The sequence below is a fragment of the Peptoniphilus sp. HMSC062D09 genome, from assembly GCF_001811425.1.
In the GTDB taxonomy this organism is placed as follows: domain Bacteria; phylum Bacillota; class Clostridia; order Tissierellales; family Peptoniphilaceae; genus Peptoniphilus_A.
On the sequence record NZ_KV804685.1, the window covers coordinates 103,963 to 161,633 of the forward strand.

The window sequence follows — 57,671 nt, forward strand, 5'->3', positions numbered from 1 at the left end:
AAAAAAAAACGAGCCTTGAGCTCGTCAATTTTATTTAAAATATAATTTCATGTCGCCATCTTGAATTAGGCCCCTGCGATAAAATATTTCATAAATTGCAAAAGTCACAAGAGCTGGCAAAATTATGTGCATAAGTAAAACTATGCCAAGAAGCTTAGTAAAAGGAACATCAGGCATTGCTGTGAAGGTAGAAATTTGTCCCACAAGTCCACTTGTGCCCATGCCAGATCCCAGAGGTGTGTTTTCAAGTTTAAAGACCATAGTAGAAACTGGTCCTAAGATTGCCGATGAAATAATTGGTGGAATAATAATTATTGGCTTTCTTACAATATTTGGCATTTGTAGCATTGATGTTCCAAGACCTTGTGCCACAAGCCCTTCCATTTTGTTGTCGCGATAAGAGATAACTGCAAAGCCAACCATTTGACAACAACAGCCAATAGTTGCAGCTCCACCAGCAAGAGATGAAAGGGAAAGCATCATGCAAAGTGCAGCTGATGAAATTGGAAGAGTGAGGACAATCCCAACTATAACAGATACGATGATTCCCATAAAGAAAGGAGCCTTATCAGTGGCATTAATAATAATTGCGCCGAGAAGGTTCATAAAGGCACCGATGTATGGTCCAACGAAGTTTGCAATAAATACTCCAACTAAAACTGTAACAGCAGGAGTGATTATAATGTCGATTTTTGTTTTTCTGCTGACAAGTTTTCCAAACTCAACAGCAAAAATTGTGGCTATATAAACTCCCATAGGTCCGCCAAGTTCGTTGCCTGCAATGCCCACAACTGTTGCAGCATAGACTACAAGACTTGGGGCTGACATTGCTGTTGCAATAGCTACTGCTATGGCAGGTCCTGTTGCCTTTTGTGCTAAGGGCCAAAGGACTTCTGTCAAAAATTCAATGTTAAAACTTTTACCAATGGTATTTAAAATTGTGCCCACAAGCAGGGTGGCAAAAAGCCCAAATGCCATGGCACCTAATGCGTCAATAAAATATAACTTTGCCTTCTTCTTCAATTTTTCGTTAAAATTTTCTTTTGTCATCATATTCTCCTAACAAGGTCCTTTATTTTATATTTTGGCACTATGTAGTTGCCATCTTCGTCTAAGTAATAAGACTGGTCTTCACCTGCGTCTATTTCCTTTATACTTGACTTAACTTTTGGATAGCCAAAGGCAATTACTACTTCGCAGGAATAGTTATCTTCATAATTTAAAATCTCACGCATTCTTTTGTCGCTTACACTTCCAATGATGCAAGAGCCAATGCCTTTTTCCGCAGCAGTAAGAGTTAAGTTAGATATTACTAAACCTTCATCAATTCCATTAAATCTTAATTTTTTTTCATCGTCACTTAAAATTGCAATAAAATAAACTGGTCTTTCGCCTTCCTTTGGTCTTCCCATATTGTCAGGTAGGGAAGCAGCCCATTTTGTGTTTTCAAAAATTTCCAAAACCACATCTCTACTTTCAACAGAAACAAATCTAAGGTACTGTCTGTTGTTGGCGCAAGATGCAAATTTAATAGAAGATAAAATTTCATCAATGTCCTCTTTTGAAAGGGACCTGCTCTCATCAAACTTTCTATAAGACCTTCTCCACTCCAATAAATTCTCTAAACTCATTTTTCCTCCTTTAAAGTAAATTTTTATCCTCGTTAACTTTATATTTTATAACAAAATAATTATTTTACAATAAATTATTAAAATTAACTAAATTCATGTTTTATTTAATAAAATGGGGTATATATGCTTTAGTCAAAGAATATAATAATGCGAGAAAAAATTTTAAAAATTTTAACTCAAATTTGATGAAAATGTTTTGACACTTTAGGTAAGTTGTTGTATACTTTAATTATTGTATACCGCTTTGGTGTATCTTTTGTTTTTCACAATTAAAGTGAAAAATATTTCAAGTATTCTTTAATTTAAAAAGGAGGAAAATATGTCAAATTTGTATAAGACTACTGCTGAACATGAAGCTCTTCGTAAAGCTATTAGAGAGTTTGCTGAAGCAGAAATTAAGCCATTGTCTTTTGGACTTGATCAAAACAATGAATTTCCAGAAGAAATCGTTAAGAAAATTGGCGAAAACGGTTGGATGGGTCTACCTTATCCTGAAGAAGAAGGTGGAGCAGGTAAGGATGTTATCTCTTATGCCATCGCCGTAGAAGAATTATCAAGAGTAGATGCTGGTGTTGGCGTTATTTTATCAGCTCATACATCACTAGGTTCTTATCCAATTCAAGCTTTTGGTACTAAAGAACAAAAGGAAAAATATCTAAAACCACTTGCTCAAGGTAAAAAACTTGGAGCTTTCGGTTTAACTGAACCTAATGCAGGATCTGATGCAGGTGGTACAGAAACTACTGCTGTACTTGATGGCGACTATTATATTTTGAATGGTAATAAAATCTTTATTACTAACGCTCCTGCTGCTGACACTTATGTTGTTTACGCAGTTACTACACCAGGTATTGGAACTCACGGAATTTCTGCTTTCATAGTAGAAAAAGGTTGGGAAGGATTTACTTTTGGAGATCACTATGACAAATTAGGTATTAGATCTTCAACTACTGCTGAACTTCAATTTAACAATGTTAAGGTTCCAAAGGAAAACTTACTTGGTAAAGAAGGTCAAGGATTTAGAATTGCAATGCAAACTCTTGACGGTGGTAGAATTGGTATTGCATCACAAGCTCTTGGTATTGCACAAGGTGCTTTCGAAGCTGCTCTTTCTTATGCAAAAGAAAGAATCCAATTTGGTAGACCAATTGCTCAACAACAAGCTGTTGCATTCAAACTTGCAGACATGGCTACTAAGATTAGAGCTGCAAGACTTATGATTTATTCAGCTGCTGAAATGAAACAAAATCACGAAAATTATTCAATGGAAGCTGCAATGGCAAAAACTGTTGCATCTGAAGTTGCTATGTGGGTTGTAAACGAAGCTCTTCAAATCCACGGTGGTAATGGATATCTAAAGGGAATGGACGTAGAAAGATTCTTCAGAGATGCTAAAATCACTACTATCTACGAAGGTACTTCTGAAATCCAAAGAGTTGTAGTTGCAAGTCACCTTGTTGGTAAGGCTCCTAAGAAGAAAGGTAGAGCTGCTGCAATAGATAAAAAGGCTGGTCCTATCACTGGAGAAAGAAAGAGAGAAATAATTAAAGCTGACACAGCAGAAGAAGCTGTCGAAATTTTAGTTAAGAACTTAAAGAAAGACGGATATGATTTCTCAGTAGGAATTGATATCGACACTCCTGTTTACGATGCTGAAAGAGTTGTTTCAGTTGGTAAGGGAATTGGCGGAGAAGAAAATATGGATATGGCTAGAGAACTTGCACACGCTGCAGGAGCTGCTCTAGGCTCTTCAAGACCAGTTGCTGAAACATTAAAACTTGTACCACTTGAAAGATATGTTGGTATGTCTGGACAAAAATTCAACGGAAACCTATACATTGCATGTGGTATTTCTGGAGCAAGCCAACACTTAAAGGGTATTAAAAACGCATCAACTATTGTTGCAATCAACAAAAATGCAGGTGCTCCAATCTTCAAGAATTGTGACTATGGTATAGTTGGAGATATGTTCGAAATTATGCCACTACTTGCAGAAGCTCTTGGAACTGGCGAAAAAGAACAAGCACCTCCAATGAAGAAAGTTAGAAGATCTAAACCTAGAAAATTAGCTCCAAACTATAAAGTAATGGTATGTCCAGGATGCGGATATGAATATGATCCAAACTATGGAGATCCAGAAGGTGAAATTGATCCTGGTACAGATTTTGATAAATTACCAGATGACTGGACTTGTCCAGAATGTCAAGAAGAAAAACAAAACTTTATTGAAGCTGATTTCCCTGCTGATAGAAAATAAAGGAGGATATAATGTATACTGTTAGAAAAGTTACAGATGATCTTTACTATGTTGGTGGCAATGATCATAGATTAGAATTATTTGAAAATATATTTCCTATTCCTGAAGGAGTAACTTATAATTCATATTTACTAAAAGACGAAAAGAATGTATTATTCGATACAGTTGACTGGTCAAGCGTAAAAGACTATTTAGAAAATGTTTCTGAAGTTCTTGATGGAGAAGACCTTGATTATCTAGTAATCCATCACTTAGAACCAGACCACGCAGCTGCTATTGATGAAATAACTTTAAGATACCCAGATGTTAAGGTAATCGCAAGTGAACAAGGCTTTGAATTCATGCGTCAATATGGATTCCATGTAAACGAAGAACAAGCAATGATAGTTGCTGAAGGAGACACAATTTCCTTTGGTAAGCACGAATTTATCTTCTTAGAAGCACCAATGGTTCACTGGCCAGAAGTTCTTGTATCTTTTGATACAACTAATGGAGTACTATTTGCAGCAGATGCCTTTGGTACTTTCGGAACACTTGATGGAAAATTATTTGCTGACGAAGTTAATTTCGAAAGGGATTACCTTGACAGTGCAAGAAGATATTTAACTAATATCGTAGGAAAATATGGTCCATTTGTACAAGATGTTCTTAAAAAAGCATCAACTGTTGACATTAAAATGATTTGTCCACTTCACGGACCAGTTTGGAGAGAAAACCTTGGTTGGTTCATCGAAAAATATGACAAATGGTCAAGATACGAACCAGAAGAAGAAGGCGTAATGATTGTTTACGCATCAATGTATGGAAATACAGAAAGAGCTGCACAAGCCCTTGCATCAAGACTTTGTGACAAGGGAATGACTAATGTAGTAGTTCACGATGTAAGTAACACTCACATGTCTTACCTAATTGCAGACACATTTAAATACTCTCACATTGTAATTGCATCAGTAACTTACAACTTAGGTATTTATCCTGTAATGAAGAACTTCTTAATGGACCTTGAAGCTCTTAATGTTCAAAACAGAACAGTTGGTATCATTGAAAATGGTACTTGGGCTTGTACAGTTGGCGACAAGATTGAAGAATATATCGACGAAAATCTTAAGATGTTCGACGTTCTTCCAGAAAGAGTTACACTTAACTCTGCTCTTAACAAGGCTAACGAAAACGACATGGAAGCTCTTGCAGATTCTATTATTGAATCTATGGCAAAAATTAGAGAAGTTAAAGAAAAATCCGCTAACCAATAATACCAAAGCGGTGTGGATATTAAATTCGGTTATATCATTTGATATAGCCGAATTTTTTTGGCTCTATAATGTCTGTTGGGGAGTAAATCTCTAACAGATATTTTTATGTAAAAAAATTGAAAAAAAATCAGCCAAGGGCTGAAAACTATTTGCTGAAATAAAATTTAAAAAATTCGGCAGTAGATAAATTTCCAAGATACTCAAATTGGCTGATATACTTATTATCCTTATTGTTTAATTTTTTGAAAACAAAATAATGGTCCCTCTCGTCCACAGAATTTTTTGCATTGAGTTTAAAATAATTGTGCCCAGTAGAAACCATGTGCAGCAAGAGATCATCAGTTAAAAAAGTTAGGGGAATGTTAATAGTGGCAAACTTATAAAAATCTTCCTCAAAACGTTTATAATTGTTAGAGAAATAATCAAACTGAATACAACTTTTTTCTAAATCATTCATACTTCCTCCAAAAGAACAATCTTAATAATATCTCCAAAAGAAATAATAAGACTTTCATCTCCACATAAATAAATACTTCCCTGAAAAATTTCATTGACCTTACCTACAAAGGGCTCTAGCCTAAGCCTTGTGTAGACCAGAACAGAAAGCCCATTTACATAAACTTGACTAAGGGCGAGAACAAGATCATCGCGGCTCATCTCTTCAGAAACATCAATGACATCGCCCATGTGGGAAAGGGCAGAAGTGTGCTCAGAAATAAAAAATCCCATCCACTTTGCCATGCCCCTGTCCACATAAGCCCTTGCAGACTTATAGGGCAAATAAGACCTATCAACCATAAAATCACCTCACAAATCAAATAGCGCCGTCCATACCGCCACAGTGACCGCCAATTAAAGAGCTTCTTTCAATGACGCGAGAGCCTTCCAAGAGGCAAGTCGCCCTTTGAACAGAAGTAAAACCAAACCTGTCGCGAATAGAATCAATAGCCTTGTCGAGATTTTCCTCACGCTCAATTTTCCTATAATCATCAAAAAAATTAAAAATCGTAGAAGACTCATCAACTAAATTATCATAAGTAACGCCAAGATTTCTCACAGCGCCGCCCTTATACCTTTCACGGAAGAGTTTCAAAACCTCACCACACAAAACTCGAGTGGACTGACTTGGAGAAATAGTCCTCCTTGCATTGATGGATTTTTTATTTTCACTGTAAGAAAAACCAACATGAATAGAAATAACAGTAACCTTCTTCTTGATTCTTCTGATTCTAATGGCGACCTGCTCAGCAATTTCACATAAAACAATCTCAATTTCATATTGACTAGAATAGTCGCGAGGAAGAACTTGAGAATTGCCAAGACCCTTGGACTTAGGCTTGTAGGGGAGAGTGACCTTGGACTCGTCCACGCCATTAGCGTGAAACCAAAGCTGAAGACCAATTACGCCAAGTTCTTTCTTTAAAATATCAGGATTGTAATTAGCAAGGTCCTTGACAGAAAAAATATAGAGATCATTTAACCTCTTTTTCATCCTAGACCCAATGCCCCAAAAATCTGTGAGCTCATTAATCCTCCAAAGCTTAGTCTCCACATCTTCGTAGGACCAATTGGCACGCATAGTCCTAGTCTTTTTCGCCTCATTGTCAAGGGCAAGCTTGGCGAGAAGAGGATTGGCATTGCTCATACCCACAGTAGAATAAAGACCGATGGACTCCCAAATTTCCCTTTGAATCATGGAAGACACAAGGTCCAACTTGTCGCGGCGAGAAATACATTTATTGGGGACAAAGTAAGAGAGACTCTTAGTTAGGTCGATAAAGCCCTCATCAATAGAGTAGGGGAGAATCTCTTCCTTGGCAGCATAATTTTGAAAAACCCTTTGAATTTTTAAATTTTCCTCGATATAAAGAGCCATCCTTGGCGGCACGATGAGAGTGTTCTTCGCCCACTTCTCAATATAATCAATATAAGACTTAGTGATCTCAACATTTTGATGTCTAGCCTTCTCAAAACTAAACTTCCGAGTCTCAATATCAAAGGGAAGGTCCCTGGCTCTACCAACATTATTCTTTCCAAAAACCCTTTTAAAGAGAGGAGAGCTGGCGAGGATTAAACCACTAGAATTTTCAGACCTACTCATGACGCAAAGAGAAGTGGAGAGAGGGTTAAGCTTTCTCATGACGCACTCAACGCTGGCGTAGAATGACTTAATATCCACAAAAGCAATATCAGACCTTGGCTCCAAAGAATAATCAATAAAACCCATAAGCCACCTCCTAAAAAGAAATAAAAATATATTTAAACACAGGTTTATTTAACTATATTGTAGAACATTTGAGCGAGAAACACAAGTTCGAAAAATAAAATTTCTTTATAAGCACAATGAAAGCAAAAGTTCTTTATCACTATGTTATAATTAAGTTATTAGATAAATTTTTTCGAGGTGAAAAAATTGGAAGAACAAGTTAAATTAATAGACAATGTCAATCAGACTTTAAAAGAAGATTTAAAGAATCAAATAAAAAAATCAAGTAAAATTTCAATAGCCGCAGCGAGTTTTTCTATCTATGCCTTTGATCAGCTTAAAAAAGAACTAAAAAATATAGACGAACTAAGATTCATATTTACATCACCAATTTTTATAAAGGAAAAATCAAAGAAAGAAAAAGTAGTAAAAAACAACACCAAACTAACCAGAGAATTGATGGAAAATATATAGATTCAGTATTCTGTGAAGGAAACAAAGTGTTGAACATAATATAGAAGTAGCATAAATAGTGAGAAATCTCACATTGAGATTTCATTATGTCTAACTTTTTTTATTAGAAGATAATGAAACGGTTGAAATAAAATGAAAGCACAATAGGGTATAATATATATAAAGGAGATATGAAAAATGGGTTTCGAAAAGTGCTGTCAATGTCGAAATGTGAAATTATATGATACTCAACATAATCCTAAGCCTATGGATTGGCCGGAGGAAGTTAATGAGTCTATTAGCTCTTTATTATGGTATATTCCAAATATTGATTCTGTGCAATAGTATAAAGATGAACTTATAGAAAATAAGGTTTATGATAATTTAACTTTTGATTATATTTGCCGTTATCTTGGAATGAGTGAAGGAAACGATTTTTTATTTTTAGAAAGCAAAGCAGTAATTCCAGATGATTTATGGAATTTTTATCGAGGAGAGATCTGTACTCATTGTCAGAAAGCAATTTTAACTCAATATTCCAATCACACAAAAACAAAAACATTATTACGATGCATAAGAAATGCTGTAGCACATGGTGATTTTACTATTGTAGATGATATGCTAATTGGTTTTAATGTTAATAATCATGGTGAAAAGAAAGCAATAATTAAGATTAAGTATAAAAGATTAAGAGATAGCTTAAAAACTATTAGAAAAGCTTATTCAAAAGAGATAATTATCGCAAATGCTTTAAATAAAATTGGTTACAATACAATAATAAACGGATCACATATAAGAATAGGCAACAAAATTATTATGCCTGATATAATTGCGAAAAAAGATAATATAACTTATGTTTTTGAAATTAAAGTTATCAAAAACTCTAGATATCTTAATAAGAAAATATTAGATAGATACATAAGCCAAGTCATGTCGTATAAAACATATTTTCACGATGAAAAAATAAAGTTTGTATTTGTTTTTGATACTTCACGATTAACAAAAACCTTGAAAGAATACTTAGAAGATTTTAATGAAATCATTGTTATGGATATTAATGAAATAATAAAATTATCATACGGAGAGGACATATTGATTGACGAATTATATTAATCACTCTAAAGGAGCAACAGAAAGTTGCTTCTTTTTATCATATGGTAAAATGTAAATAATTATAAAAGATGGAGGTAGTGATGAAGGGCGACGGTATATTTTTATTTTCTTACTTGGAAGGACCTAACAACAGGTATGTTATTCCTGTTTACCAAAGAAGATATGATTGGAAAATTGAAAACTGCAAACAACTTTATGATGATTTATTAAGACTTACTAAAAATAAAGGCACTCACTTTTTTGGCAGCATTGTCTCTGATGTAAAAGGTGGCGGTGCAATTACTGAATTCCACATAATTGATGGTCAGCAGAGACTTACAACTGTGACTTTACTTCTTCTTGCTCTTGCAAAGTTAGTGGAAGAGGGAGAGGTTAAGTCTAATGAAATTGATTTAAGGGACCAAATTATGGAGAGATTTGTCATCTCCAAGTGGGCTAATAAGGACAATAGAATTAAATTAATTCCTGTTAAAAGAGATAGACAAGCTTTATATAATTTGATTTTTGAAGATAAAGAAGATTACATAGAAAATTCTAACTTAACTATTAATTTTAAATACTTTTATGATAGGTTAAAAAAAGATTCTGCTATTATTGATGAAATTTATTTTGCTATTCAAAGGCTTCAAGTTATTTCTATAACTTTAGATAGAGATGATGATGCTCAGCTAATTTTTGAGAGTTTAAATTCAACTGGACTTGCCTTAAGTGAAGGAGACAAGATAAGAAATTTTATACTCATGAATTTGCCTCTAAATATACAAAACGATTATTTTGAAAAGTATTGGATAAAGATTGAAGATTTAACAAATAAAAAAATTGACAATTTTGTTAGAAATTATTTGAGCATAAAAACTTCTTCAACACCAACTATGGCGAAGGTTTATTTTGAATTTAAAGACTATGTAAATAGACATAATGATACTTTAGAAAAATTATTGGAAGACATGCTAAGGTATTCTAAGTTTTATAAGAAACTACTTGATGGGAAAAGTGACTTCAATAATAAAGCCTTAGATGCTTCTATGTTTAATTTTATGAAAATGGAAATAACTGTAACGGAGCCCTTCTTCATGGAAGTCTTAAGCTTAAATGATGAAGGGAAGTTAAGTCTTAATGACCTTATTGGTGTTTATGAAACTATTGAAAATTATTTATTTAGAAGAAATATTTGTGGAGTTGCGACAAATGCTTTAAATAAAATTTTCTTAAATTTAAACAAGGACATTATAAGATATGATGGGTCTACAGATAATTATGTAGATAAATTAAAATATAATCTAATTAATAAGAAAGATTCTGCAAGGTTCCCAAAGGACGAAGAATTTTATGAGAACTTCTATAATAAAGAAGTCTACTTAATGCGTGGTAGGTTTAAAAACTATTTATTTAACAAGATTGAAAACTTTAAGACAGTTGAGACTAAGGACATTTATAATCATCTAGATGAAGGTACTTATAGTATTGAACACATTATGCCGCAAAAATTAAATGATGATTGGTTCGAAGACTTGGGAGATAATGCCGAAGAAATTCATGAAAAATGGCTGCACAAGTTGGGCAACTTAACTATTACAGGCTATAATTCTGATATGGGAAATTCTTCTTTTGAGAAAAAGAGGGAAGGGAGACATGGTTTTAAGAAAAGTGGCATAAGAATGAATCAAGACTTGGCTTTATTGGATTCTTGGGAAGAAGATGAAATTGAAAAAAGGCACAGGGACCTATTAGACTTAGCGGTTTATGAGATTTGGGAGTATCCTACTACAAATTTTGAATTAAAAAGAGAAGATGTGGAGTATATTTCCTTAGCTGATGATGATTATGATTTAAAGGGAAAGAAAATTCTAAAAATTAACTTTAGAGGAGAAGAGTTATCTTTTAAAAATTGGGCTGAGGCCTTTACTTTTATAATAAAAAAATTGCATGAGGAAGATAAATCTAAGTTAATAAATTTAGTGATTGAAAAACCAAATAATATTTTAGGCTATAGTTTTTCTACTGACTCTAATGATTTTATCAATTTTGAAAAAATAGATGATAATATTTTTGTTTCAACAAATAATAATACAAATACAAAAATAAAAATACTTAGAAATTTATTTGAATTATTTGAAGAAAATTTAGAGACTTTAGTTTTTTATTTTGAAGAATCCGATAACTATGATAAAGTTCCTGAAAATATAAAAGAAGAATATTGGGATTATGCTATTCCTATAATTAGGGAGGCAAATGTAGATAATGAAACTTTTAGAAAAGTTACCAGATCTAGCAGTTCATGGATAAATGGAGCTATAGGTATAAATAGATTTTATATTTCCTGCTATTTTTATATGAAATCCGCCAAAGTTTCTATGACATTAAATAAGTCAAGTAAGGAAGAAAATGAAGCTGCCTTTGATTATTTGTATAAGAATAAGGAAAGTATTGAAAATAATTTGGGCTATAAACTATCTTGGAATAGGTTGAATGAAAAAAAAGTTTCCACTATTGACGCCTCAATAGAAAATATAAACTCAAGGGATAAGTCTAATTGGGAAAAAATTGCAAAATTCCACGCTGATATGAGCGATGCCTTTTATAAGGAATTTGTTCCTAGACTAAGAGAATTCCAAGATAAATAATATATTAAGGATTAAAACTCGGGGCTAGGCTTCGAGTTTTTTTCTGTGTTATAATATAATAAATTCCAATAAAGGAGGGTTTTGTTATGAGTAAGGGTAAGGCAAGTAAAGTTTTTATTGGCTTATTTATTTTCTTAGCTATTATTTTTGCCTTCATTTGTTTAGCCTTTTTTGGCAATCCTATTTCTAGGCTCATGGCGGAAAAGTCTGCCACTAAATATATTGAAGCTCATTACAAGGACTTGGACTTAAATCGTGACAAAGCCTATTATAATTTTAAGGATGGCTACTACACTGTAAGGCTTCGTAGCAAAACTAGTAAGGATACTGCATTTATGTTAGGCTTTGACTCTTTTGGTAAGTTAAAGCAAAATACTTACGATGATATTTTGTTTAACACCGAGATTAGATTATTAGACGAGCTAAGGGGATATGGGGCAGATCTTCAATATAAGTATAATTTCCCTTATGAAATTTCTTTAAACACAGTTGAGGATGTCCCTAGAGAAAATCTAGTTCTAGATCAAGAGTTTGATTTCGATAATTTTAAGGAAAATGTAAATGCTCAGGCATTTGGCTATGTTAAAAAGCCAAGCCTCGAAGAGTGCTTAGATGCCCTTTGCGATTTGCAAAAAATTATGGACAAGACTTCTTTGAAGGTGACAAAATATTCTATTATTTTAATTCCAGAGGAAAACAAAAAGCCTGATGGGGAAGCGGAGTCATGGGTAGGTGCCCTTAGCGTTCATGATGTGCCAGAAGAAATTGTGAGAAATAGAGACCTAAAAGAATTTACAAATATTTATGAAAAGTCAATAAGTGAGACTAAAGACTAATAAAAAACTCTCATTCTAAGATTTCCATTTTAGGATTTCTTAGGGTGAGAGTTTCTTTTTGCCTTTAATTAAAAAATTTGATTTTTATAAGTTTATAATATTTTATAAACTTTTTTGTTAAGTCTTTTTTCGCTTTTTATGTCATAAAGATTACTTATATTAATTTCTTATGCAAGTTCAAATACATACCACATGTTTATTGATTCATAGGTGCAATTTATTAAGTTACTTAAGAGAGGTACCATTTTCCATTAGGGTACTGAGATAAACTTCCTTTTCTTTCAGAGATTATATTTCCATCTAAATCAAGGACAAGTAATTTTTCATAGTATTTATAGTCATTGGTTATTTTATCTCCTTCTATGCCTTCTTCAATCCATTGATTTATATAAAGTCTATCTTTGTCGATGTATAAAACTGATTGGGCTGGCTTCATGTCTATGCTAAATTTACGAGGGTAGTAAGAAATAAATCTATCAGAGGAGCTACATATATGAAATTCATAGCCATCTTCTAAAGATAAATTATATAATTCCACTTCCTTTATTGGTATTTTGTGTAAACTTTCTAAGCTTTGTTCTGGATAATATTTTATTAATTCTACAATATTTTTGTTGAAATCTACTTTTAAAAAATAGAAAAAATTATTTTTAAATTTTGCATAGGAATAGCTTACATTTTTTTCTTTTTCAAAGGGGGTATAGACTTCCTTGCTTAATAAATCATAAAATCTAATAACTGCTCCTTGGTAGTAGCCTGTGCCATTAATCCAGTCAGGTATTTCATAAAAACATTCTGAATCTGAAAGGGAATTATAATATCTGTCTTGTCCTAAGATAGGTTCAAGTCCTTCTCCAAGAACTTCATTAAAAACTTCTATTTCCATTTTAATTGTCTCCATTATTAATTTATTTAGTGTATTCTCATTAAGAATTAATTAAAATTATAATTTTTTATAGACTTCTCTTGTGAAGTCTGTCTTTATTTTTCCAGATTTTATGTTGTAGAGGTCATTTGCCAAGATTTCTTTATCAAGCATCTCTTTTGTAATGCCAGTAGACTTGTCGTAAAAGCTTTTAAAGGAATAAATTTTATTTTTATTTTTTGATTTTTTTAAGATTTCTATGCCTCTTTCGTCGCAGGCAAGGACTCTTGTGTAGGGAGTTTCAAGGGATTTTTTTATGGAATCTTTTTTTATGTCTAAGAGAATTTCTAGGACCAGTCTTTTTATTCTTGACTTGCTATGCCTTTTTGAGTGGACTTTTTCTATTAGTTCTTCAAAGTTTTTGGAGTCTAAATTTTCTAAAATCCTATTTTCTAGTCCCACTTCATAGTCAAAATAGTCGGTGAAATTTATTTTCCCTGCAAGCATTTTGTATTTAAAGATTTCAAAATAATTTTCTAATTTATTCTCCACCACTAAGTCATAGCCTGGCAAAAAGCTTGATACATCTTCGCCCCTATAGAGAAGGCTTCTTATGTGTGAAGCTGATGCAAAGCCTTCAAGGGCAAAATCGTCCTTGTGATTTACATTTTTTCTTGGCATAGAGTGGGCTTCTATTTTTGAATTTAACTTTTCTAAGTTTTTGATGTATTCCAAGCCTAATATGTTATTTGGTTTTTTTAAAATCTCCTTTTCTTTTTGACTTAAAAAATCCATGGCGAGCTCGCGAGATTTTATATAAGAATTTCCCTCAGCTAAAAATTTTTTAATTTTCTCATCATCTAAATTTTTATAAATTTTTTTTGACAAATTTTTTAAAGTAGGTGCGTCATCTTCACTACCAAAGTAAAGTCTGTCAATGATTTCCATAGAATTTAAAATAGTAATGCCTCCGCGAGCAAAAATTTCTGCGTTAGATGTTGCATAGTAGAGAGGAAGCTCTAGGACGAGACTTGCGCCCTTATCCACTGCTATCTTTGCCCTTTCAAATTTATTTATTATGGCAGGCTCGCCCCTTTGGACAAAATTTCCCGACATGATTACGACAATAAAATCTGAGTATTCACTTTTTATTTTTTGGATCTGATAGGAGTGACCCCTGTGGAAGGGATTGTACTCCGCAATTATAGAAGCAATTTTCATATTTTAAATCTCCAATTATTGACTAATGTTTACATCTGTTATAAACTTATTATTAGTTATTATACTATATTTAAGAAATTTAAAAAACATGAGGAGGAAACATGAAGATATTAGTAATTAATTGCGGATCTTCTTCTCTAAAATATCAACTCATTGATATGGAAACTGAAGAATTGATGGCAAAGGGTTTAGTTGAAAGAATTGGAATTGAAGGTTCAAGAATTAAACACGAAACAATAGGAAAGGAAAAGAAAACTATTGAAACTCCAATGCAAGACCACAAGAGAGCTCTTGAACTTGTAATGGAATCCCTAACAAATGAAGAATACGGTGCAATTAAGTCACTTGATGAAATTGATGCAGTAGGTCACAGAGTTGTACACGGCGGCGAAGACTTCGCTCAATCTGTTATTATTGACGAAAAAGTTTTAAAGGGAATTGAAGATAATGTTGAAATAGCTCCTCTTCACAATCCACCAAACATTATGGGAATCAAGGCTTGCCAAAGACTTCTTCCTAATGTTAAGCAAGTTGCAGTATTTGATACAGCTTTCCACCAAACTATGCCAGCTGAAAGCTACATCTATGCACTTCCATACGAATATTATGAAAAATATAAGATTAGAAGATTTGGTTTCCACGGAACTTCTCACAAATACATCACTAACAGAGCAGCAGAAATGCTAGGAAAAGATGTTAATGAAGTTAACTTAATCACTTGTCACCTTGGCAATGGCTCAAGTATTTGTGCAGTTAAAAATGGTAAATCCATTGACACTTCCATGGGCTTCACACCACTTGAAGGACTTGCAATGGGAACTAGATGCGGTGATTTAGACCCAGCTATTCTTCCATTTTTAATGGAAAAAGAAAATCTTTCTACTGATGAAATTAACACTTTAATCAATAAAAAATCTGGTGTACTTGGAATTTCTGGAGTATCTAGTGACTTTAGAGATATCGAAGCAGCTAGAGATGAAGGAAACAAGAGAGCAAAACTTGCCCTTGATATCTTTGAAAAAAGAGTTCGTGGCTACATTGGTTCTTACATGACTGAACTTGACCATGTTGATGCAATTGTATTTACAGCAGGTGTTGGCGAAAACTCAATTGAAATGAGAGAATCTATAGTTAATGGATTAAAATCTCTTGGAATTAAAATCGACACTGAAAGAAACAATGTAAGAGGAGAAGACAAGCTTATTTCTGCTGACGATTCTTCTATTAAGATTTTTGTAATCCCAACTAATGAAGAGCTTATGATTGCAAGAGATACAAAGGCACTTGTTGAGGCATAATTTTCAAGATTTTTATTGACATTTGAAAAATAAAAAGTTATAATGATTTGTATGTATTTTTGAGGTGAGTATATGAAATTAGATCTTAGTACTTTTTTGTCATCTGATGATGTTAGGCTAGATTTCCAGGGTAGCTTAAAGGAAAATGACACGGATTTGAGTTTAGAAGATCTAAATATCATCTATCCAATAGAGTACAAGGGATATATTCATGATTTGACAGGGGAATTAGAACTTTGTCTTGATATTTCCTACAAATTCAAAGCAGTCTGTGACAGATGCCTCAAAGACTTTATAAATGAAAAAGAGACATCTTACATTGCTTACAATTTTAAAGACCCAAGTCTATATGATGAGGATTCTGTAGACGAGTATTTTAAAATTATTGATGATTCAGTAGATCTTTCAGAGATTATTTTCTCACAAATTATTACTTCAATTTCTGGTAAAAATTTGTGCAGTGAAGATTGCAAGGGAATTTGCCCTCATTGTGGCAAGAACTTAAATGAAGGTCCTTGTGATTGTCATGAAGAAGAATCTGTTGAAGAGACAGTGGATCCAAGATTTGGAAAGTTATTAGATTTATTTAAAGATGAGGAGGTGTAGAAATGGCCGTACCTAAGAGAAAAACTTCAAAACAAAGAAAGAATAAGAGAAGAGCATCTTCTTACAGATTAAATAAAGCAACAGTAGTTGAATGTCCTAACTGCCATGAAATGAAATTACCTCATAGAGTTTGTCCTTCTTGTGGACACTATGCAGGCAAAGAAATTATTGCAGAAGCTGAATAATAAAGTGAGACTCAGGTCTCGCTTTTTTTGTGCAAAATTTTACTCTATAACATTTTAGATTTATGTCTAGAATATTATAGATTTTTTTTAATTTTTAATCGAGTTAAAGTTAAACTATATTAAAATTTAATTGAAAAAATCCTCTTAAACTTGTGATATAATAAAATTATGGAAAAGTTAAAAAAAGCTGATATTTTAGTTATTATTTTAATAGTTATTGCTTCTTTTTTAATTTATTTTTTTACAAACAAACTTCCCAAGGAAGATGCAAACATTTCAAAAAAAGTTGTAATAACTGTTGATGGGAAAATTTTTAAAGAAGTACCTTTAACTAAAAATACATATGAAAAAATTGATATAAATACTGTTTATGGTAAGAATGAAGTAATAATTGAAAAGGGTGAGGTGCACATGCATGAATCTAATTGCAAGGATAAAATTTGCATGAAGATGGGAAAAATTTCTATTCCTGGAGATTCAATCATCTGCCTACCTAATAGAGTCATGGTAAAAATTGTCTCTGACAAAAAGAACCATGATAGTTTGGATTTGATAATAAAATGATAAAGAATAGAAAATTAATTTATTTATCTCTACTTAGTGCCCTTGGAATTGTCCTTGGTCTCTTTGAAAGTGTGATTCCACTTCCTGTAGCCATTCCAGGTGCTAGGCTAGGTCTATCAAACATTGTGGTTCTTGTAACTATAGTTGCCATTGGATATAAGGAGGGCTTTTTTGTCGCAATTTTTAAGACTGTTATCTTGGCACTGGTTACTGGTGCTGTGTCTAGATTCCTTTTTTCCCTAGGCGGCGCTCTATTAAGTTCACTTGCCATGATTATTGCCCATAAATTTTTGAGAAAATATTTATCTTTAATAGGAATTAGCGAAATTGGCTCATTTTTTCACAATTTAGGGCAAGTTTTAGTTGCATCCTACATCATGAAAACTACAGCAATTCTTGCTTATCTGCCACTGCTTGTTATTTTAGGGATTTTCACAGGATTTTTTGTTGGACTTGCTTCAATTTATATAGTTGACAACACAAATATATCAAAGGAGAGAGCTTGAAATGGAAAATATTATTTTGGCATCAAATTCTCCAAGAAGGAGAGAAATTTTATCCCATTTTATAGATTTTAAGGTAGTTTCAAAAGATATTAATGAGATAAAGGATGATTCCTATGCGCCATGGACTACTGTCATGGCACTTGCCTTTGAGAAGGGAATTGCAGTGGCAAGGGATAATGAAGAAGCCATTGTTTTAGCTGCAGACACCTTGGTTGAACTTGAGGGAAGGCTTCTTGGCAAGCCGAAGGATCGCGAGGATGCAAGAGAGATGATTAAAAGTCTAAGTGGAAGAAGTCACAGAGTCTTTACAGGCTATGCAATTTTTAAATTGTCTCAAAAAATTAAATATGTTAACTACCAAGAATCTTCTGTAAAGTTTTATGATTTAAGTGATGATGAAATAGAAAAATATTTGGGCACTCTTGAATATAAGGACAAAGCTGGTGCCTATGGAATCCAGGGCAAGGGCTCTCTCTTAGTCGAAAAAATAGAGGGAGACTATTTTAATATTGTAGGACTTCCAATAGGAAAGATAAATAGAGATTTAGTGAGATTATTTAATTTAAGCTTGTGGTGATTTTATGAAAGAAAGAGAAATTGAAAGATACACTATTAAGGAGATGCCAGAGGAGGAAAGACCTCAGGAAAAACTTATAAAGTTTGGACCAAATTATCTCTCCAATGCCGAACTTTTAGCTCTTATTATAAGGACTGGGTCCAAGAGCGGCGATTCAGCCATTGACACAGCCAATAAAGTTCTTAGAAGCTTAAAATCAGAAAATGATAGGAACGGTTTAAATAGTCTTAAAAATGCAAATTTTGCCAACTTAATGCAAGTGGAAGGCATTGGAGAAGCCAAGGCAGCCATGATAATTGCAGCTGTGCAACTGGGCATGCGACTTTCTGTAAGCTCTTACGATTCAAAAATTAGGGTTACATCCCCATCAGTAGCAGCAAACTATGTTTTAAGCGACATGAGCGTCCTAGAAGAAGAACACTTTAGGATTATGACTCTAAACACGAAAAAAGAAATTAATTATGTGAGAGAAATTTCTAAGGGTACTATAAACATGACTCTCGTTCATGCAAGAGAGGTTTTTAGGGCTGCAATATCTGATAATGCTCACACAATTATTTTGTTACATAATCACCCAACAGGGGATCCAAAGCCATCAAAGGAGGATATTGACCTTACTAACACCTTAGTTGAGGCATCAAAGATAATTGGAATTGATATTTTAGACCACATAATCATAGGTGATAATAAGTATTTTAGTTTCTTAGAAGAAGGACTTATGTAGGAGGTTTTATGAGAATTTGTGCCCTTGGAGACTCCATCTTTGAAGGATATTTAGTTGGAGGAAAATCTCTAATTTACTATTTGCAGGGAAAAGGTTACGACATTGACAACTACGGAGTAAATGGTTTAACCACTGACGAAGTTCTACATGCAATAAATAATTTGATGGCCTATGATTTATATTTTATTCTCATTGGCTTAAATGATTTTTATAATGGAAGATCTCTTGACTATGTCACAAATAATATAAATAAAATCATAGAAAAATTAAAGAGCTTAGGCGGCAAAATTATTGTCATCACACCTTATCTCACTTCTTTTAAAAATTTAGACGAGGCCTATGAAGGCTTTATTAACTTTTATTCAGTAAACACAAATATAGAAAATCTTGACAAAGTTTTAAAGGAAAATGCCAAGGATTATAAAGTCATTTCATTTTACGACTATGCTAAAGAAAATTATATTGAAGATGATTTAATCGATGGAATACATCCAAATGAAAGGCTTCATGAGAAATTGGCAGAATTTGTAGAGGAAAAATTAAATGGATATATTTGATATTTTGAGCAAAAAAATTGGTTACAGGCGATTTTCAAATCGAGAAAAGATTTTATTTGTAATTTTGATTTTGTTATTTATAGAGTTTTTATTTTACAATTTTCTCATAAGAGCTGAGGCACAAAAGGTCTCAGAAGTTGACTTTAACGAAAGCCTTAAAAGTGAAGAGCCAGGCTACAAGTACAGTGGCCTTAAGGATTTTTCAAAGGAAAATATTGATAAAATTTCTGCTGAAAATAATTTAAACAGAGATAATTTCACCAAGGAAGGGCAGACTGATATAGAAACTCTTGCAATTTCTGGAAAAATTGAAAATAGCGAAATAAGTAAAATTTCGTCTTTTACGAATTATTATGGATATTCAAATATTGAGTTAAATAGAAGGGACGAAAACACTTTTACATACAGATTTAAGGCAGAAAAACCATCTAAGGCAATTTATTATTCAGATTTAAAGGAAGCCTACTTTAGCGAAAATAAAGAAGAAAAGATGGATATTGAAGATGCTGGTGGGGAGGATTTAAACCCTAAGGAAGATAATAATACTAAGGCTGAAGAAATAAAAAATACTAAGACTAAAGAAGTAAAAAATAGTAAAGTTCAAAAAATTACAAATACAAAAGCCATAAATCCAAGCAAAGCTCCAGCAGCAGAAAAAGTTTCTGCAAAAGTAAGTCAAAATAAGGACAATAAAATAAAGGGTCAGGAGGTATCCTTATCAATTTTTGATGATTTAAATGACAGTTCAAATAATAAGTCTAAGGATAAGGTTGAAAGTCTTTTTGATGACTTAGATTTTGATAACAAAAATTCCAAGGAAAATAAATTTTTAGTTGATGACAACACTAGTACAAATTTTTATAGTCAATCTGGAGTTACATCCTTTTATGCAAAGACAGAAAATATTTACGACGACATAAAACTTGGAGTGGAAAAGAATTGTCAGGAAATTTCTCTTTCAATTTTATTTCCCCATGATTCATGTAAAGAAATTGGACTTGTAAATCTTAAGGGAGAAAAAATTCCATACAAAGGAAGCATATATGAAGGTGAGTGGTTTAGGATAAATTTATTTGCAGAAAACATCAGTTATCTTTATTTAGTGCCGAAAAATAATAAAGACCTATTCTTTTTTGTAAAAGAAGTTGACTACAATGAAGAGATATAAAGGTTTTACCCTAATTGAACTAGTTATAACTCTTGCAATTACAATGATACTTTTGTCTATAGGCATGATTAATTTTAATGTTCGCGACAAAATTGAAGCCAGGGAACAAATTAAAAGTCTTGCCCTTGACATAAAGTTTTTAAAAAATTACGCCCAAGTAAATAATTGTAAAACTAGTATAAAAATAGAAGATGATGGCTACAAAATGGTTTTTGGTAGCAAGACCAAGGCTGTAAAGTTTAATAAATTAGTTAAACTTAAGTCAACAAATGTTAGAAATATTAATTTTACAAGTGGCGGCAAGCCTTCCTATGTGGCTAGCAATAATTCTGCTGGCACAATTATTTACTCCATAGGGGATAAAAAATCAACTAAAATCACAGTGGAGCCTGTCACTGGCAAGGTGAATTATTATGAACTTAAAAACTAAAAATAGAGGACATTTGATGATTGAAGTCCTGTTTTCCATAGCTCTTATTGGACTAATAGCCTCTGTAATTATGCCCAATATTATTAGCCTTTTGGAAAATCAAAATCATTTAAAAGAAAGAGAACTTTTAATTTATGCTGTAAATTCAAAAATGGAAGAAATAATTGGTGAGTCTTATAACAACAAGGATTTAAAAACAAACTTTGACAGTGGAGAAGTAGAGAATCAAGATTTTATTATTGATGTGACGAAAAATAGTGAGGGAAATTTAAATCATGTTATTGTCAGGGGAAAGAGGCGAGATAGTGATGAAGAAATTAAAATGGAGGTTTACCTGCCGAAGGAAGGGCTATTCACTAATTGAACTTGTCCTTTCCATTGCCATGCTTCTAATTATAGGCATGGTCTTAACTTCTATTTTGGGAATTTCACAAAAGGCTCTCAACAAAACTTATATAAATCAAAATGTAAATTCAGACTTGTCCTATGCCCTTGAGTACATAAAAGATGAAATCGAAAGTTCTGATTATTACACAAATATTGGCGGCAAAATTTATTTTATAAAAGAATTTCAAGGGAAATATATTTATATTAATTACGGCAAAATGAATGGCAAATTATATAGATTTGCCTCAACAGAAAATAATCTCACAAGATTTGACCGACTTTATGCAAAGGGAAAGAATGCTCTGACGGAAAATATAGAGGATTTTAGAATTAGCGATGAGGGAAATTATTTTAAGATTTATTTAAATTATAACGACCTTGATAAAATAAGTTTTAAAATTGCAAAGAGGATACAGTTCTATGAATGAGAAAAAAGAAGGCTTTATCTATATTTTTACAATAATTTTAATTTCACTACTTGCTCTCTTCTTTTATTTTATTTATTCCTACACATCGAATACTTCCTATATAAATTTACATAGAGTTGAGAGGATTCAGTCAAAATACGCAGCAGAATCTGTTTTAAATATGAAGATTTCTGAAGAAAATTTTAACCAGGAATTAAAGGAATTTATTTTATCAAGGAAATATTCAAAGAACTTAAGCATAAAATCTTTGCCCAGTGACACAAAGCTAGAAAAGCTTGTAATATCAAATGAAGATTCTGTGGATAAAAATAAAAATTATGTGGATTTAGTAGAATTGAGGACGGAAGTAAAATATAAAAATTCACTTGCTGGAGCAAGGATTAGGGCGAATTTTGTAAATAAAATTTATAAAGAGGAGGATGGAGTTTTAAATTCTGGGAAAATAAATAAAGATGATTTAGAAAAAATAAAAAAGTCTTTTGACAATAATAATTGGTCTATGCCTGGCAAAAAAGTAATAGACTTAGATGGCGATTTTATTTACGGAGAAGAGAAGGGCAAAAAATTTATTTTTGAAGAAGTTGAAGAATTTGATGAAAAAACCGAAGAAAAAATTATAAAGAGAAATCCACTTTATTCTTTAGATGATGTTAAGGTAATTAATCAAAAAAATGGTAGTCTAAAGATTGAGTCAAGTGTAAATAATCAAATTTTATTATTAAATGATAAAGTTTTGTTTAATGATAATGCAATATCTGGTATAATTATTGTAAATAATAATGCGCAAATTTCTAATAATTGCAAATTAGAGGGATATTTAATTGATTTATACGACAAAAATCCTAGTATAAGCCTTAAATATCATCCACTAGTCTTAAGAGATTTTAGTTCAGTGCTACCTGATTATATAAAATTTCAGCCAAGATCACTTAACTATTATGATTTAGAAGACAATACTTAATATGGAGGAAAATATGATAACAGCAGGAGATTTAAGAAAAGGACTTACATTTGAATGGGACGGAGATGTTTGGGTTGTAATAGACTTTCAACACGTTAAGCCAGGTAAGGGTGCAGCTTTTGTAAGAAGTAAAATTAAATCAGTACTTACTGGTGGCATTAAAGACACAACTTTTAACCCATCAGAAAAATTTGAAAAAGTTGTAATTGAAAATAAAGAAATGCAATACTTATATTCTGATGGAGCACTTTATTACTTCATGGATCAAGAAACTTACGAACAAATTCCACTAGAAAAAGACATGGTTGAAGATGCTCTTAATTTCATGAAGGAAAATGATATGGCAACTATTAACTTCTACAAGGGCAAACCATTTAGAGTTACACCTCAAAACTTTGTAGAACTAGAAGTTACAGAAACTGAACCAGGTGTCAAAGGAGATACATCAAGTGGTGGCTCTAAACCTGCAACTGTAGAAACAGGTTACACTCTTAATGTACCACTTTTCATTAATACAGGCGACGTTATAAGAATTGACACAAGAGATGGCGAATATATGTCTAGAGTTTAATTTGGAGGTAATATGGAATATTTATTAAAGAGAATATCATATTTACAAGGTCTTTGTGACGGATATGATTTGGACACAACTACTAACGAAGGCAAAATTATATCTGAACTTGTAGATATCTTAAGCGATGTTATTGATGAAATGAGAGAATCTCGTGAAGAAATCGAAGACTATGTTGACATCATTGAAGAAGATCTTTCAGATCTAGAAGATTATGTTTATGAAAATGAAGACATGGATTTTGATCTATACGATGATGATTTCGACTTTGATGATTTAGAAATCTATGACGAAGACCAAGAAGATAGCGAAGAAGAATAATTAAATTTTTTAAAAGGCGAGGGTTTCCTCGTCTTTTTTAGGATAAAAATTTTTTAATAGGAGAAAATATGATTATAAAAGGCGGAAGAGTGATAGATCCTCTTTCAAAAACAGATGAGATTTTAGATATAAGAATTGAAAAGGGAACAATAATTGAAATAGAAAAAGATATTGATGAGAGAAAATTTCCAGGCGAAGAAATAATTGACGCTAGAGGTAAAGTTCTTGTCCCTGGACTTGTTGATGTCCATGTTCACTTTAGAGACCCAGGGCAAACTTATAAGGAAGATTTAGAAAGTGGAAGTCAGGCTGCCATAGCTGGTGGTTTTACAAGTGTTGTGCAAATGGCAAACACTAGCCCAAAAATTGACGACAAGGAAAAGATTATTGACCACTACAAAAAGGCACGCGATCTTCCCTTAAAAGTATATACAGTTTCTGCTCTAACGAGAAATTTTTCTGATTTAGAGCTTGTGGACATGGAAGAAAATTTTAAGGCGGGAGCCCTAGCCTTTACTGACGATGGAATCCCCAATAGAAATTCTAAACTAATAGTAGATGCCATGAATAGCGCAAAAGAATTAGGGGCAATAATTTCTTTTCACGAAGAAGATCCAAGTTTAATTGAACAAAATGGAATAAACCATTCAGAAGTTTCCGAAAAATTAGATATTTATGGCTCGCCAACTATTGCTGAGACATCTTTTATAGCAAGAGATGTAGCCATGGCAATTTACACTGGAGCCAAGATTTCCATTCAGCATATTTCTACAGGGCTAGGTGTTGATCTTGTTAAATTTGGAAAATCCATGGGAGCAAATATTTATGCAGAAGTTACGCCACACCACCTTGCCTTAAATGACAGGGCAGTATTAAAATACGGCACTCTTGCAAAGATGAATCCACCACTAAGAAGTGAAGAAGACAGGTTGAGAATCATTGAGGGCATAAAGGAAGGCACAATAGAAATTATTGCAACAGACCACGCTCCTCACAGCACTGAAGAAAAGGCCAAGGAAATCACAAAGGCACCATCAGGAATTATTGGACTAGAGACATCTTTTTCCATTTGCTATGAAAATTTAGTCCTAAGTGGAGAAATTTCTCTCATGAAATTAATTGAACTCATGAGTACAAACCCAGCAAAAATTTATGGACTTGAAGGTGGAGAAATTGCAGTAGGTAAGCTTGCAGATTTGGCTATAATTGACCTTGAAAGTGAATATAAAATTGAAAAATTTAAATCAAAGTCCTCTAACAGTCCTTTCGCAGGTAAAAATTTAAGGGGAGAGGTTCTTTATACTATCTCTGAGGGCAAGCTTGTCTATAAAAAATAAATATGTCAAAGTGGATACAATGACAAAGATTTAATCCAAAAGCTTTAAAAATCAAGGTCCTTGATATATTATTAAAATTAGGAGGATATTATGAAAATTTTTAATTTTACATTACTTAATTTTAATAGTATTAAAAACACCTTTAAAAGGTTTCCACTCACAATAATTTCAGCAATACTTGCCACAATATTTTTAATCTTGTCAACTTTCGATGAATACGCAGAAGCATATAATAACAAGATGATGAGCTTTGGTCTAGTTTTTGTTTTTGGAATTTTTCTCTACGCCTTTATTAAATTATTTAATGAGGGTCTTAGAAATTATTACGACCTAAAAAATTTAAAAAATAATAATTTATTTAAAATATTATCCTATGTAATAACTCTTCCAATTCTATATGGGGTTTATGAGCTTGTATATCATGAAAACAAAGTCATGGCATTTTATGACAATAATTTTATATACTTTACCTTAATTGCAGCCCTAGTTGTTGGATCTTCCTTTGTTGGAAAATTTAATTATCACAAGGATTTTGTCGCCTATGTCGCAAAGATATTGAGGGCTTTTATAATTTCAAATATTTACAGCTTTATTGTCTTTATAGGTATAAGTGGAATTATTTTTGCACTTAACAGCTTATTTAAATTTAATTTTGGGTCTTCAGTATATTTGAGAGTTGCAATTTTTTCCTTTATTTTATTTAATGTGGTGACATTTTTCTCTGATTTTCCAAAGGTGAGAGATTCCTTCACAGATTACAAATATCCAAAGGCTTTTAGAATTCTCTTAGTCTATATAATTACTCCAATCGTAATTATTTATACGGCAATTTTACTAGCCTACTTTGTAAAGATATTAGTCCTTTGGCAAATTCCAAATAATTTAATTGTAAATTTAGTTATTTGGTTTGCAAGTTTTTCAATTGTATATTTATTTTTCCTTTCCAGAGTGGAGACTGTTACTTTTATAAATAAATTTAAAATAGTTTTTCCATTTACACTTTTTCCGCTACTGGGAATGATGTTCTTTGCAATTTATTTGAGAATCAAAGAATATGGAATGACTGAAAATAGGTATATTGTAATTGCAGTGGGACTTTGGATCTTCCTTTCTCTAATCTATTATATTTTTTACAGAGAAAATTCAAATATAAGTATTCCAATATTTTTGTCAGTAATAATTTTAATAACAGGTATTGGTCCTGCATCAGCCACAAGTCTTAGCATAAGGTCACAAAATGCTAGATTCGAAAAACTTTTAAGGGACAATAAGATGATTGCAGGAGAAGAAATAAAACCCAACATAAATATTGAATCCGATGCAAAAAGTCAAATTGTGGACATAGTAAGCTACATGGTAAGGACAGATAGGGTGGACAAACTATCCTATATGCCAAAGGATTTTAAGCTAAATGAAGACAGCTTTACAAAACTTTTTGGCTTCTCCAATATTATTGAAAGCAAAAATTACCTTGGCTATTCTTACACAGATAATTTGCCTACAGATAGCGAGCTTGGATTTGACATTGACATTGAGGGCTACAAACATTTAATTTATGTTTATTCCCTTGACGATGTTGTAAGCTCAGGAAATTATAAATTTGAAAAAGATAAAAAAGAAATAAAAATTTATAAAAAATCAAAAAGTGATTACAAAACAATTATGACTATCGACATGGCCAAACTTCGAGATAATTTAAAACTTTTGTACAAGACTAAGGACCGCATTGAGCTTGAAGATTTGGCAATAGAAAAAGATGGATATAAAGTTTTATTTACAAATATTTATTTTGGAAGTGAAGATAATCTTGATGATGCCTATATCGAATTTTATCTTTTGACTAAGTAGGAGTGATTTTTTGTATTATATAAATTTTGAAAATGATGTCTTTATCGATGATGAAATTGACCTTAGACCAATTTCTGATATTCTTAAAATATATTTAAATAAATGCGATTCCTATCAAATAAAAATTTTAAAAGATGATAAAAAGTCAAAAAAATTAGTTGAAGAATTTGCAGTTTATTCAGACGAAGATGGATATGAGTATATTTTTCAGGGAATAATCGACGAAGACTTCAAAAAAATGATTTTAGAAAACTTAATTGGTGAGACAGCCCTAAACTTTATGGGCATAAGTCTTTATGACGATGGGATTTTGAAATTAGAAATTTTAAATTATGGCAGTGAAGTTTACATCTATGGCTTTGACGAAAAATCTGTAGTTGCCTTTTCAGAAGAACTTGAAAAAGTCTATGGCATAAGGGACTTAAATGTCTATATAGAAGAGAGTGAAGATGATGAGGAAGAAGCCCATCAACATGACCACCACCATGAGCATAACCATGATTGTAATTGCCAGCCTGATAAGGGCGATGATAATTCTTGCGGTTGCCAGGGAGAATGCTCTAAATAAAACAAAAAAAGAAAGAGTCTATCAAAAATGATAGGCTCTTATTTTTTGATTTAAAATTATGAAAGTTCTTCAGAAATAGCAGCGCTTACTTTTGGAAGAAGTTGTTTTTTTCTTGACAGAAGTCCCTCTGATAAAAATTTGTCATCAACAAGTTCTTTATCAAATTTTCTTGCAATTGCTTCTTTAAAACTTCCTGCCAAAATTATTTCTGAAACTTCTTTAAAGATATCTGTAATCATGAGGACAAAGGTTTCGGCATCTGAAGTTTCTATGAAGTGTTCCATGGCTTCCTTTAAATCTTTTTCCACAGAGGCTGTGCTTTCCAAGTCCATAGTAAAAATTTGGCAGACTCTAACATTTACTCCTTCAATGGAAAAGTTTTTAACATCAGACTTTAAAAGTTCGTCAGGTTTTCTTCCTTCAAGACTTGTGCCTGCTTTAAACATTTCCATGGCAAATTCTTCTACATCAATAGCTGCAATTTTTTTCATTTTGTTAAGGACATACTTATCCGTCTCTGTTGAAGTTGGTGACCTAAATAGAAGTGTGTCAGAAATAATTGCTGCACAGAGAAGACCTGCAACTTCGCGAGATGGTTTTATGCCATTTTCAAAAAACATTTTTGAGACTATAGTAGCTGTTGAGCCTACAGGTTCGTTTCTAAAGTATATTGGAGAAGAGGTAGAAATATTTGCAACTCTGTGATGATCTACAATTTGCACAATTTCTGCAGAATCAATGTCGTCAATGGATTGGTTCCTTTCGTTGTGGTCCACTAAAATTATTTTCTTTCTCAAATTTGAAATTAAGTGGTAACGGGAAATATTTCCAATTACTTTGTTTTTGTTGTCAAGAACTGGATAGGACCTAAATCTTGACTGTGCCATTTTTTCTCTGACATCGTCGATTAAGTCGTCCTTGTGAAAGACAACTAAGTCATCTCTTGTCATTACATATTCAACTGGAACTGCTTGTGGCAAAATTCTTGCAACCATAAAAGTTGATAATCCAGTTGAGATTACGGCAACATTATTTTCCTTGGCAAGCTCTAAAAGTTTGTCGTCAAGCTTACTTGAAATCGTCAAAATCAAAAGGGAGATGCCCTTTTTTATTACTGATTCTTGGTCTTTTACATCGTCTCCAACTATTACAATGTCACCTTCATTAATTAAATCTTGATTTTTTATAGCTTTGACTGCCATTTTGCCAGATAATTTTCTTGGATTTTCTGGAAGATAGAGGACCTTTCCTCTAAGCACATCTAAAATATTTTCAAAGCTTGTATTACTTCTTCCAATGATTGAGTCGTCCCAAATTTCCATATAAGTTGAAGCAATGTTAGATAAGCTAACAATACCAATTAAGTTGTCATCGTCGTCTACAACGGGCAAGGAGTTGATATTATTTTTTTGAATCAAATCCATTGCCGATGCCATAGAAAGGCTTGGATTAACGCAATAGGCAGCGTCTATTTCGATATCTCTAACTTGAGGCTTTATAGAAGTCTTTAGTCTTGGTTTTTGCACGCCAAAATGTTTAAGTACAAATTCAGTTTCTTTATTTAAGTTGCCAAGTCTAATTGCCTCAGCATCTTCGCCAATTTTTGTTTTTAATTCTGCAAGGGCGATGGCGGAACATATACTATCTGTGTCAGGATTTTTGTGACCTGTTATATAAATTTTATTTTTCATAATTCCTCCAAAATTCTTAGTCATTATAGCACAAATTTCCTTATTTATTGTAAATTTTTATAATTTTAGGATATAATTTATCTGTGATACTATGAATATAATAATTATTGGTGCAGGGCCAGCAGGAATGGTTGCTGCCATAAATGCAAAAAATGAAAATAACAAGGTAATATTAATAGAAAAAAACGAAAGAATTGGAAAAAAACTCTTGGCTACAGGAAATGGCAGATGCAATTATACAAATTTAATTTTGTCAGAAGAAAATTATTCTTCAAAAGATTTTGTGAGAGAGACATTAGAGGATTTTTCCAATGAAGACCTGATAAACTATTTTAAGGTCTTGGGGCTTGAGTCCACCACAGATGGCAATAGGGTCTATCCTCTTACCTTAAAGGCAAATTCTGTCCTAAATATTTTAATTTATTGGCTTGAGAAAAAGGACATCGACATTAGGACAAATACTGAAGTAAGGGAAATCAAAAAAAACAAAAGTGGATTTGATGTAATTACTGATGGTGAAACAATTAAGGCTGATGTGGTAATTGCAGCCTTTGGTGGAAAGTCCATGCCAGTAAGTGGCTCTGATGGCAGAAGTTTTGAAATTCTAAAAAAACTTGGCTTGAAGATAACAGACCTAAAGCCAGCCCTCACTCAAGTAAAGTTGGAGTCTAAATACTTAAAACACCTTAGTGGGACAAAAGTTCTTGGAGAGGCAAAATTATTTAAGGGAAATAAAGAAATCGACAGGAGAAGGGGAGAAATTTTATTTACCAATTATGGAATAAGTGGACCACCAATTTTAGACTTGTCAGTAAATATTTCTGAAGATAATTTTATTGAAGTGCCACTTATAAATAATGTAGATGAAAAGACAGTGGACATGCTTTACAGCAGGTACTATATGTTCCCGGATTTTTCTCTTGAAGAATATTTAATGGGAATTGTAGATAAAAAGTTTATTCATTACATCGTCGATTTTTTAAATTTAGACAAAAAAATTTCCATGAATATGATCTCTATGGCAGATTTTCAAAAAATCATAGAAATTCTATTGAAGTCTCGCTTTAAGGTAATTGGCACAACAGGTTTTAAAAATTCTCAAGTGACGAGGGGTGGCGTTGATTTAAGCCAAATAAATTGCCACGACTACTCAGCTAAAAAATTTGAGAACCTATATATTATTGGTGAAGCACTTAATATTGATGGAGACTGTGGCGGATACAATTTACACTTTGCCTTTGCCTCTGGATACAGACTTGGCAAAATCCTAAGTGTAAAAAACTAACAAAATATTTGCAATAGAAGTTAATTCAGATTAAAATAATTTTGGCGTAAAAAAATTTTAATCACTCATATAAATTTGGAGGAAGAATGTTTTACTTACAGAAAAAATTAAAGGAATATGGGAATATTTCTGTTGGAATAGTGGGCTCAGGTATTATGGGCACATCCCTATTTACTTTGTTAAGTCAAAATGAAAATTTTTATCCCATAGTTTTTTCATCAAGAAATAAAGTTACACTTAAAAATGCAATAGATTCAGCAAATATAGATAAAAAAGATTATGCCTTTACAGATGATTTGGAAGAGGCAAAAATTCTTTTAAAAGAAAAAAAATATATAGCTACTACTAATAATTTAATTGCGGCGACTCTTGTTGATTGCCTAGTAGACTGCACTGGTGATACAGAAACGGGAACAAAATTATCCCTTGCTGCAATTGAAAATGGTGTTGACATAGTCAGTCTAAATGTTGAAATGGATGCTACAGTTGGTCCAATTCTTAAGGTTATGGCTGATGAAAAGGGGATAGTCTATTCTGGCACCAAGGGTGACGAACCTGGCGCCATTGTAGAAATTTATGAATTTGCAAAGAACTGTGGCTTTGAAGTTTTAGTCCTTGGCAAGGGTAAAAACAATGAATTAAATAATTATGCAAGTCCAGAAAGTTTAAAGGAAGCTGCAGATAAAAAGGGAATCAATCCAAGAATGCTCACATCTTTTGTCGATGGAACGAATACTATGATAGAGTTAAACGCAGTTTGCAATGCTCTTGGTTTTGTACCAGACATAAGAGGTTGTCACTTTGTAGATACCAGTCCAAAGAAAATTGCAGATGACTATAAATTAAAAGAAGATGGTGGAATTTTAAATTCCTATGGCGTTGTTGATTTTGCTACGGGAATTGCTCCTGGAGTCTTTGCTGTAGTAAAAGCAAAATCTAATATTATAGATGAAGAAATGAAGTACCTATCCATGGGTCAAGGTCCAAATTATACCATATATAGACCTTATCACTTGACTAGCATTGAGACTATAGTTTCTATAATAAAGGCAGTTGTCCTAAGAGATGCATCTATTGCACCAATGGGAGAGCCCTATGCAGAAACTGTAGCAGTTGCTAAAAGAGATATAAAAAAGGGCGAGATGCTTGATTCTATTGGCGGAGGAATGATTTTTGGAACTCTCGAAAGAAAAGAAGATCAAGTAGAGGGAAACCACGTGCCAATAGGAATAATAACTGAAGGAGCAATGGCTCTTAAGGATATTAAAAAGGGAAGTTTACTCACTTATGAAGATTTAAAATTAAATGAAAGCTCAGAAATAGTAAAATTGAGAAAAAAACAAGATAAGTATTTCAAAAAGTAAACAAATCTGATATAATATTCCCCAATAGGTGATGATATGAGAATAACACAAGAAACAGATTATGCCTTTAGAATTGTAAGTTATCTTGCTAGGAACGAGGGTAAAGTCGTTGGAGCGCCACAAATTGCTGAAAGTGAAGGCGTTACAAAACGATTTACTCTTAGAATACTTAGAAAATTAAATTTAGCAGGAATAACTGATGCAAAAAGAGGTTCTAAGGGTGGATATTATCTGAAAAAACCAAAAGAAGACATAACATTATACGACATACTTGTAGCGGTAGATGGGCCTATTGTAATTAATAGGTGCTTGCAAGGTGATAACTATTGTAATAAAAACAAAGTTAGTGAAGTAAAAAACTGCAAATTCCACACTACACTTGCCATGATGCAATCAAACATTATTAAAATGTTTAAAAATCAAACAATTGACAATTTTATATAAGCTTTGATGAGGACGGTAAATTTTAAGAAACTAAGAGAGCAGTTGTTTGGTGCGAAACTGTGTTTTGTAAATTTATAGATCACCTCGGAGCTCAAAGGTTAAAAGCCTTTGCGCATTTGCGTTAAAAAATTAAGTGATAGTTACCTATAATTAGGGTGGTACCGCGGCTAGTTCGTCCCTTCTCATTTGAGAGGGGACTTTTTTTATAAAAATTTTGGAAGAATAAGGAGTTTTAGATGAAAAATTTTAAAGAATTGTCTAAGGACAAGGTAAGTGTGAGAGAAGAAGAAATCTCAAAATTTTGGGATGAAATTGATCTTTTGCACAGATCTGTAGAATCAAGAGAAGATGGTGAAAGTTATATCTTTTATGAGGGACCTCCAACTGCAAATGGCAAGCCAGGCATTCACCATGTCATGGCTAGAACTTTAAAGGACTTAACTTGCAGATATCACACAATGCTTGGATATAAGGTTAAGAGAAAAGCGGGCTGGGACACTCATGGTCTACCAGTAGAAATTGAAGTGGAAAAGAAACTTGGTCTTCACAACAAGCAAGACATTGAGTCCTATGGAGTTGAAGATTTTAACAAAAAATGTAAGGAATCTGTTTTTGAATATGAAAAAGAATGGAGAACTCTTACTAGGAGAATGGGCTATCTTATAGACTTAGATCACCCTTACATCACTCTTGAAAATACTTATATAGAATCAGTTTGGCATATACTAGACAAGATGTTTAAGGACGGACTAATTTATGAAGGACATAAAATAGTGCCATACTGCCCAAGATGTGGAACTGGTCTTGCATCTCACGAAGTTGCACAAGGTTATGAAGAAATCAAAACAACTACTGCAACTTGTAAATTTAAATTAAAAGATAAGGAAAATGAATATTTCTTGGCATGGACAACTACACCATGGACTTTACCATCTAATGTTGCCCTTGCTGTAAATCCAAAGGTTGAATATATAAAAGCAAGGCACGCTGATGGCAATATTTATTATCTTGCAAAGCAACTTGCTAAGGCTGTATTTAAAGACGATGAATTTGAAGTTATAGAAGAATTCCTTGGAAAAGATTTAGAGTACGTGGAATATGAACAACTTCTTAAATTCTTAGTACCAGACAAGAAGGCCTTTTATGTAATCTGTGCTGACTATGTAACTACTGAAGATGGTACTGGTATTGTTCACATTGCACCAGCCTTTGGTGAAGATGACTATCAAACTGCAAGGGGCTACGACCTTCCAATGCTAAAACCAGTTGATGAAGAAGGTAAATTTACAGATACACCTTGGAAGGGCCAATTTGTAATGGACGCAGACCACGAAGTGCTTCACTACTTAATGGACAATGACTTGATGTTCTCAAAACAAAAAGTGGTTCACAATTATCCACATTGCTGGAGATGTCACACTCCATTAATTTATTACGCACATCCATCTTGGTACATTGAAGTAACTAAGTTTAAGGATAAATTAATTGAAAACAACAATGGAGTAAATTGGTTCCCAGACTTTGTCGGTGAAAAGAGATTTGGCAATTGGCTTGAAAACTTAAATGACTGGGCAATTTCAAGATCAAGATACTGGGGAACTCCACTTCCAATTTGGAGATGTGAATGTGGTCACACTGAATCTGTTGGCTCAATTGAAGACCTTAGAAATAAGGCTGTTGAAGATGTGCCAGCTGATGTAGAACTTCACAGACCTTATGTAGATGACATCCACTTAAAATGTCCTAAGTGTGGTAAAGAAATGACAAGGGAAGCTGACGTAATTGACGTTTGGTTTGATTCAGGTGCTATGCCTTTTGCTCAATGGCACTATCCATTTGAAAACAAGGACAACTTTGATGAACTTTTCCCAGCAGACTTTATATCAGAAGGTATTGACCAAACAAGAGGTTGGTTCTACTCACTAATTGCAATATCAACTTATATGACAGGCAAGAGTCCTTACAAAAATGTTCTTGTAAATGACCTTATCCTCGACAAGGAAGGAAAGAAAATGTCAAAGTCAAGAGGAAACACAGTTGCACCTTTTGAACTCTTTGACAAGTATGGTGCCGATGTAGTTAGGTGGTATCTACTTTATGTATCTCCACCATGGACTCCAACAAAATTTGACGAAGATGGACTTCGTGAAATTGAATCAAAATTCTTCAGATCACTAAGAAACACTTACAACTTCTTTAGTCTATATGCCAATACAGATAACATTGACCCAAGAGAACACAAAGTAAGCTATGAAGATTTAGAAGAAATCGATAAATGGTTACTTTCAAAATACAATAGACTTGTAAAGACTGTAAGAGAAGACATGGAAGTATTTGAACTTACAAAGGTTGTAAGGGAAATCCAAGAATTTGTAATTGAAGATGTTTCCAACTGGTACATCAGAAGAAATAGAAGAAGATTCTGGAAAACTGACAAGGACAACACTAAGCTTGCAGTTTATAAGACAACTTACGAAGTTTTACTTGGCGTTACAAAATTAATTGCACCAATAGTTCCATTTATATCAGAAGAATTATTTAAGTCACTTACAGATGAAGAATCTGTTCACTTGACAGACTATCCAACTTATGACGAAAATATGATTAACGACAAGGTTGAAGAAAAAATGGACTTAGTAAGAGATCTTGTAACACTAGGAAGAGCATCAAGAGAAGAAGCTAAGATTAAAGTTAGACAACCACTTTCAGAAGTTATAATTGATGGAAAGTATAAGGAAATTATTGGGGACTTAACTGACTTAATTAAAGAAGAACTTAATGTTAAGGATGTTAGATTTGAAGATAATCTTTCTGAATATATGGAATTTGAACTTAAACCAAACTTTAGAGTTTGCGGAAGTATCTTAGGTTCAAAGGTTAAGGACTTTGGCAAATATTTAAGAGAAACTGATGCAAAAGAACTTCTTGCTAAATTAAATGAAGGCGATGTAAAGCTTGAAATCGCTGGAGAAGAAACTGAAATCAAAAAAGATTATGTTGAAGTAAAAATTAGTGCAAAAGAAGGCTTTGACGTCGTAATGGAAAATAATCTTTTCGTTATCCTAGACACTGAGCTTAACGATGAACTTCTTAATGAAGGTTATGTAAGAGAATTTGTATCAAAAATTCAACAACTTAGAAAGAAAAAAGATTTAGAAATCTTAGACAACATAAAGATAACTTATAAGTCTGACGAAGAAGTGGAAAAGGCTCTTGCTTCTGAAGAAGAATTTATTAAGACAGAAACCTTGGCTAAAGAATTAGTACAGGCTGATGTTGATGCAGAAGTAGAAAACCTAAACGGTCACGACATAAAAATTGAAATAGAAAAAATGTAAATTAATTAAAGTAAGGCTCTGGTGAAAAAAACTGGAGCCTTACTTTTTGTGATTTTTTAATTATAAGACAGCATTTAAGAATTTTTTTGTACTTTCATTTTTTGTGTTATTAAATATATAATCGGGGCTTCCCATATCTTCTACTATTCCATTCTTCATAAAAACCACTGTATCTGAAATTTCTCTTGCAAAACCCATTTCGTGAGTAACTATTATCATAGTGAGCCCCTTTTCTGCCAAAGATTTTATTACATTTAATACTTCTTTTACCATCTCTGGATCAAGGGCTGAAGTTGGTTCGTCAAAGAGAAGAATCTCAGGCTTATTGGCAAGGGCTCTTGCAATGGCAACCCTTTGCTTTTGTCCGCCAGATAAGGAGTTTGGATAGGAATCCTTTTTGTCCTCTAGTCCCATACTTTTAAGAAGGGAAATTGCATTTTTTTTGGCAGATTTTTCATCTTCTCCCTTAACTTTTATGGGTGCAAGGGTAATATTTTCTAAAACTGTTTTATTGGGAAATAAATTAAAATTTTGAAAGACCATTCCAATTTCAAGTCTTATTTTTTCTAAATTTGGATTTTTTCCAGTGATTTCATAATTATTTAGAAAGATTTTTCCGCTGTCGCATTTTTCAAGAAGGTTTATAGAGCGAAGAAGGGTTGATTTTCCAGAACCACTTGCGCCAATTATTGATGTGACAGTGGAATCTTTAATATCTAAATTAATGCCCCTTAAAACTTCTTTTCCATCAAAGGATTTATATAAATTTTCAATTTTTATCATATTTTCCCTCCACAAATTTTAACAATCTTGTAAGAGTAAAGGTTATGGCAAAATAAAGTAGCGAGCCAATTATAAGTGGCTCCAAGGACTTGTAGGAAGAACCTCTAACTAAATTTACATTGTACATAATGTCTGTAACGCCAATTGTTGAAATTATAGAAGTTTCCTTTATAACTGCAATAAATTCATTGGCAAGAGAAGGCAAAATATTTTTTGTAGCTTGCGGTAAAATTACTTCTTCCATGGAAAGAGATTTACTCATTCCAAGAGATAGGCAGGCTTCCAATTGCCCTTTATCAATTGCATTTATACCTGAACGAATAATTTCTGCAACATAGGCAGCCGAGTTAAGGCCAACGGCAATTACACCAGTGATGTAGGCAAAGGATGAAATTGAAATTCCAAATTTTTTAAAGTCCATAATGCTAGCCACACCTAGAAATATAAAAAATACTTGAGTAAGCATTGGAGTTCCTCTAATGATTTCTATATAACAGTTTGCAAAAATATTTAAACTTTTAATTTCAGAGGACTTCATAAGATAAAGTAGGAGTCCAAAGATAGTTCCAAGCATTACAGATATTAAGGAAAGGGATATAGTTATTTCTAATCCCTTTATATAATAGGAACTGTATTTTTTTAGAATTTCAAAAGTTGAGCTGAAAAAATTTATAATTAAGTTTCCAAAAATAAAAATTAAAATTATAAAAATAAAAATTACTATATAATTAATAATTTTATTCTTTGAAAATTTTTTATTTTCTAGTTTATAAATATTTTCCATAAGACACCTACTTTGCCGAAAGTTCTAGGGCTTTGTTGTAATATTCTTCTAATTTTCCTTCTTTTTCAAGTCTATCTAAAGTTTTATTTACAGCATCTAAAAGCTCTTTATCATTTTTTGCAAGCCCTATTGCAGTTCCATCAGTGTCGGCTTCGAAGTAAAAACTATTTTCCATCTTTAAATTTTTGTTAGAATGCTCATAGTTGTCCCCAACGCATTTTTCAACTATTATGCCGTCAATTAAAGCTTGATCTAGCTGTGCAATTAAGTCTGGAGTTTTTGGAAGAGACACAATATTTTTTATATTTAATTTTTTTGCAATTTCTTCTTGAGTTGTGGCAGTTTGAACGCCAATAGTTAAATCCTTAATGCTATTTTCATCTTTATACTTTCCTAAATCTTTAGAATTAACCAATAAATAATTTTTTGGGTCGTAATAAACTTTTGAAAATAAAATTGATTTTTCTCTTTCAGTTGTTTTTGAAATTCCAGAGAGAGCCATGTCTATTATGCCAGTGTCCAAACTTGCAAGAACTGACGAAAATTCCATATCAGATATTTCAAGTTTTACACCAAGGTCCTTAGCAATTTCTTCTCCAATAAAAATGTCAAATCCCATTATCTCATCCTTGCCATCTAGGTTTTTATGAAACTCAAAGGGTGGGTAATTGGCATTGCAGCCCATGACAATTTTTCCTGATTCTTTTATTGCATCTAATCTGTCATTAGAGTTTCCACTAGACTTATTTAAAAATATTGCCAAAGTTAAAATTATGGCAGCTAATAAAATTACTGATATACTAACTATTTTTTTCATTTTTTTCCTCCTTAAATAAAAAAATCGCCTCTATGAAAGAGGCGAAGTCCGCGGTACCACTCTAATTATCTTTTAGATATCTCAAAACTTTAAGGCAGTTAACCTCTGTAAATACTAATTTCCTTACAGAATCTCCGTGGTTCTATTATATTCTTTTCCTTTGCAAGCTTTCACCTAATCTTGCTCTCTAAAAAAGTTATGAGAATACTTTTTGTCCACTTCATTGATTTCTGATTACTTTACTACGGTAAAATAAAATTGTCAAGAATTTTTTTAAAAAATTTTAAAATAAATTTTTTTATAGTTTTTCTAAAGAAATATTTTTAGGGCATTCATTAGATAAGAAATTTTAAGCGAAAATATTTTATAAAAAAATTAAAAAAAATTCTTGACAAATAAAATTTATCTTGCTAGGATATCAAACAATAAAAGTTTTGAAGAGCAGAGTAAAATTATCCAAGACTTAAAGAGAGTTTTCGGTTGCTGAGAGAAAATAGGGAGGATAATTTGAAAAGGAGCTTGGAACTTGCATCTCGATATTTAGATTTGCACGGTTACGCGTTATAGTTTTTGAGGTATAGAATTATACAAATTTGGGTGGTACCACGATTTTCGTCCCTTGACAGGGGCGATTTTTTTATACTTTTTTTGAGTCTCAATTGTTAGTTTATTACAAAGTAAAAAATTGGAGGAAAAAAATGAAAAATAATAATTATAAAAAAGTTGCCCTAGCATATTCCGGTGGTCTTGACACATCTATAATAATTCCCTGGTTGAAGGAAAATTTTTCTTGTGAAGTTATTGCAGTAGTTGGTAATGTTGGACAAGCTAGTGAAATTGAAGGTTTAGAAGAAAAAGCAATAAAAACTGGAGCATCAAAAATCTATATAGTTGATCTTGTAGAAGAATATGTTAAAGATTTTGTATTTCCAACTATAAAAATGGGTGCAAAATATGAAAAAAATTATCTTCTTGGAACAGCAACAGCAAGACCACTTATTGCAAAGGCCCTTGTAGATATTGCAAAAAAAGAAAATTGCGATGCAATTTGTCACGGATGCACAGGTAAGGGCAATGACCAAATTCGTTTTGAAATGGGAATAAAACACTTTGCTCCTGATATGCCAATTATTGCACCATGGAGAATCTGGGATATAAAATCTCGTGATGAAGAAATTGACTATGCAGAAGCTCACAAGATTCCTTTGAAAATTTCTAGAAAGACGAACTATTCAAAGGACTTAAATATAATGCACTTATCTCATGAAGGACTTGACCTTGAAAATCCAGAAAACTATCCTGACTATGACAAAATATTAGAGCTTTCCCTTACACCTATGAAGGCAAAGGATGAAGTGACTGAATTGGAAATAGAATTTCAAAGTGGAGAGGCTATTGCTGTAAATGGAGAAAAAATGTCTCCTGCAAATATTTTAAGCTATTTAAATAAAATTGGCGGCGAAAATGGCATTGGTATTGATGATATTGTAGAGAATCGTCTTGTGGGCATGAAAAGTCGTGGAGTTTATGAAAACCCAGGTGGAGCAATATTATATAAGTCACTAGAAATTCTAGAATCTGTTACTCTCGATAAAGATTCAGCTCACCTTAAAGATTATTTGTCAATTAAGTTTGCCGATTTAGTTTATGATGGCAAGTGGTATTCTAATTCGCTTAAGGGACTTCTTGCCTTTGCGGATGAAGTTACAAAAAATGTAAGTGGGAAGGTAAAAGTAAAACTTTATAAGGGAAATATTATACCAGCAGGAGTTACTTCAAAGCATTCACTTTATAGCGAAGACTTGGCATCCTTTGGCGATGGAGGAGAAAATTTATATTCTCACAAGGACGCGGTAGGTTTTATAAATTTATATTCACTTCAAACAGTAGTGGATGCGAAGATAAATAAAGGAGTTTAAAATGTATTTATGGGGCAGTCACTTAGAAGGTTTAGAAAATTTTACACATGAATTTAATAAGTCAATTGAATTCGATAAAATTTTATTTGAAGAAGATATAGAAGGCTCTCTTGCTCATGTAAAAATGCTCAGTGAAGTTGGAATAATTAGCATAGAGGATGCAGAAATTATTTCAAGGGAGCTTAAAAATATTTTGAAGGAAATAAAAGCTGGGGAACTTGAAATAAATTTAGAGGAAGAAGATATTCATTCATTTATAGAAAATGAGCTCACAAGTAGGGTTGGTGATGTGGGCAAAAGGCTTCACACAGGAAGGTCAAGAAATGACCAATGTGCTCTTGATTTAAGATTATATGCTAAGAAAGCTTTAAATAGCATAAAAAAAGAATTATTAGACTTAATCGTAGAAGTAATCTCAATTGCAGAAAAAAATAAGAACACAATTATGCCAGGTTTTACTCACATGCAACATGCACAAGTAACAACTTTTGCACATTATATTTTAAGCTATGGTCAAATGTTTTATAGAGATTTAGAAAGACTAATTGAAACTTATAATAGGCTCGATGAAAATCCTCTTGGTTCTTGTGCACTTGTTACTACAAGCTTTAATATCGATAGATTTATGACTACAAAAATTCTTGGCTTTAAAAAACCTACAGAAAATTCAATGGATTCAGTTTCAGATAGAGACTATGTGCTTGAAATTTTATTTAATAATTCAGTGATTATGACTCACTTGTCGAGACTTTGTGAAGAATTAATTTATTTTTCAAGCAGTGAATATAGTTATATAAAATTTTCTGAAAAGTTTTCCACTGGCTCAAGTATTATGCCTCAAAAGAAAAATCCTGATATGGCAGAACTTATAAGGGGCAAAAGTGGAAGATGTTATGGAGACCTTTTAACTCTTTTTACAGTTTTAAAGGGAACACCGCAGACATATAATAAAGATTTTCAAGAAGACAAGGAAGCACTTTTTGATTCAGTAAAAACTGTATTTAATTCATTAAAGATTATAAAAGGAATTTTAAATACACTTTATATTAATAAGGAAAAAATGAGAATCTCTGCGGAGTTAGGTTATTTAAATGCAACGGATTTGGCTGACTATTTAGTCCTAAAGGGTCTGCCTTTCCGAGAAGCCTATAGCTTAGTTGGTAAAATTGTAAATTTCTCTTCAAAAGAAAACTTAAAACTTGAAGATATAAGTTTGGGAAAGTATAAAACTTTCAATGAAATTTTTGAAGAAGATCTCTATGATTATATAAATATAGAAAATTCATTAAAAAATAGAAATGTCTATGGTGGTCCAGCAGAAGATGCAGTAAATATTCAAATAAATAACTTAAAAAATTTAATTTCAAAAATAAAATAGACTTAATAGCCTTATTTTATTTTGCTTTTAAATAAAATTTTTATCTCCACCATTTCACTGTATGAAAATTATTTAAAAGCATTGACAAATGGTGGATTATTAAATATTATAATTTAAGAATATGAAATTTTTCATCAATTTAAATTAAATAATTTTTTGGAGGTTTGAAGTGAAAAATAAAAATGATAATTTAGAAAAGACAGCTGAAGTTTTAAAAGTAATGGCGCATCCCGTTAGGCTTAAAATTATTAAAAATTTAATTGACAATGGTCCATGCAATGTTGGATCCTTACAAGAGAAATTTAATATTCCTCAACCAACTGTTTCATCTCATCTTGGCAAGTTAAAGAGAGCTGGCGTTCTAAATAGCGATAGAAATGGAACTGAAATTTTTTATAAAGTTGATAGTAAGTTCATATTGTCTCTTGCAGAAGCCATATTTAATTAATCCCCTTAGTGGGATTTTTTTATGGAGTTTTTATGAAGTTAAATAAAGTCCAACTTGAAGCAGTGACTTCTATTGATAAAGATGTAACTTTAATGGCGGGAGCAGGCACGGGTAAAACTAGAGTCCTCACCAGTAGATTCATAAATATAGTTAAAAACAATCATGATCCAAAGAAAATTTTGGCTATAACTTTTACAAAAAAAGCTGCAGAAGAAATGCTTGGAAGAATTTCTAAGGAGCTTGTGGAAGAGAATATTGATTTTGAAGAAAAAGATTTAAATATTATGACTATTCACTCCTTTGCCCTTGAAATTGTGAGGAATTATTCTTATTTAATAGGAATAAATCCAAATTTTACTATTTTAGATGATGGCAAGGCAGGAGAGATGCTAGAAAATGCTGTTAAAGCATCTTTAAATAATATTAGAGACGAAAAATTTAAAAGGTATTTAATTGATTTTAAGACTAACCCCTTTGAGGAGAGAAAATTATTTGCAGATCTTTATGGAGACTTTCGAAATAAAAATTTAGATTTTTCAGATATTTTAAGTATGAGCCTAAATTTTAATAAGACCAGCAAAAGTTCCGATGAATTATTTTTACTCTTAGATGATTTTAGGAAAGTTAGCGGAAATAAGTTTAAAAAATTTTACGATGACAACATTTATGAAATTAAAAATACTGAAAATCTTGATCTTGAAATCTTAAACTCAATAGAAGAAAATCTTGGTTCTTCAAGTAAGTATGAGGATAAGATTAAAAAAATTGTAGATTTGATTCATGAATTAAAGAAAAATCTTGAGATAAAAAATAAGGAATATTATGAAATAATTATTGAAATTTTAAAAGAAATTGATAAAAATTATTCAAGGGAAAAGAGAGATATTAAGGCTCTAGATTACGACGACATTATCTCTTATACTCATTTAATATTAGGAGATGAAAGATTTAAGAAAAATCTTAAAGACAGGTATTCATACATATTGGTTGACGAATATCAAGACACAAATGAAATTCAAAATGAAATTATAAATACCTTTGTTGATTCAAATTTATTTATAGTTGGGGACCCAAAACAGTCCATTTATGCCTTTAGGGGAACTGACTTAAAGAGTTATTATAGTTTTTCTGATAAAATAAAAAAACGGGGCATTTCCCTTGTCATGAATAAAAATTATAGAAGTGATGGGAAAATTATTAATTTCATTAATTCCACCTTTGAAAACCTAATTGAGTCTTATGAGGAAATGGACTTTGACTATGAAAATGGCGGAGATGTCTATCAATACGACACCGAAGATAATAATGAAATTGCCGACTTAGTTTTAGACCTTTTAAAAAAATTCGAGGAAAAGGAAATTGCCATCTTATCTAGGAGCAATGCCCAAATTGACGAAATAAGTAGAATCTTATCTCTTAGAAATATTTCCTTTAATAAGGGCGAGAGAAGCTTAGAAGAAATTGAAGTTTTAAAGGTGACAAAAAATATTCTCTCTACTATTTATAGCCCAGAGGATTTTTTAAATACACTTGCTCTTTTTAATTCACCTCTTTTAAATTTCAATTTTAAAGATTTAGTTAAAATTTTAAATTTGGGCATTGATAATGTTTCAGCCCTTCTTGATTTAAAGTGTGACGATGCAAATATAAATAATTTTATAAAATTCCTTAATAAATTAAAAGAAAAATCAAAAGTTCTTCTTTTTGATGAAATGATTGAAGAAATTATGAATTATTTTTATGATTTAAAGACTCTCAAGAAAATTGATTGGGAATATCTATATAAATTTAAAGAAATGGCAAGAGAATATTTAGAAGATAAACAAGAAGATTACAGGTCCTTTGAAAAATACCTTTTAACTTTGAGCTTTGAAGACTTAGAAGAGGGAATAAATCTCTTAACTATACACAAGTCCAAGGGCTTAGAATTTGATGCAGTTATAATCTCACACATGGACAGGGGTAAAAAATTAGGTCAAGTGAGAAAAATTATAGTTAATAGAGAGCTTGGACTTGCCATTAAATCTGATTTTTCTGACTACAGGTATAGAGCTATTAATGAGAAACTAAGAGATGTAGATAGGGAAGAGGAGAAGAGAGTTTTATATGTTGCCATGACAAGGGCGAAGAGGGAACTCATCCTCTTTGGGAATTTAAAAAAATACAAAAGTGATTCCTATTTTGATTTATTAGATAGGGACATAAAAATTAAGGAATATGAATTTTCAAAGGATATAAAAGAAAACATACCAAAGAAAAAATACCCTTACCTCGACCTAGACTTAAATTTCGAAAATAGAATTAGAGAATATTACACTGTCACTGATTTTTTAAATTTCAAGAGAAGCCCTATAGATTTCTATAAAAAATATTTTTTGGGAATAGATGACTACACTTTGGGACAGGGCAAGATACAAGTAATGGATCCAAAGACTCTTGGAAGCATAGTCCACTTATTTGCACAAATTCACAGCAAAAAAGATACGAATAAAGATAATATAGATGAATATTTAAAAGACATTTTTGAATATTACGAAGAAGAAATTGATGAAGACAAGTTAAATATTGCCAGAGAACTTTCTCTAAACTACCTTGATATGGAAGAAGAAAATATAATTGATAAGGAATTATTATTTTATTACGACCTGGAAGGATTTTTAGTAAAGGGCTTCATTGACCAGGTGATAAAAATTGACGGAGAATACTCCATCGTTGATTTAAAAACTAGCGACATGGACCTAGACTATATAAAGTCTTCTTACGAGAATCAATTAGTGCTTTATTCAGCAATTTATGAAAAATTATATAAAGTTAAAGTAAAGGCTGCATATATTTTTGACTTAAGGGGTAAAAACAAAATAGATATTGAGATTAATGAGGAAAAGAGTAAACTTGTAATGGAAGAATTTTTAAATTACATTAAATTTATTAGATCTCATACTAATTATAAGGATTATTTAAAATTTTAAGGAGGAAATATGGATTATTCTAAAGAGTATCAAAAAAAATTAATTTCAGCTAAAGAAGCGGCAGCAATGGTAAAAGACAATATGTGGATTGACTATGCATGGGCTGGAAGTACACCTGTTGCCTTTGACAAGGCTCTAGCAAATAGACTTGATGAATTAAACGAAATTTATTTAAGAGGTGGCGTTCTTCTTTGGGAACCAGAGGTATTTAAGAAAGACCCTGAAGGACAAAAAGTTGTGTGGAATTCTTGGCACTCTGGTGGACCAGATAGAGGTAGAATTAACAAAACGCCAGGTGGTTTCTATGCACCGCTTAGATATTCAGAGCTTCCTAGATGGTATAGGGAAAATTGTAAAGTTGATATAGCTTTAATTGTTACTCCTCCAATGGATAAACACGGAAACTTCAATTTTGGACTTGATGCATCTCACTTAAGAGCGGTTACAGAAGTAGCAGATAAAGTTATAATTGAAATAAATAAAAATATGCCAACTTGTCTTGGTGGATTCGAACATGAAATTAATATTAAAGATGTTGATTATATTATTGAAGGAGAAAATCCAGAAATTGCTACACTACCAAAGGGAAGTTTTGGAGAAGTTGATGAAAAAGTTGCAAAATTAATTGTTGAAGAAATTCCTAACGGGGCAACACTCCAATTAGGAATCGGTGGAATGCCAAATGCAGTAGGTTCTCTTATTGCAGATTCAGACTTAAAAGATCTTGGAGTTCATACAGAAATGTATGTTGATGCCTTTGTTGAAATGGCTAAAAAAGGTAAAATTACTGGAGCTAAAAAGAATATTGATAGATTTAGACAAGTTTATGGATTTGCAGCGGGCTCTAAGGAAATGTATGAATATTTAAACTTCAATGCAGACGCAATGGCTGCACCAGTTTCCTATACTAATGACGCAAGAGTAATAGCACAAATAGATAATTTTGTATCAATTAACAATGCCGTTAATGTTGATTTATATGGACAAGTTTCTTCAGAATCTTCAGGAGCAAAACATATATCAGGTGCAGGTGGACAACTTGACTTTGTACTTGGTGCATATCTCTCTAAGGGTGGAAAATCCTTTATCTGTCTATCTTCTAAATTTATGAACAAGAAGACTGGCAAGGAAGAATCAAGAATTGTTCCAAACTTTGAAACTTTCTCAGCTATTACAGCTGCAAGACCAAATACTCATTGGATTGTAACTGAATATGGAAAATTCAACTGCAAGGGTCAATCAACTTGGCAAAGAGCTGAAGGAATAATTAATCTTGCTGCACCAGAATTTAGAGAAGATCTAATTAAAGAAGCAGAAAAGATGAACATTTGGAGAAGAACTAACAAGAGATAATTTGAATTGAATATAAAATTTACCCTCTAACTTTATTGTTAGAGGGTTTTAATTAATTTACAACAAAAATTTCACATAAAACTTTATTATTTATCACAATAAAATTTTATACTTTACTAAAGAATTAAATATAATAAAAATAAAAATTAATAAAAAATCTTTGCATAAAACAATAAACTATGGTATATTAAAATGTTTTTACTTTTTATAAATTCTCTGCTATACTAATAATAGGGATAATAGGAGGTAAAATATGTTTAATATTGGCGATAAAATTGTATATCCTATGCACGGAGCAGGCGAAATTGTTGCAATAGAAGAGAGAGAAATCCTCGGTAATGTGCACAAATACTACATAATGAGATTACCTATAAACGAACTTAAGGTTATGGTGCCTGTTAAAAATGCTGAAGAAGTTGGTGTTAGAAAAATTTCTGATACAAAGACTATGGAAAATGTCCTTGAAACACTTTCTTCAGACAAAGAAATTACTATGCCAAAAAATTGGAATAGAAGATATAGATTTAATTTAGAAAAAATAAAATCTGGCGATTTAACAGAAATTGCCGACGTGGTAAAATGTCTGGAAAATTTAGACAGACAAAAATCTCTTTCAACAGGAGAGAGAAAAATATTGACAGAAGCAAGACAAATCATCGTTTCAGAGATGGCTCTTGTTTTTGATAAAAAAGTGGAAGAAGTTTCAAAATTAGTTGATCATGCCATTTTTGGTTAAGGAGGGATTTTTATTAGCAGGAACCGAAAAATTGTGTCCAAAATTTTTAAGGTGCTATTTACTTTAATAGGCGCACTATTCGGTATTTTCATCGTGTCTCTTTTATCAGACATGAAATTTGTAAAAGGTATTGGAAGCCAAAAAGTTGTGACAGTTGTTGCTGTCATTATTGTACTTTTATTTGCACTTATATTTTTTATACTTTCACCAAAGGTATTTAAAACTTTGGTAGATCTTTTGGGTATTTGGGAGAGAGAAATCCAAACAAAATCTTTTACAGAGGTAGTACTGGGTGCAGTGGGACTTATTCTTGGTCTCATAATAGCATTTTTAATTTCACAACCTATATACAAGATTCCAATTCCCTATGTGGGTTCTGTAATTTCAATTTTACTCTATGGAATGATGGGATACTTAGGTTTAAATATTGGAATGTCAAACAAGGACACTATTTCAGAAAAAGTTAGAGATTTATCTTCCTTGGCAGCAAAGAGAACAGCTAAGCCAAAGGAAAATATTAAAACTCGTGAAGGCATTCCAAAGGTTTTAGATACTTCTGTTATTATTGACGGAAGAATACTTGATATTGCAAAGATTGGATTTATTGAGGGGCCTCTTGTAGTTCCAGTTTTTGTATTAGAAGAACTTCAACACATTGCAGACTCTGCTGACGCTCTAAAAAGAAACAGAGGTAGGAGGGGTCTTGACACTGTTGCAGAAATTCAAGACCTAAAAAATGTTGAAGTTATAATCTACAAGGGAAAAATCGAAGAAATTCCTGAAGTTGATTCAAAACTTTTAAAACTTGCCAGCGACTTAGGTGGCAAAATTGTAACAAATGACTACAACTTAAACAAAGTCGCTAAGGTTCAAAACCTAACAGTTTTAAATGTAAATGAACTTGCAAATGCAGTTAAGCCACTATATCTTCCAGGCGAAGAGATGAAAATTCTAATCGTAAAGGAAGGTAAGGAACAAAATCAAGGACTTGGTTATCTTGACGATGGCACAATGATTGTCGTTGAAAATGGAAAGGACCTCATTGGCGAAAGTGTCAATGTAATTGTAACAAGTGCACTTCAAACTTCAGCAGGAAAAATGATTTTTGCAAAACTAAAATATTAATTTTAAGAACTCTGTCTTTGGCAGAGTTTTTTTATTGATTGAATAAATATAATACTAATTTAACCATTAAAACCATTAAAGCGATTGTAAACAAAATAATTATTTGCAAGCTTACAGAGATTTTTTATTTGACTATATAAAAATTTTGTATTATTATTTTAGCATAGATAGGGGGAATAATAATGAAACTATTTTTACCCGGTCCTGTGTCAGTTCGCAGTGAAGTTTTAAAACAATTTGAAAAAACTGTAATAGGACACAGAACTAAGGACGCATCAGAAATTCAAAAGTCAATTATAATAAATATGCAAAAAGTTTTTGGAACTAAAGAATATATTTTAACTTCAACATCTTCAGGCACTGGACTAATGGAAGGAGCTATTAAGTCTTGTACAAAGAAGAGGGCACTTATTTGTTCTTTAGGTTCCTTTGGTGAACTTTGGCAAAGACTTGGTCTTGAAAATGGAATTGAGACAGACATTTTAAAGGCTGATCCAGGTGAAGCCACTGAGGCAAATAAATTGGAAGATTTTTTAAAGAAAAAGGACTATGATTTTGTTGGTATCACTCACAATGAAACTTCCTCTGGTATTTTAAATAGCCTTTCTGAACTTAAACCAGTAATTGAAAAGCATCCAGATATTATTTGGGCTCTTGATACAGTAAGTTCAGCTGGCGGAACTCCCATTGATCAAGATAAGTATGGCATAGACATTGCTATTACATCTTCACAAAAGTGTTTAGGTCTTGTGCCTGGTCTTAGCTTTGCATCTTTTTCAGAGAAAGCTGTTGAAAAGGCAAAGACAGTAGAAAATAGAGGTCACTATTTGGACTTGCTACTTCTTTATAATTATTCCAAGGAACATGACTACCAATACCCATCAACTCCTGCCATCTCAAATATGGTTGCAGCAGAGTATCAACTGGACTATATAATAAATGATGAGGGACTTGAAAATAGGTTTAAGAGGCACTCAGAAATGTCAAAATATTTTAAAGAATGGGCAAATAAAAATTTTGAAGTGTTTGGAGACGAAAAATATTTATCACCAACAATTACTTGTGTTAAAAATACAAAAAATTTAGACTTCAAAAAGTTAAATCAAGAATTTCTTGATAGAGGCATTTTAATTTCTAACGGATATGGACCTATGGCAGATAAAACTTTTAGGGTTGGGCACATGGGTGACACAAGCCTTGATGACATGAAAGAGCTAACAAAAATATTTGACGAAATTTTAAATAAATAAAATATAAGACTATAAAATATCTTGCACAAGGCAGGATATTTTTTTGTATAAATTTAATAAAAATTTGATTTATAATTAAGTTTTTGTTACAAATGCAAAAATTCTTTGAGAAAATACTTTTATTCCTTTATACTTTTTATGTAAGCGAGGTTGATGAAATGAATAAAAAAAGAATTAGTCTTGTAATGCTTTTATTTTTAATGACTATTTCAACTAATGTGTTTGCAGCAAATAAATTATTATTTCAGGAGCCCATTGCTCCTGGTGTTGTAAGGTACAAGTATGAAGTCACTAGAGATAAAAAGAATGCACAGACAAATGTAGTTACAGTTGATTTAAACAATCCCTATATAAAAATTAATACAGTTGCAGGTGGAGGAACTTATACTAACAAGGCAACTGTTTCTCAAATGGCTGACAGAACTAATGCTGTTGCTCTTGTAAATGGAGATTTCTTTACTATGCAACTTCAAGGTGTGCCACTAGGTGCATCTATAATTGATGGAGATATGAAGTCATCTCCTGCAGTTTTGACAGACATTTGGTCCTTTGGCATTGATGAAAATAACACTGCCTTTATTGACAGCACAAAATTTGTTGGAAGCGTAACTGCTCCCAATGGAAAATCTTACCCTATTGATGGATTAAACAAGACTTTTTACTGGTACCAACCATCTAAGGAATATTCTCACGAATCAAAAATTCAAATGTATAATTCCTTCTGGTCTTCAAAGTCTAGGGGAGATAAAACTGCTGGTGAAGTTCTTTTATCAGAGGACAATGTAGTTGAGCAAATTGTCTACAGAAAAAATATTGACATGAAAATTCCTGAGGGAAAGAAAATTTTACAAGTAAGCGGTGGATCTGAAAGATTTATGCGTGAAAATGTAAAAGTTGGCGACAAACTACAAATTAATACTAATATTGAGCCCAATAGAAATTGGAAAATGATGATTGGCGGTCACGCCCTTCTTGTAGAAAATGGTGCTATAAAAAAATACACTAAAGATGTCAATTCAATTGGTGGAGTGAGAGCTAGAACTGCTGTAGGCATAAGCCAAGATGGAAAAACTGTCTACATTGTTTCTGCTGAAGGTAGAACTAATAGGTCTCCTGGACTTTCACTAAATGAGTTGTCTCAGTTTATGTTGGACCTTGGTGCATACAAGGCTATGAATTTAGATGGCGGCGGTTCTACTGCCATGGCAGTTAGAAATTTGGGAGACTTAAAGAGAACAAGAGTTACTAATCCTGAAAGAAATGCTGGCGAAAGAAAAGTTGTCAACGGACTCGGCGTTTTCAATACAACTACTAACACTGGCATAATTTCTGATGTAAAATTTGAAAGTGATTTAAACACAATTGTAGGAGAGCAACTTAATCTAAAATTAAAATCAGGCTGGGATGAATTTTTAAATCCAATTGATATCAAAGATAGAACTTATACAGTGACTGACAATTCTAATGGAGCAAACATTCTAAATGGCTTGTCCTATCTTTCTTTGACACCAGGTAAATATAATTTATCTGTAATTACTGATAAGGGCGAAAATATTAATAAAGAAATTAATGTTGCAGACCTTTCTGCCTACAATAAATTTAATATTGACACAAAAAATAAAATTATCAAAAGAGGAATGACTTTAAGCCTTGATTCAAGGGGCGAATATAATGGAAGAAAAGTAAAAATTTCTCCTAGAGTAATAAATTATTCCTTTGAAGACATGACAGCTAGTGTAGATCCAAATACTTTTAATATTAATATTCAAGATTATGGAAGAAATCCAAAAATAATTGCAAAGCTTGGCGACAAGACTTCAACTCTTTCACTTTATGATGAAAATACAAAGCTCATTAAGATGAAAATCAACGATGTGAATTATAGCATAAATGGCGAAGGTAAAAAAATGGATGCTAAACCATTTATCAAGAATGATAGAACTTTAGTGCCACTAAGATTTATCGTGGAAGCCATTGGTGGAGAAGTAAATTGGGATAATGACAATAGACTTGTCACTGTAAATAGTAAGGGTAAAACTATTGAACTTCCAATTGACTCAAAAACTATAAAGATCGATGGAGAAGATGTAAATATTGATCAAGCTGCCATAATTAAGGGTGATAGGACTTTCGTTCCAATTAGATTTATTGCAGAAAATTTGGATATGGTTGTTAATTATATTAATGATACGCGTGAAATTGAAATTTCTTCTTTTGAAGATAAAAAATCAGAGAATAATGCTGACTCGACACAAGTTCCTGATGAAAAAAATGCAGCGACTAACAATTCACAAAAGGGACAAAATAATACAAAGAATACAAACAATTCACAAAATGCCAATGCTAATACCAATAAAAATAAGAATGCAAATAATTCTAATGCTGCAAAAAATGCTGGCAATGTAAGTACAACAAATAATGCAAAAGAAAATAATACAAGTTTATTTAATTAATCTAATTAAGAAGAGGTCTCCTGAGGGAGATCTTTTTTTTGAAATAAAATAGGAACTCCCTTTCGAGAAGTTCCATTTTTGTCAATAAAATTATTTTTCTAAAATCATTTCTCCAATTTTATAGACATCGCCAGCACCCATTGTTACAACTACATCATCTTTTTTAATATTTTCTTTGATGAATTTTACAATATCTTCAAAGCCTGAAATGTAAAAGGCATTGTCTCTGTGGTCTGAAATAGCATCTCTTAAAGCTTTGGAGTGAATGTCGCCATAATCTTTTTCGCGAGCTGCATAAATATCTGTGATTATTATTACATCAGACTCGTCAAAGGAATTGGCAAAGGCATCTAATAGAAGCTTAGTCCTTGTGTAGGTGTGGGGTTGAAAAATTGTGTAGAGTTTTCCCTTGCAGGCATTTTTAATTGCGTGAATGGATGACTTTATTTCTGTTGGGTGATGAGCATAGTCGTCCATAATCTTTGTGCCCTTGTAGTAGCCCTTTTCTTCAAGTCTTCTTTCCACACCCTTATAGTTTTTAAGTCCAATAATTGCATCTTCAATTGGTATATTATTAACATAAGTTGCTGCAATAGCAGCAAGAGAATTTAAAACATTGTGTCTGCCAAGGACAGAAAGCTCAACATGACATATTTTCTTGCCCTTTAAATATAAATCATAAGTTGGGAAACCATCTTCTGAAAAATCTATATTTTTTGCTCTTAGATCTGCATCATTTTTTATGCCAAAAGTAAAGACCTTGCAGTTATCAATTGGAAATAGAGTTTCAACATTTTCGTCGTCAACATTTAAAATAACATAATCATCTGCGTGAAGATTATCTACATAGCCCTTAAAAGTTCTTATTATGTGGTCAATGTTGTCAAAATAATCTAAGTGGTCTTCGTCAATATTTAAAATAATTTCTGTAGTAGGGAAGTACTTTAAAATATTTGCCTTGTATTCGCAAGCTTCAGTTAAGAATAAATTTTCATCACCAATTTTAATGTTGCCGTCAATGTCTTTTAATTGACCACCAAGCATAATTGTTGGATTTAAATCTAGGTCTTTAATAATTTCAGTTATCATGGAAGTTGTAGTTGTCTTGCCATGAGTTCCTGAAACTGCAATTGATTTTTTATAATTTTTCATAATTGCGCCTAAAAAAGTTGCCCTATCAACTAAGTCAATTTTTTCTTTAACTGCTGCCATGTATTCTTCGTTGTCAAAGGAAATTGCATCAGTAAAAATTACAAGATCCATGTTTTCTATATGTTCTTTTTTGTGTTCATAGTAAATTGTGGCACCATTTTTTTCTAGCTTTTCTGTGTTAATAGAAGGCATTCTGTCACTTCCATAAACCTTATAGCCCTTATAAAGCATGAGCTCAGCAAGGGCAGACATGCTAATGCCACCAATTCCTATAAAAAATATATTTTTATACTTACTATCATCTATATTAATTTCAAACAATTTACTTCCTCCAATTCTTTTTAATTATAACACAAATTTTTACAAAGAAAGAAATAATAAGCCTGTAATTAAATAAATTATATAAAAAAATTTAATTAATTTATTTATTATGTATCAGACTTGTGCTATAATATGGTAAAGAAAGAGAGGATGATACTTGTATGAACATAACTGATGTAAGACTTCGCAAATTACCAACAGAAGGAAAGCTTAAAGCAATAGTATCTGTAACCTTTAATAATGAATTTGTGCTTCATGATATAAAAATAATAGAAGGAAATGAATCTTTATTTTTAGCAATGCCAAGCAGAAGACTTTCTAACGGAGAATACAGAGACATTGCTCACCCTATTAATGCCGAAGCTAGAAAAGAATTGGAAGATGTAATATTTAAAGAATATTACGCAGTAAAAGAAAAATTAGATTCAGAAGAAATGGAAAAACCTGAAGCAGAAGAAGTAACTGAAGAATAAGATTAAGAGAGCCCTGCGCTCTCTTTTTTAATAGAAATACCCCGAAAACTTTTTATAGTTTTGGGGGTAATTTTTTGGAATTTATTAAGTTTAATCCATCTTGCTTACATGGACAAGTTCACCATGTCTGTAATAATATTTTGGAAGTCTTCTGTTAAAGTGCGTTATAAAAGAAGTTTCACAGTCGCCAGAAAAGTGACAAATATCTCTAATTTTGATCTCTTCATCGCCCTGTCTTCCTACTAATACAACCTCGTCACCAATTTGGCAATCCACTCCAGTGGCATCAACCATCATTTGGTCCATGCAGATTAAGCCAATTTGCTTGCATCTCTTTCCATTTATGAGAACTTCAATTTTTTCTGATAAAATTCTTGGAAAGGCATCAGCATATCCAAGGGGAAGAGTGACAACCTTAGTGTCTTTGTCGCACTTATAAAATCTCTCATAGCCAACAGTTTCGCCAGACTTTACTTCTCTTATAGCTGCAATTTGAGCCTTAATTGAAAGAAATTCCTTTAGTCCAAATTCTTCAGGTAATTTTTCGCTATCTGTATACCCAAACTGTATTATACCAGGTCTTACCATATTGAGATCGTATTCTCTGTGATATAAGACAGAAGAAGAATTTGCAATATGTTTGTATGTAAATTTGTAGCCAAGGTCTTCAATTTCTTTTATAAAATTTGTAAAAGTTGTAAATTGTCTTTTTGTAAATTCTGGATCTGATTCACTGGCTGCAAAGTGAGAAAAAATTCCTTCAACAAAAATATTTTCAAGCTCAAATATTTTTTTAACTTCTTTTAATGAATTTTCACCAGGAATAAAACCAATTCGTGACATTCCACTGTCAACAGCAAGGTGAAGCTTAGCTTTTTTGCCTAAGTCCCCTGCAAGCTCATCTAATTTTATTGCATCTTCAAGTGTATAAATAGTTAAGGTGATTTCATTTTTTACTGCATCTTCAAAGAGATGGGCTGGTGTGTAACCGAGTATTAAAATAGAAGTATCAGAAAACTCTTTTTTTAATCTCAATGCCTCACTTAAAGTTGCCACACCGAAAAACCTTATGCCAAGTTCTCTTGATACATAGGAAAGTGGAATGGCACCAAGTCTATAGGCGTCACTTTTAACAACGCTCATAATTTCTGTTCCTGGAGTAATTATACTTTTTATTTCTTTAATATTGTTTTCAAAATTATCTAAATTTATTTCAATCCAAGCTGGTCTTGTCAAAAAATCCTTCATATTATTTTCCTTTCAAACGAGAATTTCTTTTAACATTATATCACAGTAGATGAATTTAGAAAATTTTTTACAAAAAAAACTGCCAAGAAGGCAGTTTAGTTTTAATATTCTTTGTCAACAAGTAAGATGTTTAATATTACGGCTACAATAGTTCCACCAGAAATGCCTGATGAGAAAAGTGCGGCTATTAAGCTAGGAAGTTTCGCCACTATGTCAGGTCTCATTGTAATTCCTATTCCAACCCCAATTCCTCCAGCTATTATCATAATATTTTTTGTAGAAAATTTTGCCTTGCTAAGAGCTTGCATACCTGAGCCAATAATTGTACCAAACATAAGAATTCCAGCTCCACCAAGAATTGGCGTAGGCATAATGGAAACTAAAGTTGCAAATTTAGGGCAAAAGCTCATAATAATCAATATAAAGGAAGAATAGAGAGCGACCTTTCTTGATGCACACTTAGTAAGTGGAATAAGACCAACATTTTGGCTGAAGGTTTGAGCTGCACCTGAACCAAAGACTGGAGAAAGCATTGACCCAATGGCATCAGCTCTAACACCACTTGCAATGTCAGCATCTGACAAGTCTACTTCGCACACCGTCCCTAAAGTTTTCATAACTCCTACAGTTTCGATTATTGTAACAAGATAGCCTGCAATAAAGGGAACAACAAATTTTAAATCAAATTTAACTCCAAAGGGAAAAATTTCTGGCATTCTTATCCATGGAGCTGCAGCAACTTGTGAAAAATCTACAAGATTTAGTGGAATACAAATAATGTAGGAAATAATCATGGCTATAAAAACTGATGCCGTCGTTACAAAACCTCTGCCATAGTGATTTATAAAAATTATAAGTAGGAAGGTAAAGACAGCAATCCCAATAAAGAGTGGGTCGCCATAATTTTCTGCACCATAACCTCCGCCTACCCAGTCAAAGGCAACGGGCATCATTGTAATTCCAATTAGGGTAATAACAGTTCCTGTTACAACTTCTGGGAAAAATTTAAGAAGGGGCTTAATAAAAAAGCTTAAAATCAATTCTAAAAGGGCACCCATTATAGTTGCACCAAAATAACCTGCAAGACCGCCACCCATAGTATTTATTACCGCATTGGCAGGTGGCACAAAGCCAAAGTCAGTTCCCATAATTGTTGGAAGCCCTATACCAACCTTGGCGTTGCCCTTAAATATGCCCTTGGTTTGAATAAAAGAACAGATACCAGAGGCAAGTAGGGCAGCTGAGATAAGCACAGAAGTCTCGGCAACATTTGTGCCAGCTATAGCAGCAATACTAAGTGGAACTGCAATAATTCCACTAAAGGCAGTCAAAATATTTTGAAATCCAAGTAAGGAGGATTTTAAAAAATTAGGCTTGTCATCAACTTCATATTCAAGTTTCATTACATTGTATTCCTTCACAATAAACTCCTTTTTTAATATAATTATAACAAAATGATTTTAGCACATAAGCATTTGTCATACAATAATAGAAAGGAGCAAAAAATGTATTTATTTGTAGCCCTAGGTGGGGCCTTTGGTTCTAGTCTTAGATATTTTTTAAGTAACAAGATAAATAGTGGTGGAGATTTTCCCCTTGCCACACTTATAATTAATGTAGTGGGAGCTTTTTTCTTAGCAATAATTGCCTTTTACGCTGAGAAAAATAAATTAGATCCTAGATTAATTTTATTTTTAAAGGTTGGATTCTGCGGAGGTTTTACAACTTTCTCAACTTTTGCATTTGAAATATTTAATTTAGAAAAGAATGGGAATTTAATACTTTCAATTTTTTACGCCTTAATTAGCATAATTTTATCGCTTATAGGAATTTACTTTGCAAGGTTTTTAATACTAGAAAAATTTTAAAATTAGAATTTAAGAAATTTGTAAGAATTTTGTACGCTATTTTGTAATTATTATTTGCTATTATAATGGCAGAGGAGGGATGTAATGGATAAATACAATATTTTAATTGCTGAGGATGACAAGGAAATTGCAAGGTCAATTGGAATTTATCTAAAAAATGAAAATTTTAATATTTTTTACGCCTACGATGGACTTGAAGCCCTAGAAATTTTTAAAAATGAAAAAATTGATCTCATAATAATGGACCTCATGATGCCAAATTTATCTGGCGAAGAAGCTATTATTAAGCTTAGAGAAATTTCTGTAGTCCCAATAATTATTTTATCTGCAAAATCAGAGGACACTGACAAAATTTTCGGACTAAATATTGGCGCTGATGATTATATTCAAAAGCCCTTCAACTCAATGGAGCTCATAGCTCGTGTTAAGAGCAACTTGAGAAGATTTTATGCCTATGATTTAAAAAATGACAGAAACTTTATTGAAATAGGCAGCATTAAATTAGATTTATCACAAAAAATTGCCTATGTGGGGGACAAACCAGTTGCCCTAACATCTATTGAGTTTAAAATTTTGGAGCTCTTGATGAGAAATCCCAACAGAGTTTTTTCCATTGAAGAAATTTACGAGAGTGTGTGGAATGAGCCAGCCATGGAGGCAAAGACTGTTACAGTTCACATTAGGCGAATAAGAGAAAAAATCGAAGTAAATCCAAAGAAGCCAATGTACTTAAAGGTGCAATGGGGACTTGGATATAAATTTGAAGATTTGAGGCGAAAATAATGAAAAAAAATTCTTACAAACTTAGCTATTATGCTTTAATAATTTTAGCTATATCACTTATTTCTTTATTAGCAGGATCATTTTTATTTTCAAGGGATCCTAGCTCTTCTTATAGAAGAGTTTTGACAGATAATAGAATTACTGCCACTATAGACTTATCACTTAATGATGAAGATTATAGCTCCTATAATAGG

General features: G+C 32.2%; 55 protein-coding genes and 3 other annotated features (1 of these 58 running past the window's edge). Of the genes, 41 read left to right on the plus strand and 14 right to left on the minus strand.

The window, feature by feature from the left end; genetic code table 11:
• Nucleotides 1-30: 30 nt before the first annotated feature.
• Both HMPREF2801_RS00725 and HMPREF2801_RS00730 read right to left on the minus strand, forming a co-directional pair.
• Nucleotides 31-1,050, minus strand: a complete 1,020-nt coding sequence (locus HMPREF2801_RS00725) for a PTS sugar transporter subunit IIC (protein WP_070610041.1) — start codon at nt 1,048-1,050, stop codon at nt 31-33.
• Nucleotides 1,050-1,631, minus strand: a complete 582-nt coding sequence (locus HMPREF2801_RS00730) for a nitroreductase family protein (protein ID WP_070610043.1) — start codon at nt 1,629-1,631, stop codon at nt 1,050-1,052. Before HMPREF2801_RS00730 ends, HMPREF2801_RS00725 begins: the two co-directional genes overlap by 1 nt.
• 319 nt (nt 1,632-1,950) lie before the next feature.
• Between HMPREF2801_RS00730 and HMPREF2801_RS08990 the strand changes: the two genes are divergently transcribed.
• Together HMPREF2801_RS08990 and HMPREF2801_RS00740 are read left to right on the plus strand one after the other, a co-directional pair.
• The gene (locus HMPREF2801_RS08990; protein ID WP_083303685.1) at nt 1,951-3,888 is read left to right on the plus strand and encodes an acyl-CoA dehydrogenase family protein; all 1,938 of its coding nucleotides are present in this window, start codon (nt 1,951-1,953) and stop codon (nt 3,886-3,888) included.
• Nucleotides 3,889-3,899: 11 nt separating this feature from the next.
• On the plus strand, nt 3,900-5,141 hold the full coding sequence (locus HMPREF2801_RS00740; RefSeq protein ID WP_070610046.1) for an FprA family A-type flavoprotein: 1,242 nt from the start codon (nt 3,900-3,902) through the stop codon (nt 5,139-5,141).
• 145 nt (nt 5,142-5,286) lie between these two features.
• On the opposite strand, the gene HMPREF2801_RS00745 is transcribed toward HMPREF2801_RS00740, so the two are convergent.
• Genes HMPREF2801_RS00745 through HMPREF2801_RS00755 form a run of 3 tightly spaced genes read right to left on the minus strand, consistent with a single transcriptional unit; the run spans nt 5,287 to nt 7,368 of the window.
• Nucleotides 5,287-5,598, minus strand: coding sequence for a DUF5960 family protein (locus tag HMPREF2801_RS00745; protein ID WP_070610048.1), 312 nt, complete (start codon nt 5,596-5,598; stop codon nt 5,287-5,289).
• Entirely contained in the window at nt 5,595-5,939 is a 345-nt protein-coding gene (locus HMPREF2801_RS00750) for a hypothetical protein (RefSeq protein ID WP_070610050.1), read from the minus strand. Before HMPREF2801_RS00750 ends, HMPREF2801_RS00745 begins: the two co-directional genes overlap by 4 nt.
• A 16-nt stretch (nt 5,940-5,955) precedes the next feature.
• On the minus strand, nt 5,956-7,368 hold the full coding sequence (locus HMPREF2801_RS00755) for a Y-family DNA polymerase (RefSeq protein WP_070610053.1): 1,413 nt from the start codon (nt 7,366-7,368) through the stop codon (nt 5,956-5,958).
• Between the two features lie 186 nt (nt 7,369-7,554).
• On the opposite strand from HMPREF2801_RS00755, the gene HMPREF2801_RS00760 reads away from it, so the two are divergent.
• From HMPREF2801_RS00760 to HMPREF2801_RS00775, 4 genes are all read left to right on the plus strand, one after another.
• A complete protein-coding gene (locus HMPREF2801_RS00760; RefSeq protein ID WP_070610055.1) occupies nt 7,555-7,821 on the plus strand; it encodes a phospholipase D-like domain-containing protein in 267 nt (88 codons plus the stop codon).
• A 396-nt stretch (nt 7,822-8,217) separates the two neighbouring features.
• Entirely contained in the window at nt 8,218-8,913 is a 696-nt protein-coding gene (locus tag HMPREF2801_RS00765; RefSeq protein ID WP_070610057.1) for a hypothetical protein, read from the plus strand.
• An 80-nt stretch (nt 8,914-8,993) separates the two neighbouring features.
• Nucleotides 8,994-11,537, plus strand: coding sequence for a DUF4268 domain-containing protein (locus HMPREF2801_RS00770; protein ID WP_070610059.1), 2,544 nt, complete (start codon nt 8,994-8,996; stop codon nt 11,535-11,537).
• An 86-nt stretch (nt 11,538-11,623) separates the two neighbouring features.
• Entirely contained in the window at nt 11,624-12,373 is a 750-nt protein-coding gene (locus HMPREF2801_RS00775) for a YfjL-like protein (RefSeq protein ID WP_070610062.1), read from the plus strand.
• A 229-nt stretch (nt 12,374-12,602) separates the two neighbouring features.
• On the opposite strand, the gene HMPREF2801_RS00780 is transcribed toward HMPREF2801_RS00775, so the two are convergent.
• Together HMPREF2801_RS00780 and HMPREF2801_RS00785 are read right to left on the minus strand one after the other, a co-directional pair.
• Complete coding sequence (locus tag HMPREF2801_RS00780; RefSeq protein ID WP_070610063.1) at nt 12,603-13,259, minus strand: hypothetical protein; 657 nt, start codon at nt 13,257-13,259, stop codon at nt 12,603-12,605.
• 57 nt (nt 13,260-13,316) lie between these two features.
• The gene (locus HMPREF2801_RS00785) at nt 13,317-14,459 is read right to left on the minus strand and encodes a tRNA(Met) cytidine acetate ligase (protein ID WP_070610065.1); all 1,143 of its coding nucleotides are present in this window, start codon (nt 14,457-14,459) and stop codon (nt 13,317-13,319) included.
• Between the two features lie 101 nt (nt 14,460-14,560).
• Here HMPREF2801_RS00785 and HMPREF2801_RS00790 point away from each other — a divergent pair, with 101 nt between their 5' ends.
• The 18 genes from HMPREF2801_RS00790 (at nt 14,561) to HMPREF2801_RS00875 (ending at nt 27,495) form a co-directional block, all read left to right on the plus strand.
• Nucleotides 14,561-15,757, plus strand: a complete 1,197-nt coding sequence (locus HMPREF2801_RS00790) for an acetate kinase (RefSeq protein ID WP_070610067.1) — start codon at nt 14,561-14,563, stop codon at nt 15,755-15,757.
• Between the two features lie 72 nt (nt 15,758-15,829).
• Nucleotides 15,830-16,363, plus strand: a complete 534-nt coding sequence (locus HMPREF2801_RS00795) for a YceD family protein (RefSeq protein ID WP_070610068.1) — start codon at nt 15,830-15,832, stop codon at nt 16,361-16,363.
• 2 nt (nt 16,364-16,365) lie between these two features.
• A complete protein-coding gene (rpmF, locus tag HMPREF2801_RS00800) occupies nt 16,366-16,548 on the plus strand; it encodes a 50S ribosomal protein L32 (RefSeq protein ID WP_019124550.1) in 183 nt (60 codons plus the stop codon).
• A gap of 168 nt (nt 16,549-16,716) precedes the next feature.
• Nucleotides 16,717-17,112 carry a NusG domain II-containing protein gene (locus HMPREF2801_RS00805; RefSeq protein WP_070610070.1) on the plus strand — a complete coding sequence of 132 codons (396 nt, stop codon included), beginning with the start codon at nt 16,717-16,719 and terminating at the stop codon, nt 17,110-17,112.
• A complete protein-coding gene (locus HMPREF2801_RS00810; protein WP_210394441.1) occupies nt 17,109-17,618 on the plus strand; it encodes a Gx transporter family protein in 510 nt (169 codons plus the stop codon). Before HMPREF2801_RS00805 ends, HMPREF2801_RS00810 begins: the two co-directional genes overlap by 4 nt.
• Nucleotide 17,619: 1 nt before the next feature.
• Entirely contained in the window at nt 17,620-18,195 is a 576-nt protein-coding gene (locus HMPREF2801_RS00815) for a Maf family protein (RefSeq protein ID WP_070610073.1), read from the plus strand.
• 4 nt (nt 18,196-18,199) lie between these two features.
• Nucleotides 18,200-18,919: a RadC family protein gene (gene radC, locus HMPREF2801_RS00820; protein ID WP_070610078.1), complete on the plus strand. Its 720-nt coding sequence runs from the start codon at nt 18,200-18,202 to the stop codon at nt 18,917-18,919.
• An 8-nt stretch (nt 18,920-18,927) separates the two neighbouring features.
• Entirely contained in the window at nt 18,928-19,476 is a 549-nt protein-coding gene (locus HMPREF2801_RS00825; RefSeq protein ID WP_070610080.1) for an SGNH/GDSL hydrolase family protein, read from the plus strand.
• On the plus strand, nt 19,463-20,644 hold the full coding sequence (locus HMPREF2801_RS00830; protein ID WP_070610082.1) for a hypothetical protein: 1,182 nt from the start codon (nt 19,463-19,465) through the stop codon (nt 20,642-20,644). Before HMPREF2801_RS00825 ends, HMPREF2801_RS00830 begins: the two co-directional genes overlap by 14 nt.
• The gene (locus HMPREF2801_RS00835) at nt 20,631-21,074 is read left to right on the plus strand and encodes a prepilin-type N-terminal cleavage/methylation domain-containing protein (RefSeq protein WP_070610084.1); all 444 of its coding nucleotides are present in this window, start codon (nt 20,631-20,633) and stop codon (nt 21,072-21,074) included. Before HMPREF2801_RS00830 ends, HMPREF2801_RS00835 begins: the two co-directional genes overlap by 14 nt.
• Nucleotides 21,058-21,438: a type II secretion system protein gene (locus tag HMPREF2801_RS00840; RefSeq protein WP_070610086.1), complete on the plus strand. Its 381-nt coding sequence runs from the start codon at nt 21,058-21,060 to the stop codon at nt 21,436-21,438. The genes HMPREF2801_RS00835 and HMPREF2801_RS00840 overlap by 17 nt, the downstream gene beginning before the upstream one ends.
• On the plus strand, nt 21,383-21,889 hold the full coding sequence (locus HMPREF2801_RS00845) for a PilW family protein (protein ID WP_070610088.1): 507 nt from the start codon (nt 21,383-21,385) through the stop codon (nt 21,887-21,889). The genes HMPREF2801_RS00840 and HMPREF2801_RS00845 overlap by 56 nt, the downstream gene beginning before the upstream one ends.
• On the plus strand, nt 21,882-22,850 hold the full coding sequence (locus HMPREF2801_RS00850; protein WP_070610090.1) for a hypothetical protein: 969 nt from the start codon (nt 21,882-21,884) through the stop codon (nt 22,848-22,850). Before HMPREF2801_RS00845 ends, HMPREF2801_RS00850 begins: the two co-directional genes overlap by 8 nt.
• Before the next feature lie 13 nt (nt 22,851-22,863).
• Nucleotides 22,864-23,421, plus strand: coding sequence for an elongation factor P (gene efp / locus HMPREF2801_RS00855; protein WP_019124539.1), 558 nt, complete (start codon nt 22,864-22,866; stop codon nt 23,419-23,421).
• 12 nt (nt 23,422-23,433) lie between these two features.
• Nucleotides 23,434-23,742: a CD1247 N-terminal domain-containing protein gene (locus HMPREF2801_RS00860; protein ID WP_019124538.1), complete on the plus strand. Its 309-nt coding sequence runs from the start codon at nt 23,434-23,436 to the stop codon at nt 23,740-23,742.
• Between the two features lie 68 nt (nt 23,743-23,810).
• Nucleotides 23,811-25,079: a dihydroorotase gene (locus HMPREF2801_RS00865; protein WP_070610092.1), complete on the plus strand. Its 1,269-nt coding sequence runs from the start codon at nt 23,811-23,813 to the stop codon at nt 25,077-25,079.
• Between the two features lie 90 nt (nt 25,080-25,169).
• Complete coding sequence (locus HMPREF2801_RS00870) at nt 25,170-26,927, plus strand: DUF4153 domain-containing protein (RefSeq protein WP_070610094.1); 1,758 nt, start codon at nt 25,170-25,172, stop codon at nt 26,925-26,927.
• Nucleotides 26,928-26,937: 10 nt separating this feature from the next.
• Nucleotides 26,938-27,495 (plus strand): hypothetical protein, encoded by a 558-nt coding sequence (locus tag HMPREF2801_RS00875; RefSeq protein ID WP_070610096.1) that lies wholly within the window; start codon nt 26,938-26,940, stop codon nt 27,493-27,495.
• A gap of 56 nt (nt 27,496-27,551) precedes the next feature.
• Here HMPREF2801_RS00875 and HMPREF2801_RS00880 read toward each other — a convergent pair whose 3' ends face one another.
• Complete coding sequence (locus HMPREF2801_RS00880) at nt 27,552-29,186, minus strand: putative manganese-dependent inorganic diphosphatase (RefSeq protein WP_070610097.1); 1,635 nt, start codon at nt 29,184-29,186, stop codon at nt 27,552-27,554.
• Between the two features lie 91 nt (nt 29,187-29,277).
• Between HMPREF2801_RS00880 and HMPREF2801_RS00885 the strand changes: the two genes are divergently transcribed.
• From HMPREF2801_RS00885 to ileS, 4 genes are all read left to right on the plus strand, one after another.
• A complete protein-coding gene (locus tag HMPREF2801_RS00885) occupies nt 29,278-30,471 on the plus strand; it encodes a BaiN/RdsA family NAD(P)/FAD-dependent oxidoreductase (RefSeq protein ID WP_070610099.1) in 1,194 nt (397 codons plus the stop codon).
• An 86-nt stretch (nt 30,472-30,557) separates the two neighbouring features.
• On the plus strand, nt 30,558-31,835 hold the full coding sequence (locus tag HMPREF2801_RS00890; protein ID WP_070610101.1) for an NAD(P)H-dependent oxidoreductase: 1,278 nt from the start codon (nt 30,558-30,560) through the stop codon (nt 31,833-31,835).
• Between the two features lie 36 nt (nt 31,836-31,871).
• Nucleotides 31,872-32,279, plus strand: a complete 408-nt coding sequence (locus tag HMPREF2801_RS00895; RefSeq protein WP_070610105.1) for an RrF2 family transcriptional regulator — start codon at nt 31,872-31,874, stop codon at nt 32,277-32,279.
• Nucleotides 32,274-32,462, plus strand: a binding site (T-box leader). It overlaps the preceding gene by 6 nt.
• Nucleotides 32,463-32,515: 53 nt before the next feature.
• Nucleotides 32,516-35,617 (plus strand): isoleucine--tRNA ligase, encoded by a 3,102-nt coding sequence (gene ileS / locus HMPREF2801_RS00900; RefSeq protein ID WP_083303687.1) that lies wholly within the window; start codon nt 32,516-32,518, stop codon nt 35,615-35,617.
• Between the two features lie 60 nt (nt 35,618-35,677).
• Here ileS and HMPREF2801_RS00905 read toward each other — a convergent pair whose 3' ends face one another.
• The 3 genes from HMPREF2801_RS00905 to HMPREF2801_RS00915 are packed head-to-tail and all read right to left on the minus strand — an operon-like array spanning nt 35,678 to nt 38,001.
• Nucleotides 35,678-36,400 (minus strand): amino acid ABC transporter ATP-binding protein, encoded by a 723-nt coding sequence (locus HMPREF2801_RS00905; RefSeq protein WP_070610108.1) that lies wholly within the window; start codon nt 36,398-36,400, stop codon nt 35,678-35,680.
• Nucleotides 36,387-37,184 (minus strand): amino acid ABC transporter permease, encoded by a 798-nt coding sequence (locus HMPREF2801_RS00910; protein WP_070610110.1) that lies wholly within the window; start codon nt 37,182-37,184, stop codon nt 36,387-36,389. The genes HMPREF2801_RS00905 and HMPREF2801_RS00910 overlap by 14 nt, the downstream gene beginning before the upstream one ends.
• Before the next feature lie 7 nt (nt 37,185-37,191).
• Nucleotides 37,192-38,001 (minus strand): transporter substrate-binding domain-containing protein, encoded by an 810-nt coding sequence (locus HMPREF2801_RS00915; protein WP_070610112.1) that lies wholly within the window; start codon nt 37,999-38,001, stop codon nt 37,192-37,194.
• A gap of 34 nt (nt 38,002-38,035) precedes the next feature.
• Nucleotides 38,036-38,234, minus strand: a binding site (T-box leader).
• Nucleotides 38,235-38,426: 192 nt separating this feature from the next.
• Nucleotides 38,427-38,624: a binding site (T-box leader), on the plus strand.
• A gap of 75 nt (nt 38,625-38,699) precedes the next feature.
• Between HMPREF2801_RS00915 and HMPREF2801_RS00920 the strand changes: the two genes are divergently transcribed.
• The 9 genes from HMPREF2801_RS00920 (at nt 38,700) to HMPREF2801_RS00960 (ending at nt 51,632) form a co-directional block, all read left to right on the plus strand.
• Nucleotides 38,700-39,920, plus strand: a complete 1,221-nt coding sequence (locus HMPREF2801_RS00920) for an argininosuccinate synthase (RefSeq protein ID WP_070610113.1) — start codon at nt 38,700-38,702, stop codon at nt 39,918-39,920.
• A gap of 1 nt (nt 39,921) precedes the next feature.
• Nucleotides 39,922-41,298, plus strand: a complete 1,377-nt coding sequence (argH, locus tag HMPREF2801_RS00925; RefSeq protein WP_070610114.1) for an argininosuccinate lyase — start codon at nt 39,922-39,924, stop codon at nt 41,296-41,298.
• Between the two features lie 169 nt (nt 41,299-41,467).
• Nucleotides 41,468-41,746 (plus strand): ArsR/SmtB family transcription factor, encoded by a 279-nt coding sequence (locus HMPREF2801_RS00930; RefSeq protein WP_083303688.1) that lies wholly within the window; start codon nt 41,468-41,470, stop codon nt 41,744-41,746.
• Nucleotides 41,747-41,778: 32 nt separating this feature from the next.
• Nucleotides 41,779-44,715, plus strand: a complete 2,937-nt coding sequence (locus HMPREF2801_RS00935) for a UvrD-helicase domain-containing protein (protein WP_070610117.1) — start codon at nt 41,779-41,781, stop codon at nt 44,713-44,715.
• A 9-nt stretch (nt 44,716-44,724) separates the two neighbouring features.
• Complete coding sequence (locus HMPREF2801_RS00940) at nt 44,725-46,068, plus strand: butyryl-CoA:acetate CoA-transferase (RefSeq protein ID WP_070610119.1); 1,344 nt, start codon at nt 44,725-44,727, stop codon at nt 46,066-46,068.
• 253 nt (nt 46,069-46,321) lie between these two features.
• Nucleotides 46,322-46,804 carry a CarD family transcriptional regulator gene (locus HMPREF2801_RS00945; RefSeq protein ID WP_019124512.1) on the plus strand — a complete coding sequence of 161 codons (483 nt, stop codon included), beginning with the start codon at nt 46,322-46,324 and terminating at the stop codon, nt 46,802-46,804.
• Nucleotides 46,805-46,837: 33 nt separating this feature from the next.
• The gene (locus HMPREF2801_RS00950) at nt 46,838-47,929 is read left to right on the plus strand and encodes a PIN/TRAM domain-containing protein (RefSeq protein WP_070610120.1); all 1,092 of its coding nucleotides are present in this window, start codon (nt 46,838-46,840) and stop codon (nt 47,927-47,929) included.
• Nucleotides 47,930-48,111: 182 nt separating this feature from the next.
• Nucleotides 48,112-49,179: a pyridoxal-phosphate-dependent aminotransferase family protein gene (locus tag HMPREF2801_RS00955; RefSeq protein WP_070610121.1), complete on the plus strand. Its 1,068-nt coding sequence runs from the start codon at nt 48,112-48,114 to the stop codon at nt 49,177-49,179.
• A 158-nt stretch (nt 49,180-49,337) separates the two neighbouring features.
• Nucleotides 49,338-51,632: a stalk domain-containing protein gene (locus HMPREF2801_RS00960; RefSeq protein ID WP_070610123.1), complete on the plus strand. Its 2,295-nt coding sequence runs from the start codon at nt 49,338-49,340 to the stop codon at nt 51,630-51,632.
• Between the two features lie 90 nt (nt 51,633-51,722).
• On the opposite strand, the gene murC is transcribed toward HMPREF2801_RS00960, so the two are convergent.
• Entirely contained in the window at nt 51,723-53,105 is a 1,383-nt protein-coding gene (gene murC, locus HMPREF2801_RS00965) for a UDP-N-acetylmuramate--L-alanine ligase (RefSeq protein ID WP_070610125.1), read from the minus strand.
• A gap of 161 nt (nt 53,106-53,266) precedes the next feature.
• Between murC and spoVG the strand changes: the two genes are divergently transcribed.
• A complete protein-coding gene (gene spoVG / locus HMPREF2801_RS00970) occupies nt 53,267-53,578 on the plus strand; it encodes a septation regulator SpoVG (protein WP_070610128.1) in 312 nt (103 codons plus the stop codon).
• 90 nt (nt 53,579-53,668) lie between these two features.
• Here spoVG and alr read toward each other — a convergent pair whose 3' ends face one another.
• Together alr and HMPREF2801_RS00980 are read right to left on the minus strand one after the other, a co-directional pair.
• Nucleotides 53,669-54,826, minus strand: a complete 1,158-nt coding sequence (alr, locus tag HMPREF2801_RS00975) for an alanine racemase (protein ID WP_070610130.1) — start codon at nt 54,824-54,826, stop codon at nt 53,669-53,671.
• Nucleotides 54,827-54,927: 101 nt separating this feature from the next.
• Complete coding sequence (locus HMPREF2801_RS00980) at nt 54,928-56,247, minus strand: uracil-xanthine permease family protein (protein ID WP_246829951.1); 1,320 nt, start codon at nt 56,245-56,247, stop codon at nt 54,928-54,930.
• 84 nt (nt 56,248-56,331) lie between these two features.
• Between HMPREF2801_RS00980 and crcB the strand changes: the two genes are divergently transcribed.
• The 3 genes from crcB to HMPREF2801_RS00995 form a co-directional block, all read left to right on the plus strand.
• Complete coding sequence (gene crcB / locus HMPREF2801_RS00985; protein ID WP_070610132.1) at nt 56,332-56,694, plus strand: fluoride efflux transporter CrcB; 363 nt, start codon at nt 56,332-56,334, stop codon at nt 56,692-56,694.
• Between the two features lie 84 nt (nt 56,695-56,778).
• Nucleotides 56,779-57,477 (plus strand): response regulator transcription factor, encoded by a 699-nt coding sequence (locus HMPREF2801_RS00990; RefSeq protein WP_070610134.1) that lies wholly within the window; start codon nt 56,779-56,781, stop codon nt 57,475-57,477.
• On the plus strand, nt 57,477-57,671 hold the 5' end (the start) of the coding sequence (locus HMPREF2801_RS00995; RefSeq protein WP_070610136.1) for a sensor histidine kinase. Its footprint extends 1,875 nt past the window's final position; only the first 195 of its 2,070 coding nucleotides appear in the window; its start codon is at nt 57,477-57,479; the stop codon falls past the right edge of the window. Before HMPREF2801_RS00990 ends, HMPREF2801_RS00995 begins: the two co-directional genes overlap by 1 nt.

What these genes read in the sequence shown, in the direction of transcription:
- HMPREF2801_RS00725 (WP_070610041.1), bottom strand. Translation starts at nt 1,050, where the DNA reads ATGACAAAAGAAAATTTTAACGAAAAATTGAAGAAGAAGGCAAAGTTA.
- HMPREF2801_RS00730 (WP_070610043.1), bottom strand. Translation starts at nt 1,631, where the DNA reads ATGAGTTTAGAGAATTTATTGGAGTGGAGAAGGTCTTATAGAAAGTTT.
- HMPREF2801_RS08990 (WP_083303685.1), top strand. Translation starts at nt 1,951, where the DNA reads ATGTCAAATTTGTATAAGACTACTGCTGAACATGAAGCTCTTCGTAAA.
- HMPREF2801_RS00740 (WP_070610046.1), top strand. Translation starts at nt 3,900, where the DNA reads ATGTATACTGTTAGAAAAGTTACAGATGATCTTTACTATGTTGGTGGC.
- HMPREF2801_RS00745 (WP_070610048.1), bottom strand. Translation starts at nt 5,598, where the DNA reads ATGAATGATTTAGAAAAAAGTTGTATTCAGTTTGATTATTTCTCTAAC.
- HMPREF2801_RS00750 (WP_070610050.1), bottom strand. Translation starts at nt 5,939, where the DNA reads ATGGTTGATAGGTCTTATTTGCCCTATAAGTCTGCAAGGGCTTATGTG.
- HMPREF2801_RS00755 (WP_070610053.1), bottom strand. Translation starts at nt 7,368, where the DNA reads ATGGGTTTTATTGATTATTCTTTGGAGCCAAGGTCTGATATTGCTTTT.
- HMPREF2801_RS00765 (WP_070610057.1), top strand. Translation starts at nt 8,218, where the DNA reads ATGAGTGAAGGAAACGATTTTTTATTTTTAGAAAGCAAAGCAGTAATT.
- HMPREF2801_RS00770 (WP_070610059.1), top strand. Translation starts at nt 8,994, where the DNA reads ATGAAGGGCGACGGTATATTTTTATTTTCTTACTTGGAAGGACCTAAC.
- HMPREF2801_RS00775 (WP_070610062.1), top strand. Translation starts at nt 11,624, where the DNA reads ATGAGTAAGGGTAAGGCAAGTAAAGTTTTTATTGGCTTATTTATTTTC.
- HMPREF2801_RS00780 (WP_070610063.1), bottom strand. Translation starts at nt 13,259, where the DNA reads ATGGAAATAGAAGTTTTTAATGAAGTTCTTGGAGAAGGACTTGAACCT.
- HMPREF2801_RS00785 (WP_070610065.1), bottom strand. Translation starts at nt 14,459, where the DNA reads ATGAAAATTGCTTCTATAATTGCGGAGTACAATCCCTTCCACAGGGGT.
- HMPREF2801_RS00790 (WP_070610067.1), top strand. Translation starts at nt 14,561, where the DNA reads ATGAAGATATTAGTAATTAATTGCGGATCTTCTTCTCTAAAATATCAA.
- HMPREF2801_RS00795 (WP_070610068.1), top strand. Translation starts at nt 15,830, where the DNA reads ATGAAATTAGATCTTAGTACTTTTTTGTCATCTGATGATGTTAGGCTA.
- rpmF (WP_019124550.1), top strand. Translation starts at nt 16,366, where the DNA reads ATGGCCGTACCTAAGAGAAAAACTTCAAAACAAAGAAAGAATAAGAGA.
- HMPREF2801_RS00805 (WP_070610070.1), top strand. Translation starts at nt 16,717, where the DNA reads ATGGAAAAGTTAAAAAAAGCTGATATTTTAGTTATTATTTTAATAGTT.
- HMPREF2801_RS00810 (WP_210394441.1), top strand. Translation starts at nt 17,109, where the DNA reads ATGATAAAGAATAGAAAATTAATTTATTTATCTCTACTTAGTGCCCTT.
- HMPREF2801_RS00815 (WP_070610073.1), top strand. Translation starts at nt 17,620, where the DNA reads ATGGAAAATATTATTTTGGCATCAAATTCTCCAAGAAGGAGAGAAATT.
- radC (WP_070610078.1), top strand. Translation starts at nt 18,200, where the DNA reads ATGAAAGAAAGAGAAATTGAAAGATACACTATTAAGGAGATGCCAGAG.
- HMPREF2801_RS00825 (WP_070610080.1), top strand. Translation starts at nt 18,928, where the DNA reads ATGAGAATTTGTGCCCTTGGAGACTCCATCTTTGAAGGATATTTAGTT.
- HMPREF2801_RS00830 (WP_070610082.1), top strand. Translation starts at nt 19,463, where the DNA reads ATGGATATATTTGATATTTTGAGCAAAAAAATTGGTTACAGGCGATTT.
- HMPREF2801_RS00835 (WP_070610084.1), top strand. Translation starts at nt 20,631, where the DNA reads ATGAAGAGATATAAAGGTTTTACCCTAATTGAACTAGTTATAACTCTT.
- HMPREF2801_RS00840 (WP_070610086.1), top strand. Translation starts at nt 21,058, where the DNA reads ATGAACTTAAAAACTAAAAATAGAGGACATTTGATGATTGAAGTCCTG.
- HMPREF2801_RS00845 (WP_070610088.1), top strand. Translation starts at nt 21,383, where the DNA reads ATGAAGAAATTAAAATGGAGGTTTACCTGCCGAAGGAAGGGCTATTCA.
- HMPREF2801_RS00850 (WP_070610090.1), top strand. Translation starts at nt 21,882, where the DNA reads ATGAATGAGAAAAAAGAAGGCTTTATCTATATTTTTACAATAATTTTA.
- efp (WP_019124539.1), top strand. Translation starts at nt 22,864, where the DNA reads ATGATAACAGCAGGAGATTTAAGAAAAGGACTTACATTTGAATGGGAC.
- HMPREF2801_RS00860 (WP_019124538.1), top strand. Translation starts at nt 23,434, where the DNA reads ATGGAATATTTATTAAAGAGAATATCATATTTACAAGGTCTTTGTGAC.
- HMPREF2801_RS00865 (WP_070610092.1), top strand. Translation starts at nt 23,811, where the DNA reads ATGATTATAAAAGGCGGAAGAGTGATAGATCCTCTTTCAAAAACAGAT.
- HMPREF2801_RS00870 (WP_070610094.1), top strand. Translation starts at nt 25,170, where the DNA reads ATGAAAATTTTTAATTTTACATTACTTAATTTTAATAGTATTAAAAAC.
- HMPREF2801_RS00880 (WP_070610097.1), bottom strand. Translation starts at nt 29,186, where the DNA reads ATGAAAAATAAAATTTATATAACAGGTCACAAAAATCCTGACACAGAT.
- HMPREF2801_RS00885 (WP_070610099.1), top strand. Translation starts at nt 29,278, where the DNA reads ATGAATATAATAATTATTGGTGCAGGGCCAGCAGGAATGGTTGCTGCC.
- HMPREF2801_RS00890 (WP_070610101.1), top strand. Translation starts at nt 30,558, where the DNA reads ATGTTTTACTTACAGAAAAAATTAAAGGAATATGGGAATATTTCTGTT.
- HMPREF2801_RS00895 (WP_070610105.1), top strand. Translation starts at nt 31,872, where the DNA reads ATGAGAATAACACAAGAAACAGATTATGCCTTTAGAATTGTAAGTTAT.
- ileS (WP_083303687.1), top strand. Translation starts at nt 32,516, where the DNA reads ATGAAAAATTTTAAAGAATTGTCTAAGGACAAGGTAAGTGTGAGAGAA.
- HMPREF2801_RS00905 (WP_070610108.1), bottom strand. Translation starts at nt 36,400, where the DNA reads ATGATAAAAATTGAAAATTTATATAAATCCTTTGATGGAAAAGAAGTT.
- HMPREF2801_RS00910 (WP_070610110.1), bottom strand. Translation starts at nt 37,184, where the DNA reads ATGGAAAATATTTATAAACTAGAAAATAAAAAATTTTCAAAGAATAAA.
- HMPREF2801_RS00915 (WP_070610112.1), bottom strand. Translation starts at nt 38,001, where the DNA reads ATGAAAAAAATAGTTAGTATATCAGTAATTTTATTAGCTGCCATAATT.
- HMPREF2801_RS00920 (WP_070610113.1), top strand. Translation starts at nt 38,700, where the DNA reads ATGAAAAATAATAATTATAAAAAAGTTGCCCTAGCATATTCCGGTGGT.
- argH (WP_070610114.1), top strand. Translation starts at nt 39,922, where the DNA reads ATGTATTTATGGGGCAGTCACTTAGAAGGTTTAGAAAATTTTACACAT.
- HMPREF2801_RS00935 (WP_070610117.1), top strand. Translation starts at nt 41,779, where the DNA reads ATGAAGTTAAATAAAGTCCAACTTGAAGCAGTGACTTCTATTGATAAA.
- HMPREF2801_RS00940 (WP_070610119.1), top strand. Translation starts at nt 44,725, where the DNA reads ATGGATTATTCTAAAGAGTATCAAAAAAAATTAATTTCAGCTAAAGAA.
- HMPREF2801_RS00945 (WP_019124512.1), top strand. Translation starts at nt 46,322, where the DNA reads ATGTTTAATATTGGCGATAAAATTGTATATCCTATGCACGGAGCAGGC.
- HMPREF2801_RS00955 (WP_070610121.1), top strand. Translation starts at nt 48,112, where the DNA reads ATGAAACTATTTTTACCCGGTCCTGTGTCAGTTCGCAGTGAAGTTTTA.
- HMPREF2801_RS00960 (WP_070610123.1), top strand. Translation starts at nt 49,338, where the DNA reads ATGAATAAAAAAAGAATTAGTCTTGTAATGCTTTTATTTTTAATGACT.
- spoVG (WP_070610128.1), top strand. Translation starts at nt 53,267, where the DNA reads ATGAACATAACTGATGTAAGACTTCGCAAATTACCAACAGAAGGAAAG.
- alr (WP_070610130.1), bottom strand. Translation starts at nt 54,826, where the DNA reads ATGAAGGATTTTTTGACAAGACCAGCTTGGATTGAAATAAATTTAGAT.
- crcB (WP_070610132.1), top strand. Translation starts at nt 56,332, where the DNA reads ATGTATTTATTTGTAGCCCTAGGTGGGGCCTTTGGTTCTAGTCTTAGA.
- HMPREF2801_RS00990 (WP_070610134.1), top strand. Translation starts at nt 56,779, where the DNA reads ATGGATAAATACAATATTTTAATTGCTGAGGATGACAAGGAAATTGCA.